Here is a 53,644-nt window from a genome sequence, read left to right as displayed (position 1 = left end):
ATCAGAAAATAGAAACAGTCGACCTCAACCTCTGCAGACGATAAGTGACAAAACTGTTCGCGATGTCCTCGCACACCTGTTCGCGATGTCTCCGGTCCAAACAGGGGGAAGATTGGCAGTGTCGTTGCTGGTTATAGTCCGGCAACGTTGGAGACTAGCGGAAGCATGGGTGGCGGCCGATCTCCCCCCTGGAGGGGGAGATGTCCGGCAGGACAGAGGGGGGCGCCAAGGAACGCAATCCTTTGTAATTGCCGCGATGGAAAGAATGGTGGTCCAGCGTGCAACGCGCGTCTGACCCCCGCATCACCGCTGGCACCCTCGCGCTCGCTGCAATCGCGCTGCTGATCGGCGGCGCGTTTGCCGGCCTGCTTTTCGAGGGCGCCCATGATTTCTCGGGCGCCTGGGCAGCCTTAGATCCCTATCTGCTTCGCGTCATTCGCTTCACGCTCTGGCAAGCGGCGCTCTCGACGCTGCTTTCGGTCATCCCGGCGCTGTTCGTGGCGCGCGCTCTGTCGCGACATCCACGTTTCTTCGGTCGCGCCTTCATCCTGCAGATATTCGCCGTGCCGTTGGCGCTGCCGGCTATTGTCGCAGCACTCGGCATCCTGGCGCTTTATGGCCGTGCCGGCTATTTCGCCGGCGTGTTTGCTGTGATCGGCGGGGGAAGCTGGCCGGGCATCTATGGCCTGTCCGGCATCCTCGTCGCCCATGTCTTCTTCAACCTGCCGCTGGCGACGCGGCTGTTCCTCGAGGCGCTGCAGACCATACCGGCCGACCAATGGCGGTTGGCGAGCCAGCTCGGCATGGCGGCGCGGCCGGCGTTCCGGCTGATCGAATGGCCAACGCTGCGCGCCGCACTGCCCGGCGTCGCCGGGCTGGTGTTCATGCTCTGCATCACATCCTTCACCATCGTGCTGACGCTCGGCGGCGGGCCGGCCGCGACGACGCTTGAGGTCGGCATCTACCAGGCGCTGCGCTTCGATTTCGATCCCGCGCGGGCCGTTACACTGACGCTGTTGCAGATCGCCTTGACCTTTATCGTTGTGCTGGCCCTCACGCGCCTAGGCGCCAATGTGGTCGGCGACACCAATTTGCCGGTCGCGCAACGCCGCTATCTCTCGGTCAATCGGAGCGAGACCTGGTTGAACGCGCTAGTCATCATCCTGGCGCTGCTGTTCGTCGTTGGGCCGATGGCGGCAACCGTGGTGGCCGGGTTGGGTGCGGACCTCGGCCGTTTGGCCAGCGAGGCCACCGTCCGGCAGGCAACGCTGACCAGCGCAGCGCTCGCCTTCCTGTCGGCGCTGCTTTCGGTGATGCTGTCGCTGGCGCTGACCATGGCGCGGCGGGCACTGGCGCTGAACCGCCGTGCCGGCGCAAAGACACTGCTCGAACGCGCCACCGATACAGGCGCCGGTTTTGTCCTTGTCGTGCCGCCGATCGTCGTCGGCGCTGGCTGGTTCCTGTTGCTGCGCCATGTCGGCGATGCCTTCGCCATCGCCCCGGTCATGGTCGTCACCGTCAATGCGGTGATGGCGATGCCGTTCGCCCTACGCGCCGTGCGTCCCGCCTATGATGCGGCGAGCGAGCGTCACGAACGGCTCTGCGCACAGCTCGGCATTGCGGGCTGGAACCGGCTGATGCTGGTCGACTGGCCGTCGCTGCGGCGACCGCTCGCCACGGCCTTCGCTTTCGCCATGGCGCTGTCGCTCGGCGATCTCGGTGTCATTGCCCTGTTCGGCAGTGATTCCGTGCAGACATTGCCCTACCTTCTTCTGGCACGGATGGGCAGCTACCACACCGAGGATGCCGCCGGCCTGGCACTGCTGCTCGGCTTCGTCTGTCTCGCGTTGATCGTGGCGGCGCACTGGCTGGGAAGGGAGAAGGTCCGCGATGCGTGAGAGGGCGGCCAACAGGCTCGAAAAGGGCGCGCCGGTGCGGCTAGACAATGTGTCGTTCAGTTATGGCAGCTATGGCGATGCGCCACTTGTCTTCGACGTCGAGTTCGCCACGGCGAAGATCACCGCCATCATGGGTCCGAGCGGTTCGGGCAAGTCGACGCTGCTCAATCTGGTCGCCGGCTTCGAGACCCCACAATCGGGCCGCGTGCTGATCGGCGGGGCCGATGTCAGCGCCGAGCCGGCCTCGGCGCGGCCGGTGTCGATGGTGTTCCAGGAGAACAATCTCTTCGCGCATCTTTCCGTCGAGCAGAATGTCGGGCTCGGCCGCTCGCCCTCCCTGGGACTGACCGAGGCGGACCGCGTCGCGGTCGCCGAGGCGCTTGCGCGCACCGGTCTCGCGGGCAAGGAGAAACGCCTGCCGCGCGAGCTCTCCGGGGGCGAACGCCAGCGCGTCGCACTGGCCCGCGTGCTGGTGCGCGACCGACCGGTGTTGCTGCTCGACGAGCCCTTTGCTTCGCTCGGACCCGCTTTGCGCGACGAGATGCTGGATCTGGTTGCTGCCGTTCATGCCGAACGCGCCATGACGGTGCTATTTGTCACCCACCAGCCCGAGGATGCACGCCGCATCGGCGAGCACATGGTGTTTGTCGACAATGGGTTGGTGGCCGCAACCGGCAAGGCTGATGATTTCTTTACCGGGGCTGGTCCGGAGGCGTTCCGGCGCTATATCGGCGCGGGTACTGGATATTCCACATCACGCGATGTTGCCCGGAAGCGGACATAATTTACGGTCAAACCGGCTCCAGGCGATGTGGCGTTTGCTTGCCATGACCGGGGGAGTGTGGCTAGGTCCGCCCTACCGGTCCGGCACAGGCCGTGATTTGCCTGCAGTATCCGCCGCCCGCCCTAAGGGACGGGCACGGATGCTGCAGCAGTTTGAGATAGCGCATGACACGTTCCGAAGATCGCCCCCGATTTTCGTGGTCATGCGCCGGGACCCGAAAGGAAGCCGTTCTGGCGATCGGCGCTAACACATTGGGAATGAAACCGCTGGCGCGTTTTCTCGCGCTGGCCGGTTTTGCCGTGGCGTTGGCAAGCTGCCAGATGTTCACGCCGCCGGAAGTTCAGGAATCCGGCTTCCAGCCTTCCGACAAGCCGATCACGGTGGACAATGTCGGCGCCAACAACAAGCTCGCCGAATTGGCCAAGGCGCAGCACCCGCGCATCCTGGCGACTTATGGCGGTGAATATTCCGACCCCAAGCTCGAACGCATGGTCGCCAAGGTGGTCGGTAGTTTGACGGTGGTGTCCGCCAACCCGACACAGACCTATCGCATCACCATTTTAAATTCGCCCAACGTCAACGCATTCGCGCTGCCGGGCGGCTATCTCTACATCACCCGCGGCCTCCTGGCGCTGGCCAATGATTCGGCCGAGCTTGCCGCCGTCATCGCGCATGAGATGGGCCACGTCACCGCCAATCACGGCCTGCAGCGCCAGCAACTGGAGGCCGAGGAAGGCCTGGCCACCAAGGTGGTTTCGGACGTGCTCGGCGACAGCCCGACCGCCAAGGCGGCGTTGATCCGCGGCAAGCTGAGGCTGGCGCAATTTTCGCGCAACCAGGAGCTGGAAGCCGACGCCATCGGCATCAAATCGATCGGCGAGGCCGGCTACGATCCTTTCGCCGCAGGCCGCTTCCTTCAATCGATGTCGGCCTATACCGATTTCCGCTCGATCAGCGGCGCCACCGATGCCAGCCTGGACTTCCTGGCCACGCACCCCAACACGCCGCAGCGCATCGATCTGGCGCAGCGCCATGCCCGCCAGTTCGGCGCGCCGGGCGTCGGCACGCGAGACCGCGATTCCTTCCTCGCCGGCATAGACGGCCTGCTCTATGGCGACACACCCGAGGAAGGCTATGTGCGCGGCGAAACCTTCCTGCACCCGGGCCTTGGCGTGTCGTTCACGGTGCCGGACGGCTTCATCATCGACAATTCGGCGGCAGCGGTGACGGCCACCGGCCCCGGCGACATAGCGATCCGTTTCGATGGCGTCTCCATCGACAAGAACCGGGCGCTGACGGACTATATCCGCAGCGGCTGGGTGGCTGGTCTCGTCGACAGCAGCGTCAAGCAGGAAACCATCAACGGCAATGAGGCGGCGACCGCGCATGCCGGCGCCGAAGGCTGGCAGTTCGACATTGCGGTGATCCGCGCCGGCGGCCAGGTCTACCGGCTGCTGACCGCGGCCCCTTCCGCCAGCACGTCGCTGGACACGATCGCCCGCTCGGTCAGCGGCTCGTTCCGGATTTTGAGCGCTGCCGAAAAGACGGCGCTGAAGCCGCTGCACATCCGCGTCGTCACCGTCCAGCCTGGGCAGACGATGGGTTCGCTTTCGGCGCAGATGGTCGGCGTCGACCGCAAGCTCGACCTGTTCCGCGTGCTCAATGCGCTGTCGCCCGGTGCCGCGGTTTCGGCCGGCGACAAGGTCAAGATCGTCACCGACAAGTAGGCGCCGCTGGACGCCTGCCGCCGTTCAGGCGGCAGTCGCCATGAACTCCGGATTCTGCTTCACCAATGCGACCTTGAGCTTTTCCATGGCGCGGGCCTCGATCTGGCGGACGCGTTCCTTGGAGATGCCGAGCGTTTCGCCGAGCGCTTCGAGTGTTGCGCCCTCGTCGTTCAGCCGCCGTTCCTCGATGATCCTCAGTTCCCGTGCGTTGAGCGCGCGAAGCGCCTCCCTCAGCCAGAGCGAGCGGCGCGCGACATCGATCTTGTCGCCGACGATCTCGTCGGGCAGCGGATCGTCCGAAATCAGGAAATCCATGCGCTCGGTCGAACCCGCATCGTCGGCAATAGGCATGTTGAGCGAGGAGTCGGGCGCCGAGAGCCGCGAATCCATCATCGCCACATCGGCTTCGGAGACGCCAAGCGCCTCCGACACCTCGCGATAGAGCGTGGCGTTGGAGAGCGGCTCCGTGCCATTCGCCAACCGCGCGCGCAGGCGTCGCAAATTGAAGAACAGCGCCTTCTGGGCCGAGCTGGTGCCACCACGCACGATAGACCAGTTGCGCAGGATATAGTCCTGCATCGAGGCGCGAATCCACCATGTCGCATAGGTCGAGAACCGCACCTCGCGCTCCGGTTCGAAGCGAGCGGCGGCCTCGAGCAGTCCGACATGGCCCTCCTGAACCAGGTCGCCGAGCGGCAGGCCGTAATGGCGGAATTTGGAGGCCATGGAAATGACCAGCCGCATATGGGCGACGGTGATGCTGTGCAGCGCGTTCTGGTCGTTATCCTCTTTCCAGAGCAATGCAAGCCGATGCTCTTCGTCACGCTCGAGGTAGGGAGCCTTCATTGCCGCGCGGACCATGATCCGTCCTGCCGTGTCTTCCATCATGAGGCGCTCCCTGGGTGGTGCGGATGACTTTGCAAACTTGGCTGGCGCCCGGCTTGAAATGGCGGCGTCGTGCCCTACAACAGCCAGAACTGCCATGCGCGGGAAAGGTTCCGCGACCGTGGCGGCGGGATTGTGTTGCCTGAAGGATTCCCAGGACGGTTCGTGATGGCTGCGATGACGAGCAGAAGTGCCATTTGGAGAATTAGGTTTCATAAACCGGTTGTTTTTGAAATTCTGTTCCTTATTTTTTCGGCTTGCATCTGTCAGTTTCCAGCGCTCACAAATATGCCGGCCAGCCGGCCAAGGACGGGATCACAGAAAAATGAAATGGCTCAAGTCGCTCATCATCGCCGGAACGCTGCAGGCCCTGGCTGTCACTGCAGGCCATGCCGGCCCCAATCTCGACCAGATCAAGCACGCCGGTGTCATCAAGGTCGGCACGGAAGGCACCTATGCGCCGTTCACCTACCATGACACGTCCGGTGCACTGGTCGGCTTCGACGTCGAAATCGCCAAGGCGATCGCCGACAAGCTTGGCGTCAAGGCCGAGTTCCTCGAAGGCAAGTGGGATGGACTGATCGCCGGCCTCGACGCCAATCGCTACGATGCCGTTATCAATCAGGTCGGCATCACCGACGCCCGCAAGGCAAAGTACGACTTCTCCGATCCCTACATCGCCTCCAAGGCGGTGCTGATCGTGCGCGGCGACAACACCGACATCAAGAGCTTCGCCGATCTCAAGGGCAAGAAGTCGGCGCAGTCGCTGACCTCGAATTTCGGCAAGCTGGCCGAAACGAACGGCGCCGAACTGGTCGGCACCGATGGCTTCGACCAGTCGATCCAGCTGCTTCTGACCGGCCGCGCCGACGCCACGATCAATGACAGTCTGTCGTTCCTCGACTTCAAGAAGCACAAGCCCGACGCCAATGTGAGGATCGCCGCGCAAGAGGAAAACGCCGACTATTCCGGCGTCATCGTGCGCAAGGGCGATCCGGAGCTGGTCGCCGCGATCAACAAGGCGCTGGCCGACATCAAGGCCGACGGCACCTACAAGAAGATCTCCGACACCTATTTCGGCCAAGACGTTTCGAAGTAATCCATGAGGCGGGCCGGTCCGCGGCCCAGACACATCGAGCGGCGAGCCGTCTTTGACGGCCCGCCGCTTTTGTCGTGATATGGCCGACGCATTCTTGCTTTGACCAAGCTGCTTCGACCAATCTGGAGGGTCTTACGTGCCGCACTGGCTGCAACTGATGCTGGAGTCGCTGCCTTCGCTCCTGTGGGCGGCGCTGATCTTCACCGTGCCGCTGACGCTATTGTCCTTTGCTCTCGGCTTGACGGTCGGCCTGGGTGCTGCACTCGCCCGGCTGTTCGGCCCCAAGCCGCTGGTCGCGCTGGTGCGCTTCTATGTCTGGATCTTCCGCGGTACGCCGCTGCTGGTGCAGCTGTTCCTCATCTTCTACGGCCTGCCGTCGGTCGGGATCCTGCTCGACGCCTTCACGGCGGCGCTGATCGGCTTTACCTTGAACATCGGCGCCTACACGTCGGAAATCATTCGCGCGGCAATAGGCTCGGTGCCGAAAGGCCAGTGGGAAGCCGCCTATTCGATCGGCATGACCTGGGGCCAGGCGATGCGGCGCACCATTCTGCCGCAAGCCGGCCGGGTCGCGGTGCCGCCGCTCTCCAACACCTTCATCTCGCTGGTCAAGGACACGTCGCTGGCCGCCGCCATCACCGTGCCGGAGATGTTCCAGGCGGCGCAGCGCATCGTCGCCACCACCTATGAGCCGCTGATCCTCTATGTCGAGGCGGCGATCCTTTATCTGGCGCTGAGTTCGGTGCTGTCGGCCTTGCAGACGCGGCTGGAGATCCGGCTCAACCGCTATGGCGGCTTCCTGGAGGCACGCTCATGATCGGCCTCAGCAACATCGAAAAGCGCTTCGGCGACAATCTCGTGTTGAAGGGCGTGACAGTCACCATTGCCGAAGGCAGCGTCACGGCGCTGGTCGGACCTTCGGGCGGGGGGAAGAGCACCCTGCTGCGCTGCATCAACCTCCTGGAGATTCCGACTTCGGGCACGGTGCGGATCGGCGACGAGACGCTCGAATTCCACCCCGGCGGCAGGGTTCCGGCCAGGGATATCCAGCGCCTGCGGCTGCAGACCGGCATGGTGTTTCAGAATTTTCAACTGTTTCCGCATCGCACCGCGATCGAGAATGTCATGGAAGGGCTGGTGACGGTGCTGAGATGGCCGCCTGAGAGGGCACGCGAGCGGGCGCTGGCTTTGCTGGAGAAGGTGGGGATGGCGCACAAGGCCGATGCTTGGCCAGCGACCTTGTCGGGCGGCCAGCAGCAGCGCGTGGCGATCGCCCGCGCGTTGGCGCCGTCACCGAAAGTGCTGCTCTGCGACGAGCCGACTTCGGCGCTCGACCCGGAACTGGCGCAAGAGGTGGTCGACGTGCTTGGCAAGCTCGCCAGCGAAGGCACGACCATGGTGATGGCGACGCATGATCTGCGCCTCGCCTCCAAGATCGCCCGGGAAGTGGTGTTCCTCGATGCCGGCGTCGTCGTCGAGAAAGGGCCGGCCGCGGTGCTGTTCAACAATCCGGAGCAGCAACGGACGAAGCGGTTCATTGCAACGCTGAAGCAGGAGGCTGAGAAGGAAGGCGGCGGCGAGGTGTAAGCGCGGCCCTCGATTCAGCACCATTTTCCAGAAAGCAAAAAACCCGGCGCGATGAACTGACCCCTTAAAGTTGGACAGTTTAAGGTGGCGGCAGATTTAAGGGCTGGTTCTGTATTGCACAGGGCTCAGCCCTTTCAGTTTCAGTTTGATGCGATCATGATTGTAGTAGTGGATGTAATCCTCGATGCTGGCCTTGAGGCTCTGAACGTTCTCGAAGGTATTGGGGTAGAAGAGCTCGGATTTGAGTGTTGCGAAGAAGCTCTCGATAGGTGCGTTGTCGAGGCAATTGCCTTTGCGTGGCGCTGTCAGCGTTGAACTGGCGTTGAATGAGATCGGGAGCCGTCCTTCCGATGCCGCCTTTGTAGGAGCGATACTTCTTCGGCCTGACCAGCGACTTCAATCCCATCTCCACCATCCGACACTGCACCGCCTTGTGATTGACGACATGACCGAGCCGGCGCAGTGCAGCAGCCACCCGGCGATAACCGTAGCGGCCCTTGTGGCTGTCGAAGACGGCTCTGATCTTCTCCTTGAGACCAGCATGGCGGTCGACGCGGGACGCCTTCTGTCGATAGTAGAACGTGCTGCGGGAAAGCCCTGCCAGTTTGAGCAGACCATCGAGCGGATAGAGCAGCCTTAACGCTTGGACAGCTTGCGCTTTTTGGGCGCGTGTCCCTGCGTTAAGGCCTCCAGTTTTTTTAGGTAGGCGTTCTCCATGCGCAGATGGTTCAGTTCCGCAAGCAGCTCTTCGCGGCTCTTGGTCTCATCACTCTGCGCCACGGGCGGCTCGCCAGGCGACGGCGGGTCTGACATCGATCGCGGCCTTCCTCTGCGGCGCGGCGCGAGCGCCTCTATCCCACCGGCTTCGTAGCGCCTCTCCCAGTCCGGAAGGCAGCCGGCGTTGCGGATATTGAACAGCGCGGCCGTCTGTCGGCAGGACAGTCCATCCTCCCACATCCGGTGCAGAACCGACAGCTTGAACTCGCCGTCATAGTGGCTGAGCTTGCGAGCGAGGCCGGCAACCCCGTGCGCTTGATAGCTCGCAACCCATTTGCGTACCGTCGCAGCATCTACGCCGTCGGCTGCACCGGCGCTCGCATAGCTCTCTTCACCACTCAAATAACGATCAACAACAGTGCGCTTCAAACTCTCGCTGTGTTTGGACATGAAAACCCCCGAAGGTTGATGTCCAACTTTCGGGGGTCAGTTCACGAGGCCGGGCTTTTCATCAATTCAGAGGTGACGAGATCAGGCAGCTTCTTCCTGCTCGGCCTCTTCATTGTCGGCCTTGGCGCCACGCTTAGGGCCCTTGTTGAGGTTGACCTCGATCAAGCGCACGGCTTCGGTTTCCGACATGCGGTTGACGGCCGCGATCTCGCGGGCCATGCGGTCGAGCGCCGCCTCATAGAGCTGGCGCTCGGAATAGGACTGCTCCGGCTGGTTGTCGGCGCGGTAGAGGTCGCGCACGACTTCCGAGATCGAGATCAGGTCGCCCGAATTGATCTTCGCATCATATTCCTGGGCGCGGCGCGACCACATGGTGCGCTTGACGCGGGCGCGGCCCTGCACGACCTTCAGCGCGCGCTCGACATAATCCTCTTCCGACAGCTTGCGCATGCCGATGGAGGTCGCCTTGGCAACCGGAACCTTCAGGCGCATCTTGTCCTTCGAGAAGTCGATGACGAACAGTTCCAGCTTGTGTCCAGCAACTTCCTGCTCGTCGATCGAGACGATCTGGCCGACGCCGTGCGCCGGGTAGACGATGTATTCGCCGGTCTTGAAACCGTGACGCGCAGCGGTGGACTTCTTCTGCGGGGTGATCGTTACCATTACGCCCTGAACTCCTTGTTGTGGCACCGGCGTCCTGCCGGTCCGAACTCGCGCGATCGGGGAAGCCGATCGTTAGCCGCACAACAGATGAACCCATCGGAAAAGCCGGACCGGCAATTGCGACCGCCTGGCCCAGATCGCTCTGGTCCGAATGGGATTTTCACCTTTCAGTGATTTGGGGCGTCTGCGCCATAAATCGACGTTGTGTCACCGGCATGTTTCGCTGATGTAACACAAAAAGTCGGAAGAATCAAGGTTTTGCTGCACAAGCGAAGGCCACAGGCCAGCGCCGCCTGTCAAGCCGGTTAATGCGACGTGCCTCTTACCCAGCGTAATACCGGCCTTTGCGGCCGTGTTGTCAATCGCCTTCGCCGGGCTCTGCCGAGAAGTATTTCTCGAACTTGCCGGCCTCGCCGTCGAAGGATTTGGCGTCGGCCGGCGGTTCCTTCTTGGCGGTGATGTTGGGCCATTTGTCGGCGTATTCGGTGTTGACCTGCAGCCATTTGTCGAGGCCGGGTTCGGTGTCAGGCTTGATCGCGTCGGCCGGGCATTCCGGCTCGCAAACGCCGCAGTCGATGCACTCGTCGGGATGGATGACGAGCATGTTCTCGCCTTCGTAGAAACAGTCGACCGGACAGACTTCGATGCAGTCCATGTATTTGCATTTGATGCAATTGTCGGTCACGACATAGGTCATCGGTCGGCTCCGGGACGTCCCATTTTGTTGGGCTTTTTCCGTCAGGTAACGCCTTTGTCGACCGCTTGCAAGGGTAGCCATTGCGGACGGTGCCGGTGTTTCCGGAATGGAATTCCAGACTGCAGGCCCGGCGGAAGTCAGTCATGTCCCGCAGAGCGTCTGTTTGCCGGGCTCAGTTCTCGTCTCAGGCGTGCCGTTGTCCCAAAACCGCTGCGTGTTTTTGGACGCCAGGCATCAGTCTTCGCCGAGCAATCGGTCGGTCTGGCGACGTTCCTTCTTGGTCGGGCGGCCGCTGCCGGCCTCGCGCAGCCCCGGAATTGCATCGGGAGGGGCTTCGCCCTTCGGTGCGGGCGGTGGCGACATATCCTCGTAGAGCGTACGGGCCTCCTCGGCCGGGCCGCGCCGCGTACCGGCGCCGAGCACCTTCCAGATGAAGATGCGCCGCTCGAGCGTGATGGTCAGGACGTCGCCTGGCTTGACCTGATCGGAGGCCTGCGCTGCTTTGTCGCGATTGATGCGAACGCGGCCGGCGACGACCAGTTTTGCCGCCAGCGAGCGCGATTTCACGGCGCGTGAGAAGAACAGCCATTTGTCGATGCGCTGGCGGCCTTCGGCAACCATCGAAGCGAGCCGGGTTCTACTTCTTCAACTGGTCGCGCAATGCGGCGAGCTTCGCGAAGGGCGAATCCGGATCGAAACGCACCGGGCGCTCCTCGCGCGGCTTCGGCTGGAAGGCCGGCTTGCCGCCTTGCGGACCACCTTTGGCATCCGGCCTGCCACCCTTCCAGTCGGGACGACCCTCGCGGCGGTCGGGACGCTCGCCCTGCGCCCTGCCGTCACGCCGCTGTTCGCCTTCGGCCTGCGGCTTGGGTTTGAATTTCGAGCGGTCGAAGCGCGGCTTGCCGGCACCATCGCGCCGTCCTTCATGGGCCGGACGTTCTCCGGGTGCAGCTACGGCCGGTGCGCCGGCGGTATCCACGGGTGCATCGCTTCGGCCGCGCGCTTGTCCGTTGCGTGGGCGATTGTTCCTGCGGCTGTCGTCGCGGTTGCGCGGCCGCTGTTCGAAGCGGCCCTGCCGCCACAACAGGATGGGTTTTGGCGCTTCGGCCTCCGGAGCGGGTTCGCCGACGGCTGCTTCAGTCACCGCCACAGGTTCGTCCGGCGCGGCGTCCGTTGCCGGCGCGTCATTTGACTCCAGCTCGGCCGGTGCAGCTTCTTCTGCCGCTGCAACTTCGATCTCGGCAGTCTCAGTCTCTGCCTGCGGTTCAACCGGCGCCGGTTCGGCGACGTCGGCCGCAGCCTCGGCTACAGGTGCTTCGTCTTGCACGGTTTCGACCGGAGCGTCCGCCTGTTCTTCCACGGCAAGCGCAGCAGGTTCAGCCGCGGCGCCGGAGGTGATTTCGGCGGGAATTTCGGCCGCGGTTTCCGAAACGGCCACTGCGTCCGATGCCGGCTCCGATCCTTCGACCGCTGCCTCTGCTGCGGCATCCGTTGCCGCGGCTTCCGCCGCTTTGGCCTGCTCGGCTCGTGCAGCTTCTTCCGTCGCAAGCTTCGCCACCGCCGCTTCGCGCGCGGCATTGTCCTGTGCTTCGAGCCGCGCCTTGACCTCGACGGCCGGCTTCGGCTCGGCACGATAGCCGAGACCCTTGAGGATTTCTTCCATGTCGTCGGCGGTGGCGCCGAGGATCGACATCATCGGCGGCGTCACCATGAAGGACTGGCCGTCATAGGCGCCGTCCGGGCGCTGACCGAGGCCGGGCTTCCAGTTGGTCGCCGGACGGATCAGATCCGCCAGCCGTTCCAGTATGTCGATGCGCACGGCGCGACGGCCGAGATTGCGGTAGCCGGCAAGCTTGTAGAACGTCTTGTCGAAAGCAGGGTCGATCACCACCGAGGTGCGACCCGAGGCGAGCGCATGGACCACGTCGCCAAAGCCCGGCTTGTCCTTGCCGTCGTTCTTCAGCGCCCACAGCAATGTCACCAGCCCGGCAGGCGCCGGCTTGATCAGCGCCGGCACGAAGACATGGTAGGCGCCGAAGCGCACGCCAAGCCGGCGAAGGGCGGCGCGGCCTTCCTGGTCGAGCGACTTCATCTCCTCGGCGATGTCGCGGCGGTTGATGAGGCCGAAATTCTCGACCAGCTGGAAGGCGATGCCGCGGCCGATGCCAGAAATCTGGTCGGCGTTCCTGAGGTCGACCAGCGGCTTCAGCAGCGACTCGATCTGGAAATTGACGAATCGCTCTGCACGCGCGGCGACCTTGTCGCGCGCCGGGCCGGTCAGCTGTTCGTCGGCCAGCAGCACCAGGCGCGGCTTCAGCGCGTCTTCGCCTGATACCAGCGTGCCGATCGGCGCGCCGATCCAGCGCAGCGTACCATCCGAGCCAAGCGCGATGTCGCCATTGGCCGAGGCGCCGAAGCGTTCGGCGCGCGCTTCGAACTCGGCGGCCAGCGCCTTCTGGGCGGCGGTGCGCACCGCCTTGGCGTCTTCGCCGCCGGCGGTCTGGTCGGCGGTGAAGCGGAACCCTTGCAACTCGCCGACATGGTGGCCTTCGACAAGGACGGTTCCGGTAGGACTAATTTCGGCTTCGGGCATGGTATTTTCTCTAAGGCGCCGCATGAGGACGGAAGTCCTGCGGTCTACGAAGCGTTTCGTCAACCGCTCATGCAGCGCATCCGACAATCTGTCTTCGATTTCGCGCGTCTTTTCCTGCCAGTGTGCCTGATCGGCCAGCCAGCCGGGCCGGTTCGACACGAATGTCCAGGTGCGGATCTGGGCAATGCGATGCGACAGCGTGTCGATATCGCCCTCGGTGGTATCGGCGCGGCGCACCTGCTCGGCCATGTAATTCTCGTCGACATGGCCGTAGCGTGCGAGGTCCGTGTAAATGGAAGCGATGAGGTCGGCATGCTGCGCCGGCGCGATCCTGCGGTAGTCGGGCAGCGCGCAGGCTTCCCACAGCAGCGCCACGCGCTTGGCATTGGTGGTGAGTGCGCGAATGTCCTCGTCGCGCGATAGATGCTCGAGCGCCTGTGCATCGACGGCAGGCAATGCCCGCGTCAGTCCCTCGACGGGGGCGTTGGTCTCGATCGAGCGCTTCAGCGCGTCGAGGCTGGCAAAGTCGAAATGCGCGGTGCGCCACTGCAGCACCTTCACCGGATCGAAATCGTGGCCTTCGATCTTCTTGATCAGCTCTTCGTCCAGCGGGTCGACCTGGCCGGTGACGCCGAACGTACCGTCACGCAGATGCCGGCCGGCGCGGCCGGCGATCTGGCCGAGCTCGGCCGCGGTCAGGTTGCGATACTGGAAGCCGTCGAACTTGCGGTTCTGGGCGAAGGCGACGTGGTCGAGATCGAGGTTGAGACCCATGCCGATGGCATCGGTGGCGATGAGATAATCGACATCGCCGGACTGGAACAGCGCCACCTGGGCGTTGCGGGTGCGCGGCGAGAGCGCGCCGAGCACGACAGCGGCACCGCCCTGCTGGCGGCGGATCAGCTCGGCGATGGCGTAGACCTCGTCGGCCGAGAAGGCGACGATCGCCGTGCGCCGCGGCAGGCGGGTCAGCTTCTTGGAGCCGGCATAGGCAAGATGCGACAGCCTCGGCCGCGTCACCACCGAGACACCCCTCAGCAGGCGCTGCAGAATGCCGTGCATGGTGGCTGCACCGAGCAGCAGCGTTTCCTGGCGGCCGCGCAGATGCAGGATGCGGTCGGTGAAGATGTGGCCACGCTCGAGGTCGCCGGCGAGCTGCACTTCGTCGATGGCGACGAAGGCGGCGTCGGTCTCGCGCGGCATGGCCTCGACCGTGCAGACCGAATATCTGGCGCCCGGCGGCTGGATCTTTTCCTCGCCGGTGATCAGCGCCACTTTGTGGGCGCCGACCTTTTCGCAGACACGGGCGTAGACCTCGCGCGCCAGCAGCCTGAGCGGCAGGCCGATGATACCACTCTCATGCGCCACCATGCGCTCGATTGCGAGATGGGTCTTGCCGGTGTTGGTCGGCCCGAGCACGGCGGTCACGTCGCGGCCCGACAGGATCAGCGGCTCGGTGTGTTTGGGCTGGATGTTCATCAACCTAGAATAAGGCTTCTGGGACCTGGAAATAAGGCTTCTTGGCCTCTGGTTGTCGGGAGCGTGCCTCAAATGGCGCGTATGACAGGCGACACATAGGGATTTCGGGCGCGAAGCGAAAGCGGAATGTTCCGCCGGCGGCGAGAAGGTGGTTTTGTCAAGCTTTCAACCGGCTGCGGATTAACGGATAGAACGAGTCTGGAACGAATCGGCGACGAATCAGTGACTCCTGCAGATTCAGCTTTTGTTCACGGCTACATGTGGATTTCGCGACCGCGAGTCGCACCACATGCTGAATCGCTGAACTGGCCCGTTTCGTGCTAAGAGGGCGTTGCCGTTAACCTTTGCCTGGAAACAATCACGGTGGTTGGCGCGCCTCGACCAACATTATGAAATTGTTGATCTTTCTTAACCTGCGTTAAGCAGTTGGGCAGGCGATTCCGGCTGTCGTCGTTAACGCTCAGCTCATAACCGGAACGAATCGGCGACGAATCAGCGATGGCGTAATTTTCCCGATTTGTTCACCCCAATATCTTGTGTTGTGAACAGTTTATCCACCGAGAATCCACAGGTTGCCAGGGAGCTTTTGCACAGGGCGGCTGCCGGCTGTTAACCTTCGCGTGCCGAATTGGGTCAGCTACGGTCGCGAGCACGTCAAAGGGACCGTGCCGGAAACGGGCCGGTGTGCCGGCCCGTCGATCTCCTACATCGCCACGTCATCAGGCGAAGTATTGGCCACCGTTGGCCGTGATGGTCGAGCCGGTGATGAAGCCGGCATCTTCGGATGCGAGGAAGACGACGCAGCGCGCGATCTCTTCCGGTTCGCCGAGGCGGCCGACGGGGATTTGCGGGATGATGCGGTCGTTGAGCACCCTCTCGTCGATCGCCTTCACCATCTCGGTGGCGATGTAGCCAGGGCAGATGACGTTGACGGTGATGCCCGCGCGAGCTCCCTCTTGAGCGAGGGCTTTGCTGAAACCGATGTCGCCAGCCTTCGCGGCGGAATAGTTGACCTGGCCGGCCTGGCCTTTCTGGCCGTTGATCGACGAGATGGTGATGACGCGGCCGAACTTCCGGTCGCGCATGCCGCTCCACAGCGGATGCGTCATGTTGAAGACGCCGGACAGGTTGGTGTCGATGACCTCTTTCCACTGCTCGCGCGTGATCTTGTGGAACATGGCGTCGCGGGTGATGCCGGCATTGTTGACCAGCACCGAGACCGGGCCGAGATCGGCCTCGACCTGCTTGATGCCGGCGGCGCAGGAATCATAGTCGGCGACCGACCATTTGTAGACCGGAATGCCGGTCTCGGCCTTGAATTTCGCCGCTGCGGCGTCATTGCCGGCGTAGTTCGCGGCAACCGAATAGCCGACGGTCTTCAATGCGATAGAGATCGCCGCGCCGATGCCGCGCGATCCGCCTGTGACGATTGCTACCTTGGTCATGCATTTCCCCTTTTTTTGATACCGCCCTGTTGTCGGGCTTGGCAGGCACTGAATACAGAACGGGCGGCTCGCGCCGCCCGGTTAGCGAGTTCTTCAGAGTGCTTCGATGCACATGGCGACGCCCATGCCGCCGCCGATGCACAGGGTAGCGAGACCCTTCTTGGCGCCGCGCCGGCGCATCTCGAAGACCAGCGTGTTGAAGACACGGGCGCCGGAAGCACCGATCGGGTGGCCGATGGCGATGGCGCCGCCATTGACGTTGACGATCGAGGGGTCCCAGCCCATGTCCTTATTGACGGCGCAGGCCTGCGCGGCAAAGGCCTCGTTGGCCTCGACCAGGTCGAGATCGCCGACCGACCAGCCGGCCTTTTCCAAGGCCTTGCGCGATGCTGGAATCGGGCCGGTGCCCATGATCTGCGGATCGACGCCGGCGGTTGCCCAGGACACGATGCGTGCCAGCGGGGTGATGCCGCGCCTCACCGCTTCCGCCTCGCTCATCAGCAGCGCGCCGGCGGCGCCGTCATTGATGCCGGAGGCGTTGGCGGCGGTCACCGTGCCGTCCTTGTCAAAGGCCGGCTTCAGCTTGGTCATGGCGTCGAGCGTGGCGCCATGGCGGATGTATTCGTCCTGGTCGACAATGGTGTCGCCCTTCTTGCCCTTGAGTGTGACGGCGACGATCTCGTCCTTGAACTTGCCGGCCTTTTGCGCGGCCTCGGCCTTGTTCTGCGAAGCCAGCGCAAACTGATCCTGGTCTTCGCGGGTGATCTGGAACTGACGTGCCACGTTTTCGGCGGTGTTGCCCATGTGATAACCGTTGAAGGCATCCCACAGCCCGTCCTTGATCATGGTGTCGATCAACTTGAAGTCGCCCATTTTGACGCCGGCGCGCAGGTGCTGGGCATGGGTCGAAAGCGACATCGATTCCTGGCCGCCGGCGACGATGACCTTGGCATCGCCGGTGGCGATCTGCTGCATGCCGAGCGCAATGGCACGCAGGCCCGAGCCGCAAACCTGATTGAGGCCCCAGGCTGTGGTTTCCTTGGGCAAGCCAGCATTGATCGATGCCTGGCGGGCCGGGTTCTGGCCTTGCGCGGCGGTCAGCACCTGGCCGAGGATGACCTCGTCGACCTCGCCTGGTTCGACACCGGCACGCGACAGCAATTCCCTGATGACGACGACACCGAGCTCATGCGCCGGTGTGGCGGCGAAGGCGCCGTTGAAGGAGCCGACCGGCGTGCGCGCCGCACTGGCAATGACGATGGAAGCGGACATTTTCTTCTCCAGACTTCAAGGGTGTTGCTCTGTCGTTGAGGACTTTTCTTGCCCTTTCCCAACCCCAAGTCAAACCGGAAATGGGCATGGCGCCCATGCGCCGCAAGCAGGTCGCGCCTTGCCATGGCGCCCATTCGTCCATTGCTGCGCAGCATATTTTGCCTGCTATGCGGCATTTAGTGATCCCGCACTGCACAAACTGCTTGGAATTGTGAAGCTTTTGCGCATATCCTCAAAAAAAAGGCACAATCGTTATCGGCGGCTTGCTCAGGGGCGCGCCGGTGTCCCCGGGAGGATGTAGATGGCCGCTAAAGACGATCCGATCATCATCAAGAAATACGCCAATCGCCGCCTCTACAACACCGGCACCAGCACCTATGTGACGCTCGAGGACCTCGCCGAGATGGTCAAGAAGGGCGAGGAGTTCACCGTCCAGGACGCCAAGACCGGCGACGACATCACGCATCCGGTGCTGACCCAGATCATCTTCGAACTGGAGAACAAGGACGGGCAAAACATGCTGCCGATCCCGTTCCTGCGCCAGCTCATCGCTTATTACGGCGACCAGATGCAGATGATCGTGCCGAGCTTCCTCGAACAGTCGATGCTCGCCTTTTCCAAGGAGCAGGAGCGCTTTCGCGAGCAGATGAAGGGGGCGATCGGCAAGTCGCCGCTCGACATGATGAAGATCACTACGCCGATCAAGGCGCTGGAGGAACAGACACGCCGCAACATGGAAATGTTCCAGAATGCGATGCGGCTGTTCACGCCGTTCCCGCCCGCCGGCACCGCGCCGGCCGCTGCGCCGTCGCCCGAGCCGGCCAGGAAGGAAACACCTGACAAGCCCGACGATCTTCAGGAACTGAAGGACCAGATCGCGGCCATGCAGCGCAAGCTCGACACGATGTCCTGAGCTTAGCGCTCTTGCGATCTTACGGCAGCACGCCCTCATAGCGGCCGCGCGGCCTGATGACACTTCGGCTTGTTATCTGTTCGACCGTGTGCGCTGCCCAGCCGACGCTGCGTGCGAGCGCAAACAGGCGGAACGGCGTATCGCGCGGCAAGCCAAGACTGCGCGTCAGCGCGGCCAGCCCAAAGTCGATGTTGGGAAGCGCGCCGGTCGCCGCAAAGGCAGCGTCGCGCAGCGACGATAGTGTGCCGTCAACCTCGATCACCGACAGAAGCGCTGCCCCTCGGGGGTCGCCGTCGGGATAGAGCTGATGACCGAACCCCGGCAGCGGCCGGTCATGGCTGAGCCAGCGCCGAATCGCCGCATCGGCGCCATGCCGCGCCGCATCCTCGGCCAGTTGCATCACCGCCTCGCCGGCGCCGCCATGGCGAGGACCGGACAGCGTCGCGAGCCCTGCCAGCAGGCAGGCGGCCAGCGGCGCGCCGGTCGAGGCTGCGACGCGCGCAGCGAAGGTGGACGCGTTCAGTTCATGATCGGCAAGCAGGACAAGCGCGCGGCGGATCGCATCGGCGCCGCCGGCATCTACCGACCAGGCCTGTGCCAGCCGCTGATGGACGGGATCCGGTCCTGCCGGTGCGCCCAGCGCGCCGGCCAGCACGCCGACCGCGTGCGCGGCGTCGGCATGCAGCGAGGCGGCGCTGCGCCCAAGTGACGGACGCCCTTGGCCGGCAAGCACGGCAAGTTGCGCAAAAGCCGAGGCCCGGCCGGCTTGATGGGGCGCATCCGGCGACGGTGCTTGGAAAGCCACCGGTTCCGGCAGAGCCCAGAGCACTGCGGCGGCTTCTTCCAGTGTGGCGTGCCCGGAGAGCACCGCGGCGTCCTGCCCGCGATAGATGAGCCGACCGTGCGAGACGGTCGAGATCGCCGTTGCGATCGAGGGCTCGCCCCAGGCAATGGCGCTTTCAGCGATGGCTGATGGGCTCCGTCCGCGCGCCCTCCGCGTTGCCAGCGCTTCTATGTCGTCGGCACGATACTGGCTGCGGCGCGGATCGGCGCGGTCGGGCCGCATGCCGATGCGCCCACGGCTGACATAGGCGTACAGCGTCTGCGCCCGCACCTTGAGCCTCTCCAGCGCTTCTTCCCTGGACAACCACTCGGACATATCGAACCCTGATATTGATTCTATTGATCAAGATTGATGGAAACGTTGCCCATCTCTATCTCCGATCCGGAAATGCTTCAAGGAGACAAGGCTATGGCGAATGGGCTCGATGACGTGGTGGCGGCGGAAACAATACTGTCGGACGTGGATGGTCTTGGCGGCCGTCTGACGATCCGGGGTCATTCGCTGCCGGAGTTGGCCGGCCGGTGGAACTATGCCCAGGTGGTTGGGCTGCTGCTCGATGGCTTCTTCGACGACCTTCCCGATGATGCGCAACTGACGCGGGCGCTGGGCCAGGCGCGTGCGGACGTGTTCGAACGGCTCTTGCTCACGCTGCCCTTGTTGGCGTCGCTCGATGTCTACAGCGCCATGCGCGCCGGCATGGCGCTGCTGCCGGACGGCGACACATCGACGAACGCCTTGCTGCTCATCGCAGCGCCCGCCGTGCTGACGCCGGCCCTGTTGCGCCTGCAGCGCGGCGAGGAGCCGATCGCGCCGGACAGCCGGGCCGATCATGCCGCCGACATGTTGAGGATGCTGAACGGCAGCGTCGCCTCGCCGGCGCTGGCGAAGGCGCTCGACACCTATCTGGTGACCGTCTGCGACCACGGCCTCAACGCATCGACCTTCGCCACCCGCGTGGTCGCTTCGACACTGGCCGGCCTGACATCGTCCGTGCTGGCCGGGCTTGGCGCGCTCAAGGGGCCGCTGCATGGCGGTGCGCCAGGCCCGGTGATCGAGATGCTGGATGCGATCCAGGCGCATGGCGATGCCGCCGGCTGGCTGCGCGACGAGATCGCGCATGGCGAGCGCATCATGGGTTTCGGTCATCGCATCTACCGCGTGCGCGATCCGCGCGCTGATGTGCTGAAGGCGGTCGTGCGGCAACTCGGCGGCGAGGGCGAAACCGGCCGCCGGCTGGCCTTCGCGGAGACAGTGGAGCAAGCCGCACTCGACGTGCTGCGGATTGCCAAGCCGTCGCGCTCGCTGCAGACCAATGTCGAGTTCTACACCGCGCTGCTGCTGGAGGCGGCGGGCTTTCCGCCACAAGCTTTCAGCAATGTCTTTGCCACCGGGCGCGTCGCCGGCTGGATCGCGCATGCGCGCGAGCAGCAGACGATCGGGCGGCTGATCCGCCCGCAGTCGCGCTATGTCGGGCCTGTGCCGGAGCTGGCTGCCTGAGGCTTATCGGCGCCTGGCGAGCGACCGGCGATCCAAACGATATCCTCCTGGTGAGCGGCCGTGTGGCCGCTTATGACGAAAATTTCATCTCGCCCACAAATCTGGCCGCTGTTATTGCGTCGTATTGAGCATATATGCTGCACTGCAACATAGATGCATTCTTGCCGTAACCAGAGGATTCCGCCCTTGGCCGCCAGAAAAACCGCAGTCATCACCGGCTCCACATCGGGCATTGGCCTGGCCATCGCCCAGGCGCTGGCGGCCGAAGGCCGCAACGTCGTCGTCAACTCTTTCTCCGACACGACCGCCGACCACGCCATGGCCGACGCAATTGCCAAACAGTATGGAGTGAAGACCGCCTACATCAAGGCCGATATGTCGAAACCGGCGGAATGCCGGGCGCTTGTCGCCAAGGCGGCCGAAACATTCGGTTCGGTCGATATCCTGGTCAACAATGCCGGCATCCAGCATGTCGCGCCGGTGGAAGAGTTCCCGATCGAGAAATGGGACGCCATCATCGCCATCAACCTGTCGTCGGCATTCCACACCATTGCAGCCGCCATTCCGCTGATGAAAAATGCCGGCGGCGGGCGGATCGTCAACATCGCCTCGGCACACGGCCTGGTCGCGTCGCCGTTCAAGTCGGCCTATGTCTCGGCCAAGCACGGCATCATGGGATTGACGAAGACCGTCGCGCTCGAACTGGCGCGCGAAAAAATCACCTGCAATGCCATCTGCCCGGGCTATGTGCTGACGCCGCTGGTCGAGGCGCAGATCCCCGATCAGATGAAAGCCCATCAGATGGACCGCGAGACCGTCATCCGTGAGGTCATGCTGGACAAGCAGCCGACCAAGGAATTCGTCACGGTAGAGCAGATCGCGGCAGCGGCGGTGTTCCTGTGCTCGGACGCGGCAGCGCAGATCAACGGCACGCATCTCTCGGTAGATGGCGGCTGGACCGCCGCGTGAGGCGCGAAATCTTCTCATCTACCCAAAACGCACCAAGGACGACGCCATGACCAAAAACGGCAAGGCGGAGGAGACGAAGAAGACGATCAACATCGCGCTTCAGGGCGGCGGCTCGCACGGGGCCTTTTCCTGGGGTGTGCTCGACCGCCTGCTGGAGGACGGACGGCTGGAGATATCAGCAGTGTCCGGCACCAGCGCCGGCGCCATGAACGCGGTGGCGCTGGCCGACGGATATGTGCGCGGCGGTGTCGAGGGAGCGCGGCAAAAACTTGAGGATTTCTGGCGCGCGGTGGCGGCCAAGGGCCGGTTCAGCCCAGTGCAGCGCATGCCGTGGGATGTCGCCTGGGGCAACTGGTCGATCGAGAATACGCCTGGCTATGTCTTCTTCGACACCATGTCGCGGGTGTTCTCGCCCTACGTCGCCAATCCGCTCGGCCTTAACCCGCTGCGCGACGTGGTGGAGCAGGAGATCGATTTCGACAATGTCCGCGCCTGCAAGTCGATGGAACTGTTCATCTCGGCGACCAATGTCGAGACCGGACAGTTGCGCGTTTTTTCCGACGGCGAGATCGACCTCGACGTGGTGATGGCTTCGGCCTGTCTGCCGCAATTGTTCCGCGCCGTCGAGATCAAGGGCGTGCCCTACTGGGACGGCGGCTATGGCGGCAACCCGGCGCTCTATCCGTTCTTCAAGACCGCGGCGACCGAGGATGTGCTCCTGGTGCAGATCAATCCGGTGGTGCGGGAGGGAACGCCAAGGAGCGCCAACGAGATCCAGAACCGCATCGACGAGATCACCTTCAACGCCGGGCTGCTGCGAGAATTCCGCTCGATCGCCTTCGTCAAGGAACTGATCGCCGCCGGCCGTCTGCCGCATGGCGAATATCGCGACATCCGCATGCACCGCATCGATGCCGACGAGGCGTTCAAGGACCTGTCGGCGTCATCAAAGGTCAATGCCGAATGGGCGTTCCTGACGTATCTCAGAGACCTCGGCCGCACAGCCGCCAGCGACTGGCTGGAAGAGAATTACGACGCCGTCGGCAAGCGACCGACGCTCGATCTCTCCGGCGAACTCGATGACGGCTTCAAGCCGGTGCGCGGTCCGGCACCCGGCCGGCGGGTCAAGGAATTCCTCGCTGTGCGCAAAAATCCGGAGGTGGTTCGCCGTCGGGCCTGAACTGAAACCCGATACAGCTGGTTTCATCGAGCTTTCAAGGCGAGGTCGATCACCCTGATCAGGGCAGCGGCCGCCTGCCGCTGTCCCTCCGGATCTCTGATCCGCGCCTTCATGCCTTCCAGCCCGTCGAGCAGCATGTCGGTGAGCAGTTGCGCCGACAGGCCCCTGGCCGCCAGGTCGACGCCGTTCCTGGCTGCCTCCCCCTGGATCGCGGCGGCAATATGTTCGCCAAGCCCGCCGCGCCAGCAGCCGACCAGATCGCCAAGGCTCGATTTCATATCCAGCAATTCGGCGCCGTGCGGCGAGGCAACGACCGCGCCCATCATCGAGATGAATGCCTCATCGATGGCCCGCATCATGCGCTCGGTGAAAGGGCCATCGCCGGATAGGGCAATCTTTGCCGCCTCGACCGAGCGCGACAGGATCATCATGGCGATGGCGCGGAAAATGTCGGTCTTGTTCTTGAACAAGAGATAGAGCGCCGGGCGCGACATGTCTGCGGCGCGGGCGATGTCGTCCATGGTGGTGCGGGTGAAGCCATAGGCCAAAAACACCTTCATCGCGCCATCCAGGATACGGACGCGTTTGGGATCTGTGGCGGCGATGTCTTCGATCTGGTTCATGGAGCAATTCTATCCTGCAAAATCCTATTTGACAAAATGACGAAATTTGTCAATCTGTATTGGGCCAAACGGCCGAGGGGACGCTTCGCCCTTGGCAGTGGACGACAACAAAGGGTATCCCCATGCGCCTTACCGTCGACGGTCAGTCTTTCGATATCGATGCCGATCCTGACATGCCGCTGCTGTGGGCGCTGCGCGATCTCATTGGCAAGACCGGGCCGAAATTCGGCTGCGGCATCGCCGCCTGCGGCGCCTGCACGGTGCATGTGGACGGTCAGCCGGTGCGTTCCTGCTCACTCCCGGTTGGGCAGGTCAGTGGAGCTGTCACGACCATCGAAGGCATCGGCACAGCAGGCGGACTGCATCCGGTGCAGCAGGCATGGCTGGAGGAACAGGTCGCGCAATGCGGCTACTGCCAGGCCGGCCAGATCATGAGCGCGGTGGCGCTGCTCGACGAGGTCGCCGACCCGAGCGATGCCGACATCGACAACGCCATGGGTGGCAATCTCTGCCGCTGCGGCACCTATCCGAAGATACGCTCGGCCATCAAGAAGGCCGCGGCGCTCAAGACGGCGGGGCTCTGACCATGGCCAGTGTCGGAAAGATCGCCCGCCGCACGTTTCTGATCGGCGCTGCCGCCGTCGCGGGCGGCGTTGCCGTCGGCTACTACTATTATCGCAAGCCTTTTCCGAACCCGCTCGAGGCCGAGCTCGGCAAGGGCGAGGCGACCTTCAACCCCTATGTGAAGATCGGCGCCGACAACACCATCACCATCGTCGCGCCGCGGGCCGAGATGGGGCAAGGCATTTCGACGACGCTCGCCGTCATGGTCGCCGAAGAACTCAATGTGAGCCTCGACCGGGTCAAGGTCGAGCACGGCCCCGCCTCCCATGCCTATTACAACGCCGCGATCCTCGAAGAGGGCGGTCCGTTCGCCTTCTTCGACGAGAGCATGATCGCGCAGGCGGTGCGCTCGGGTCTCGGTGTGGTCGGCAAGTTCCTTGCCCTGCAGGGCACCGGTGGTTCGGCTTCGACACGCGACGGTTTTGACAAGATGCGGCAAGCGGGTGCAGTCGCCCGGCAGATGCTGATCGCGGCTGCGGCGCAAAAACTCGGTGTCGCCGCCGCCGATCTGGAAACGGCCGACGGTTCGATCCTGCACAAAGCGTCCGGCAAGTCGCTGACCTATGGCGCGGTCGCCGCGGCCGCCGCCGCGATGGCGCCGCCGGCCGAAGTCAGGCTCAAGGACCGGGCCGACTGGAAACTGCTGGGAAAGCCGCAAAAGCGCATCGACATGCTGGCCAAGGTGACCGGGGCGCCGATCTTCGGCATCGATGTCAGGCTGCCGGACATGGTCTACGGCACGGTCAAGATGAGCCCGCGCTTCTGGTCGGCGCCGATCAAGGCGGACCTCTCGAAAGCCGAGAAAATGCCCGGTGTGATCAAGATCGTGCCGCTGGAGACGAATTACGGCCATGGCTTCGGCATCATCGCCGACAACACATGGGCGGCATTCAAGGCGGCCGAGGCGATCGATGCCCAGTGGTCCGATCCCGAATACCCGCTCAGCAGCGCCGCTATTTCAGATGTCCTGAAGCAGGCGCTCGGCACCAAGGGGTCGGTGATGCGCGACAATGGCGACGTCGACACCGCCTTTGCCGACGCGCCGCGTGAAAGGATCGTCGAGGCCGACTATGCGGTGCCCTATCTGGCGCATGCGACGATGGAGCCGATGAACGCCACGGCGCAGCTCAGGGACGGCGCGCTCGACATCTGGTGCGGCAACCAGGCGCCGACCCTGGTGCGGCAGCTTTGCGCCAACGCGGTCGGCATCGAGCAGGACAAGATCACTGTGCACACCACCTTCATGGGCGGCGGTTTCGGCCGGCGCGTCGAGGTTGACTACGCGCTGTGCGCCGCGCTGATGGCGAAGGAGACGGGCGGGCGCCCGATCAAGGTGACCTGGACGCGTGAAGAAGACATGCGCCACGACGCCTACCGGCCGGCCGCCATCGGCAAGTTCCAGGCGCGGCTCGGCGACGATGGCATGCCGGTCGCCGTCGACATGAGGATGGCCTCGCCATCAGTGATTGCCGGCATGCTGCGCCGGCTGTTTCCTTCGATATCGCCGCTCGGTCCCGACAAGAGCATCGTCGACGGTGCCTATGACCAGCCCTACACCATTCCGAACTACCGGGTCAGCGGTATCGCGGCGCCGGTCTCCATCCCTGTCGGCTCCTGGCGCTCGGTCGGCAGTTCGGTCAACGGCTTCTTCCATGAGGGTTTCATGGACGAGATCGCCATTGCCGGAAAAATCGATCCGGTCGAGATGCGCAAGAGACTGATGGCCGCTTATCCCTCGGCGGTGAAGGTGGTGGAGAAAGTCGCCGCGATGGCGAAATGGGGCGAGGCGCTGCCCGCCGGCAAGGCCAGGGGTATCGCCTTCACGCTGTCCTTCGGCAGTTGGGTCGGCGAGATCGTCCAGGTGGCGGACACGCCGGCCGGCATCCGCATCGAGAAGGTGTGGATCGCCGCCGATGTCGGCACCGCGCTCGATCCCGGCATCATCGAGGCGCAGCTGATTTCGGCCGCCATCTACGGACTCTCCGCAGCTATGGGTCAGGAAATCACCTTCGCCGACGGCATGGTCGAACAGTCGAACTTCCACGATTTCGACGCCATGCGGATCTTCCAGTGCCCGGTCTTCGAAGTCGCCATCCTGGAAAACTTCCACAAGATGGGCGGCGTCGGCGAGGTCGGCACACCGCCGGCGGCTCCGGCGCTCGCCAACGCCATCTTCGCGCTCACCGGAAAGCGCGTCCGCACGCTGCCGCTGTCGAAAACGGTGGCCTTCGCATGAAGAAGCTCCTCATCATGCTGACGCCTGCTGCCATGCTCGTGCTCGCAGCGCCGTTTGCGATCGCGCAAGAGAGCCAGATGCCGGCGCCGGCGACCGTCGACGCGGCGAAAGGCCTGTCCGAATGGGACAAGGTCTATGCGGTGTTCTCGCATCCGCGCTGCGCCGACTGTCATGTCGCGGACGAGCGGCCGCGCTGGTCGGGTGCGCATTACGGCGGTACGCGCGTTCACGCCTTCAATGTCCAGCGGGGTGCTGACGGGTCGGGCTTCGGCAATCCGGGCCTGCGCTGCACGACTTGCCATTTCGCCAGCAATTCCAAGGCATTGCACGGTCCGCCCGGGGCCGAGAACTGGCATCTGGCGCCAGCCGAGATGGCCTGGTTCGGCAAATCCTCGGCCGAAATCTGCGCCCAGATCAAGGATCCCCTGCGCAACGGCAACCGTAGCTTGAAGGATATCGCGCTGCATGTTCGCGACGACAGATTGGTCGCCTGGGGCTGGGCGCCAGGATCGGGTCGTGAACCAGCCCCGGGCTCCGCCGAAGCAACCTATCAAGCGATCGAAAACTGGGCAGCGGCCGGCGCATCTTGTCCGCCGGCGCAATGATCTTGCAACTTTCAGACTATATTGCGGTGCAACTTTGATGTAGAAGCGCGCTTCGCCGATCACGGCAAATTGAACACGGCTCGGCGCGCACCCATATCGGCGACGCGCCCGCGTTATGAGGACGCTGGCCGAACCCGCAGTGGAAAAAACGACGATGAGAATCAGGTTTCACAAGCTTGCAGCCGTTGTTGTGCTCATTGGTTTCGCGGCGTGGATGGCGACAGGCGAGTTTTCGTCGGTCGGCAGCGTAGCCGCCAACAAAGCCAAGGCAGCCGAAGCCGAACAGGCCAAGGCGCCGGACGCAAGCAAGCCGAAGACGGCGGAAGCCGAGCCTAAGGCACCGCTGCGCACCGTCGCGGTGGTGACGCCGCCACGCAAGACCTATGCACGCGCCATCCGCATTTCCGGGCTGACCGAAGCCGACAAGCGGGCGGTGCTGGCGACGCGCGTCGCCGGTGTCATCGACAAGCTACCTGTCAAGCAAGGCGATCACGTCAAGACGGGGGATCTGGTGCTGATGCTTGCGGCGGAAGAAAAGATCTCGATGGTCGACAACGCCAAGCAGTTGGTGGTGCAGCGCCAGGCCGAGCTGGACGCAGCCTTGCGGCTGATGAAGACCGGCAATCTGCCGAAGCTGCAGCTCGACACCGCGCGCTCGAACCTGACCTCGGCGCAGTCGCTGCTGGAAACGGCACAGGCCGAACTCGACCGCAACGAGGTGAAGGCGCCTTTCGACGGCGTTATCGACCGGGTGCCGGTGGAACTTGGCAGTTCCGTCATGCAAGGCGGCGAGGTGGCAACCATCCTCAAGCTCGATCCGGTGATTGCCCGTGGCGAAGTCAGCGAGCGCGATCTCGGCTATCTCAAGCTCGGCGACAAGGCCACCATACGGCTGGTCAGCGGCCAGACGGTCGAAGGCACCGTGCGCTACATCAGCCGCGACGCCTCGTCGGCGACCCGCACCTTCCGCGTCGAGGTTGCCGTCCCCAATGCCGACGGCTCCGTGCCGGCCGGCATGACGGCGGAAATCGCGCTCAACGCACAGCCGACCGACGCGGTGCTGCTGCCGCGCTCGGTTGTGACGCTCGGCGACAAGGGCGAACTCGGCATCCGTGCCGTCGGCAAGGACAACAAGGTGGCGTTCTTCCCGATCGACCTCGTTGACGACACGCCGACCGGCCTCGTCCTCGGCGGCATACCGGCCGACGCCCGCATCATCGTCGCCGGCCAGGAACTGGTGAAGGAAGGCGATCTGGTCAATCCGGTCGAGGCCGACCAGGCGATCATCAAGAAGCTGCTCGGCGAGGCGACGACCGGCACCCAGTAGCGTAGCACAAGTCGCGACGGACTAGCCCTGGGCGGGGACAATCGGCTGCGACGCAGCTCGTGGAAATTCAAGAACAGGCGTTAGCCATGGATATCGTCAGACTCGCAATCAACAATGCCCGCCTGACCATTTCGGTCCTCGTCTTCCTTCTGCTGGCGGGCTGGGTCGCCTATCAGGCGACGCCAAAGGAAGCGGAGCCCGACGTTCCGATTCCGATGATGTATGTCAGCCTGATCTATCAGGGCATTTCGCCCGAGGATTCGGAGCGGCTTCTGCTGCGGCCGATGGAAAGCAAGCTGAAAAGCCTGAAGGGCCTCAAGGAGATGCGTTCGGCCGCCTTCCAGGGCGGCGGCTACGTGCTGGTCGAATTCCAGCCGCAGACCAATCTGGCCACCGCGCTGCAGGACACGCGCAGCAAGGTGCAGGACGCCAAGGCCGACCTGCCGCAGGCGGCGGAAGAACCCGTCGTTACCGAAGTCAACATTTCCGAATTTCCCGTGCTCGTCGTCACGCTCTCGGGAAATCTGCCCGAACGCGTGCTGACCGCCGCCGCGCGCGAACTACGCGACCGTATCGAGGAGGTTCCCGGTGTTCTCGAAGGCTCGCTGCAGGGTGCGCGCGACGATCTCGTCGAGGTCGTCATCGATCCGATGAAGCTGTCTTCCTATGGATTGCAGCTCGATCAGTTGATCGGTGCGGTCGGCAACTCCAACAGCCTGGTCGCCGCCGGCAATATCGAAGGCTCGGAGGGCAAATACGCCGTCAAGGTGCCGTCGCTGATCGAAACGCCGGAGGATGTCGCCGCACTGCCTGTGGTCGCCGGCCCCAATGCCGTGGTGCAGGCCAAGGACATCGCGACGATCCGTTCGACCTTCAAGGATGCCGAGACGGTGACCCGTCTCAACGGCAAGCCGGCCATCGCCATCGAAGTCAAGAAGCGCATCGGCTCCAACCTGATCGACACCATCGCCAAGGTGCGAACGGTGTCCGACGAGTTCGTCAAGTCGATGCCCGAGGGCATGAACGTCACCTACACGCAGGACAAGTCGGTCTTCGTCAACCAGCTGCTCGGCGACCTGCAGAACCATGTGATGATCGCCGTCATCCTGGTGTTCATCGTCATCCTCTACGCGCTGTCCGGCCGCGCCTCGCTGCTCATCGGGCTTGCGATTCCGTCGTCGTTCCTGATCGGCATCCTGCTGCTGGCGATGATGGGCTACACGATCAACATGATCGTGCTGTTCAGCCTGATCCTGGCCGTCGGCATGCTGGTCGACGACGCCATCATCGTCACTGAGTTCGCCGAACGGCGGATGAGCGAAGGCATGCCGAAGGAGGAAGCCTTCGCGCTCGCAGCCAAGCGCATGGCCGGTCCGGTCATCGCCGCGACGATGACGCGCATCGCCGCCTTCTCACCGCTGCTGTTCTGGCCGGGCATCATCGGCGACTTCATGAAGTACATGCCGATCACGCTGATCGTCACGCTATCGGCCTCGATGCTCTATGCGCTTGTCTTCGCGCCGACGCTGGGGGCGATCTTCGCCAAGGCGCCGCCGCATCATGAGGATGACAATCGCGACGGCTGGTACATGGCGATCGTCAAGCAGGCGGTGCGCTTCCCCATCACCGTGCTGGTGCTGACCGTCGCGCTCTTGTTCGGCGTCGGCTTTGCCTATTCGAAATACGGCGCCGGCGTCGAGTTCTTCCCGAATGTCGAGCCGGATTACGGCCTGCTCTACGTGCATGCGCGCGGCAATCTTTCGCTGGCCGAAATGGATACCGCGACCAAGATCGCGGAAGACAGGCTGCTCGGCTGGCCGGGCGTGAGATCGGTCTACACCCGCGTCGGCAAGACGCAAGGCGGCGGCCAGGATATCCCCGAAGACGTCGTCGGCGTCATCCAGTACGAATTCATCGACTGGCGCGAGCGCAAGTCGGCGAACCACATCCTGGACGATCTGCGCGGCGTCATGGCCGGCATTCCCGGCGTCGATGTCGAGGTGCGCGTGCCGGAAGCCGGTCCGCCGACCGGCAAGCCGATCCAGATCAGGCTTTCGGCCGTCGACCCCAAGGGGCTCGACGACAAGGCCCGTGAGGTTGCGGCGCGCATCGGCAAGGTGCCCGGCGTCATTGATATTTCCGACGGCCTGCCGCCGCCCGGTGTCGACTGGGCGCTCGAGGTCGACCGTGCCAAGGCGGCGCAGTACGGCATCAGCCCAACCTCGGTCGGGACGGTGGTGCAACTGGTGACCAACGGGCTGAAGCTCTCGGAATACCGGCCTGCCGGAGCCGACGACGCGGTCGACATAAGGCTGCGGCTGCCCGAAGACCGGCGCACGCTGTCGACGCTCGACGAACTCAGGGTGCAGACCTCACAAGGCTCGGTGCCGATCTCGAACTTCGTCGTGCGCAAGCCCGAGCCGACGGTCGGCATCCTCAACCGCATCGACGGCGCGCGTACGGTGGTCGTCCAGGCCAACGTCGCCGCCGGCGCTCAGGTCGCGGCTGTGCAGGAGCAGGTCACCAAAGCCGTCTCCGACATGGATCTCGGCAGCGGCATCCGCTGGAAGCTGGCCGGCTCGAACGAGGACAGCGCCGAAGCCAGCGCCTTTCTTAGCAAGGCCTTCGGGGCGGCGATCTTCCTGATCTTCCTGGTGCTCTTGGCGCAGTTCAACAAGTTCACCAGCGTCTGGCTGGTGCTGTCCTGCGTGGTCATGGCGACGATCGGCGTGTTCCTCGGCCTGCTGATAACAGGCGAGACGTTCGGCATCGTCATGTCGGGCATCGGCGTCATCGCTCTGGCCGGCGTGGTGGTGAACAACAACATCGTGCTGATCGACACCTATGACCGGCTGCGTGAAGAAGGCTGGGACAAGGTCGAGGCGGTGCTGCAGACTTGCCGCGAGCGCGCCCGTCCGGTGGTGCTGACGGCTGTTTCGGCCATTCTCGGCGTGCTGCCGATCGCCTTCGGCCTCGGGTTGGAAATCTTCCATCACGAGACGACGATCAACGCGCCGTCGACGCAATGGTGGATTTCGCTGTCCTCGGCGATCGTCTTCGGCCTGTCCTTCGCCACCGTGCTGACGCTGGTGGTGACGCCGTCGATGCTGATCGTGTTCACCCGCGCCAAGGTCAAGCCGGGCGCACGGCGCGGTTGGTTCAGCCGGCTGTTCCGGCGTGGCAAGGGCGAGATTTCCTCGACCGATGCGCAGGGGCAGGATACCGGAACCGAGCCGGATATCGCCTTTCCGAAAGCCGCCGAATAGACCAATGCCGATTTGACCGCAAAAGGCCGCCCGGAACAACCGGGCGGCCTTTTGCATTGTTCTTGGGCGAAACGTCGAATTGCGGGGTTCTCATGCCGATCACCACCATCGTCATCATCGTCCTGGTCCTTATCCTCATCGGCGCGGTGCCGGCCTGGCCACATTCGCGCTCCTGGGGCTATGGGCCCTCGGGTATTGTCGGCGTGGTGCTGGTGGTGCTTATGGTGCTGCTGTTGATGGGACGGCTCTGAGGCGCCCTCTCAGTCCGCGGAGATTGTCAATGTGCGGAGGAGCATCGCCCGCCATCGCGGACGTCAGGCAGCTTTCGCAACGCCGGTCACGGTGGCAATGCCGATATCCCCGAGAGCTTCAGTGACGGCCTGATCCAGCGGCGTGTGCGGGATCGCGCCGATGATGCCTTCCAGCCTTGCCGACGCCAGTTGGTGCGGTTCGAAGCGCAGATAGGACATCGACACGATCTCACGCCACATCGCCACGAACGGGCTACCGGCGCGCAACACCCACCAGGCCATCGAGGTCATCTTGAGCGGACGCCCAAGCGCCTTCTCTGCGGCTGCCTTGATCTCCAGGTCGGTGACGGGATGGCCGGGGAAGTTGAAGGCTTCATAAGCGCCGAGCTTGTCCAGGTTCTGCGCCAGTCCGACGAAAGCCCTGGCCAGATCCGGTAGGTAGGCCCATTCATGTACGAGGTCGACCGGGCCGGGCGCCGTATAGATACCCTTGTTGATCTTGGCAGCGACGACCAAGTCGAACCACGAGCCGCTGCCGGTGCCGCCGAAGAAGTCGCCGGCCCGCAAAATGATGGTGCGGACGCGGCGTGCTTCGGCCTCGCGGTGAAACAGGTCCTCCATGGCGACGCGGATGCGCCCCTTGTCGGTCGTCGGGCGGAACGGCGTGTCTTCCGTGATCACCTCCGGCATCGGCGATCCGTAATTGTATACGGTCCCGGGAAAGAGATGCAGTGCGTTGTTGGCATGGCAAGCGGTCATGACATTCTCGGCGATCGGCAGGCACTTGACCCATTCGGTGTAGATCGGGTTGAGGCCGTTGAAGATGATGTCGACACCTTCCGTGGCGCGGATCAGCGCTTCCCGGTCGAGCGCGTCACCGGCAACGGCCGTAGCGCCTTCAAGTTCAGTTGGCAGTTTGCCGTTGCGGGTGACGGCGCGGACCTCGTAGCCCGCGTCGATGAAGGCCTTGGCGACCACGCGGCCGAGCCGGCCATTGGCACCGAGAATTGCGATACTGGTCATTGGAAGCACTCCTGGGTTGGGATTTGCGTGGTCGGTCTGGACGCGCGATCGGGATCAGCGACAAGCGCGATCGAGATCAGCGGTTGCCGAAGAGGTCGCGGTTGCTGCCTTGCGTGACCGGCTGCCGGACGGCCGCATCCGGGTTGTGGATCGAAGCGGTGGTCGTGTTGTCGGTGCTGGTGACAGCCGGCTGGCTGGCGTCGTTCGAGCCAAACTTGTCGCTGCCGGCAAAGGCGGCGCTGACGGAAATGAGGATGGCGGCGGTGGTGAGAGCGATCTTGGTCATCTGAGTTCTCCTGGTTGGTGTTTGCAGTCCGTGTTGGTGTCTGCAGCCGGAACATGGTCGCTCGGAACGCGAATGGAAATTGACTACATATGGCGTTCTGATATTCATAAATGAATGACAGAAATCGACTGGAACCTGATCAAGAGCTTTGTCGCCGTGGCGGAATCCGGCAGCCTGTCGGCCGCCGCGCGAAAGCTTTCGGCCAGCCAGCCGACGCTTGGCCGTCACATCGGCGAGTTGGAACGGGCACTCGGCGTCACACTGTTCCGTCGAGGACGGCACGGTTACGAACTGACGGAGGCCGGCAGCACGCTGTTCGAACGCGGCAAGGCGGTCTGCGAGCAGGCAAGCGCCTTCTCACTCCTGGCGCTGGGTTCGGTCGAGGCCATCGAAGGCACGGTGCGCATCGCCGCCAGCGAGGTGGTGGCGGCCTATGTCCTGCCTGAGATGACGATGCGGCTGGGGATCGAGGAGCCCGGCATCGAGGTCGAGATCGTTGCTTCCAACCAGGTCGAGAACCTGCTGCGTCGAGATGCCGACATCGCCATCCGCATGGTCAAGCCGGCGCAGAACGAGCTGATGGCACGCAGGGTCTGCGATATCGAGCTCTGCGCCTGCGCGGCCAAATCCTATCTCGACAGGCGCGGCCGTCCGCTGAAGCCTGCCGATCTTGTCGGCCACGACCTGGTCGGCTTCGACCGCGGCGACGAGATCATCAGGGGCTTTACCCAGTATGGCATCCCCGTCACCCGGAGCAGCTTCCGCTTCAGGGCCGACAACCAGATCGTTTTGTGGGAAGCGGTGCGGGCGGGAAACGGCATCGGCCTCGGTCAGGAGCCGCTGGCCGACAGGGATTCTTTGATAGAGAAGGTGCTGCCTGACCTGCCGCTGCCAGTTCTGCCGGTGTGGCTGGCGATGCATCGCGATGTGCGTACCAGCGTGCGCATCCGCCGGGTGGTGGATTTTCTGCATGAGGAGCTGAAACGCTATTCGGCGGGTGCTGGCGCGAATTCGGCGCGGTGAGCGAGCCCGGCCATCAGCAACACGATGATCAGCAGTCCCGACATGGTGATGAAGATCGGGCCGAAGCTGGAATGCTCGGCAACGAAGCCGATCGCCGACGGCGCCACCAGTATGCCGCAGTATCCGATAGTGGTGACCACGCTCATGCCGGTGCCGGAAGACATGCCTTCCTGGTTGCCGCCGGCCGAAAAGATGATTGGCACCATATTGGCGATGCCGAAGCCGCAAAAGGCAAAGGCTGCAATAGCGAGCCAGGGCGAGGGCGCCAGGCCAGCCACCAGCATGCCGACCGCGGCTACGAGGGCCGACACGCGCAGCGTCGTCACCGCGCCGAAGCGATTGCGTATGCCGTCGCCGAAGAACCGCGTAACCGCCATGACGCCCGAAAATCCGGCGTAGGCGAGGCCGGCAACGGCGAGATCGGCGCCGAGTTCCTGGCGCAGATACAGGGCTGCCCAGTCGAGCACCGCGCCTTCGGAGATCATCGCCAGCAGCGCCATCAGTCCGATCAGATAAACCAGCGGGTTTGCCGGCAGTGCGAATTTGTGGTGCTCGGCTGCCTGCGGTCTGTCTTCGGTGAGGAGATGGCGAACGGCCACCGCGATCACCGCGAAGGCAAACACCGTTACCGCCGCCGCGTGGGCGAGGTGGCCGTAGTGCTGGATGGCAAAGCCGCCGAGGCCGCCGCCGGCGAAGCCGCCGAGACTCCAGAAGCCGTGCGAGGACGACATGACGGCGCGGGAGAGCCGCCGTTCGACCACCACGGCATTGGCATTCATGGCAACGTCCATGCCACCGATCGAGCCGCCGAAGATGATCATGGCCGCGGCCGCCAGCGGTACGTTGGGCGCCAGCGCCACGACCATCAGACCGAGGCTGCCGCACAGGGCGAACCAGCGCAGTACGGTGCGCGAGCCATGTCTGGAAATCAAATGGCCGCACCAGGTCATCGCGACGACGGCACCGACGCCGAATAAGAGTATCAGCAGACCGAGCGTGAACTTCGAGATCTCCAGCCGGGTCAGGAACACCGGAATCTGCGGCGCCCAGCTGCCCGTCAGGAAGCCGTTGGCCAGGAAAATGGCCGCGAGCGCCCATCGTCCGCGAATGGCAGTCAGCTTGGCAGTTGACGCGTTCATGAGGCGAATCCCGCTGAAAATGGCTTCGCGCGGCAAATTAGATCGATTCAATTTTCAGTCAAGGCTCTTTCTGGGAGCATTTTGAGCCAAACATAGCCGTAAGCGATCACTGGGGCGACGGCGTCAATGGTCTTGGGGGTGCCTTGCCTCGAATTCGGCCTTCTTGGCGTCGGAGGCCTCGGTTTGGTTGAGCGCCTGCCACTCCCCATAAGGCATGCCGTAGACGATCTCGCGCGACTGATCCTTGGTGAGATCGACGCCCTCGGCATTGGCTGCCTCCCGATACCAGTTCGACAGACAGTTGCGGCAGAAGCCGGCGAGGTTCATCAGGTCGATGTTCTGCACATCGTTGCGCTCGCGCAGATGCTCGACCAGCCGGCGGAAGGCGGCCGCTTCGAAATCGCGTTGCTGCTCGTCGCTGAGTTCGGTCATCGAAACCTCCGTCATAGCGGCCCGGTGCGCGAGCCGAACATCTTCACCACATGTATATCGGGACGGCGGTCGATCGCGTCAACGATCGGCGCCAACCGTTCGGCCCAGGCGAGCGCGCCCTTCTGGTCCGATATCAGATCCTGTCGGATCTCGATCAGCGCATGGGCGAAGCCGTTGACGATGGCGTGCTTGTACATGGTGTCGCCGCGCAGCGCGCCGTCATAGGGTTCGTTGTCGCCGACGACGAGGTTCTTGTCCTCCGCCAGCATGTCTATCAACGGCCGCGCCACGCGGTCGTCGAGGTCCCACAGGATGCCGACGTGCCAAGGACGCTGGATTCCTTGCATGGCAGGGGTGAAGGAATGCACCGAAAAGATGAAGGGCGCCTGGGCGGAAGCCTGTGCGACCGAGGCGATCATGGCGCCGACGGCGTCGTGATAGGGTCGGTAGAACCCGTCGAGCCGCCTCTCGCGCTCCTCGGCAGCGATGGGGTAGTTCCCAGGTACGACAGTGCCGTCATAAAGCTGGCGAATGAGCGTTGGGTCGTCTTCGCCGCGGTTGGGATCGATCAGCAGCCGCGAAAAATTGGCAAGCACCGCCGGCACGCCGAGCAGGGCAGCCAGTTCGCGCGTCACCGCCTCGACGCCGATGTCATAGGCGATGTGGCGGTCGAACTCGGCTGAGGGCAGGCCGAGGCTGCCGTAGTCGTCGGGCAGGTCGCGACGGGCATGATCGCCCAACAGCACGATGCCTCGCCTGCGATCGCCCTCGATGATGTCGAAAGGCGCGAAAACTGTGGATCGGGTCATTGGCGGGAAATGGTCTGTTCGCTGGCTTCCGGGGAGGGTGCTATCGTCATTCCACGAAGACGACGCTTGCGCAATGCCGTTGTTTGGCCAAGGTTTCCCCGGAAATCTGGCACAAGTCGGCGAATTGTGCGCCGGAGCCTTTCTAAATCGATTGGAATTGGACAAAACGGTGCGTTGACATGCGCCCGGACTTTTCCGAAAAGGGGCGCAGAGAGATGCTGATGTGGTTTTTGAGGGGTTTTCGGATGAGTTCCGCCGGCGGGCAGCGCATGCGCTCTGCCTTTGCCATGCCGCTCCTCACTCTTGCCATAGGCCTGTCGGCGATGGTCGTGGCTTCGCCGGCGCGTGCCGATTTCCGCGTCTGCAACGCCACGCAGAACCTGGTCGGTGTCGGCATCGGCTATCGCGCCAAGGCCGGCTGGATCACCGAAGGCTGGTGGCACATCGAGGGATCGAGTTGCAAGACGCTGATCGAAGGGCCGCTGTCATCAAGGTTTTACTATCTTTATGCAGAAGACGCCGAACGCGGTGGACGCTGGGACGGCCCGATCAACATGTGCGTGGCTGAAAAAGAGTTCAAGATCGCCGGCGTGACCGACTGCGTCGCCCGGGGCTTCCAGCGCGCCGGATTCCAGGAATATGACACGGGCGAACAGGCAAGCTGGATGGTCCAGCTGACCGATGAGTCCACAACGGGAGGCGCTCCAGCCGCCCCGGGAACAAACAGTCAATGAGACGTAGCCGCAAGGTCAAGATCCTAGCCACCATCGGTCCGGCCTCCTCGTCGGAGGAGATGCTGAAGAAACTGTTCGAAGCGGGCGCCGATGTGTTCCGCATCAATATGAGCCATACCGACCATGAACTGATGCGCACGCTGGTCGGACGCATCCGCGCTGTCGAGGAAGCGGTTGGCCGGCCGATCGGCATCCTGGCCGATCTGCAAGGGCCAAAGTTGCGCGTCGGCAAATTCGCCAACGGCAAGGAAGTGCTGACGCAAGGCCAGACCTTCACCCTCGACGACAATCCAGAGCCTGGCACCTCGACCAGGGTCTATCTGCCGCATCCGGAAATTCTGAGCTCGGTCGAAGCCGGCCATCGCCTGCTGATCGACGATGGCAAGCTCGAGCTGAAGGCGGTGAAGAGCGACGGCAAGTCGATCGTCTGCACCGTCGTCGCCGGCACCACCATTTCCGACAAGAAGGGCGTCAGCCTGCCCGACACCGACCTCCCGGTCGGCGCGCTGACCGAGAAGGATCGCAAGGACCTCGATGCCGTGCTGGCCACGGGCGTCGACTGGGTGGCGCTGTCCTTCGTGCAGCGGCCGGAGGATCTGGCCGAAGCGCGCAAGATCGCACGCGGCCGGGCGCTGATCATGGCCAAGATCGAAAAGCCGCAGGCCGTCGCCCGGCTGGCCGAGATCATCGAATTGTCTGACGCGCTGATGGTCGCCCGCGGCGATCTCGGCGTCGAGATGCCGCTTGAGGCGGTGCCCGGCATCCAGAAGCAGATCACGCGCGCCGCACGCCGAGCCGGCAAGCCGGTGGTGGTTGCAACGCAGATGCTGGAATCGATGATCACGGCACCGGTGCCGACCCGCGCCGAGGTGTCCGATGTTTCGATCGCCGTCTTCGAAGGTGCCGATGCCATCATGCTGTCGGCGGAATCGGCGGCGGGTGCCTACCCCGTCGAGGCCGTGGCAATGATGAACCGTATCGCCACCAAGGTCGAAACCGATCCGACCTATGCCGGCATCATCAACGCCCAGCGCTCCGAGCCGGAGGCGACTGGCGCCGATGCCATTTCGCTGGCCGCGCGCGAGATCGCCGAAACGCTGAAGCTGGCGGCGATCATCACCTACACCGCATCAGGCACCACAGGCCTGCGCGCCGCCCGCGAGCGGCCGCAAGTGCCTGTTATCGCGCTGTCGCCGATCCTCAATACGGCGCGGCGGCTGTCGCTTTTGTGGGGCACGCATTGCGTCGTCTCACCCGACGCCGTCGACCTCGACGACATGGTCAATCGCGCCTGCCGCATCGCCTTCGACGAAGGCTTCGGCAAGCCGGGCGACCGCGTCATCATCACCGCGGGCGTACCGTTGCGGACACCGGGTTCGACCAACATGCTGCGCATCGCCTATATCGGATCGGACACACAAGTCAGCCGCTAGATTCCTAAAGCGTGTCGCCTCTGAACGGATTCAGGCGATCCGCTTTAGGTCGGCGCGAGTTCGGCCTGCGGTACCTTGATATCGGCGCATCTGCCGGCGCCGTAGGCGTCGCCAGCGATGCGCGCCTCCACTGCCGTTGCCATCGCCTGCAGGTCTATACTCTTCCCGGCGACCTTCTCGATGGCGCCGACGGTCAGGTCGGGCGCGATCCAGTCTGGCTTGTGACCGAGATTGTGCACCCAGACGAGTTCGGCACCGGCAATGTCGCGCGCCAGGCCGACCGAATGGATATGTGCATAGACCACCTTGTCGCGATCGCCTGAAATGACCACGGTTGGCGCCTTGATCTCGTTGTAGCGCGGTGCGGCGCCGAGGGCATAGCGATAGAGCCCGGCGACATCGGTGGCGTTGGCACGAAAGGCTGTTGGTCGCAGCACCAGCGGGATAGAGGCCATTCTGAGATAATTGTCGGGCACCTTGTTGGGCGAGAAAACGCAGGTGGTGGCGTCCGCCATCTGCAGTGTACCGGCCGGATAGGTCAGCATCTCGGAAAACGACCAACCGAGCACCGGCATGGTGGTCAGATTGTAGTACCAGGCGGTTGCGCCGCCCGGCCATGGGTGGGTCGCCGGTGCGAGGAAGACCAGCCCGAGCGTCTTGTCGGGATGCTCCCGGCCAAAGGCCGATGTCACCACGCCGCCGAAGGAATGGCCGACGATGACAGCCTTCTTGATGCCGAGATGGTCCATCAGTGCGGCAATGGTGTCGGCCTGCGCCGACGGGTTCTCGTTGTTGGTGCCGCGACCCGACCAGCCGTGGCCTGGCCGGTCGAAGAACAGCATTTCGGCGCGGCCTTCGAGCAAGGGACGCAGCGGCAGCATCTGGTCCCTGAGATTGGCGCTGGCGCCGTGGATGAAGACGATCGGCGGCAGCTCGGCATTGGCGGGTGCCGGAACATGGACATAGTGGATGCGGGCGCCGTCGATGTCGGCGAACTCGCCGATCGGCGGATTGCGGCGCTCGATCAGCCATGAGCCGACCCGGGTGACGCCGACAAAGCCGAAGACAAGCGCCATCAGGAAGGCAAGGGCGGCGTAGATCAGGTTCATGGGGGAGATACGGAGGTGGAGGGGGATAAGTTGTAGGGGAGTAGGGGAGTAGGGGAGTAGGGGAGTAGGGGAGTAGGGGAGTAGGGGAGTAGGGTGTGTGTTCCGCAGGTACAATCTGCCCCTACTGCCTTATTCCCCTACTCCCCTAGATCAAATGCCTTCACCGGCAAGTTCCTCCGAAATCGTGCCGACCTGGTCCTGGGCGCTGCGCATCATCGGATAGATGGCCAGCACCTTTTGCCAGGCCTCGAGCGCCGATTGCTTGTGGCCGGTCAACGCCATGATCTGCGCCAGGCCGGACAGCGCACCGAAATGGCGCGGCTCGAGCTGCAGCGTATGGTCGATGTCGGACATCGACTTGCCGTAGTTCTTCATCATGAAATGCACGGTGGCACGCCGGTTCCAGCCTTCGGCATAGGTCGGCTGCAAAGTCACCACCTGGTCGAGGAAATCGAGCGCGACGTCGAATTTCTGGCTTTCGACGGCTTTTTGCGACCATTGCATCATCAGGTCGATCGAGGCGCTGCCGGATTGCGACCACTCGCTCCAGATGTTGCCGGCGATGCGCTCGGCCGCCTTTTCGTTGCGCTCGCGTTTCAGATCGCTGAACAACTGGTCGAGGCGGGCTTGTTTCGTCGTTGCGGCGGGCGGGGCGTCCTGAGTGGCCGGCGGCGCGACAGCATCATCCGCCCATGCCGGGCCATAAATGGCGCCGGAAACAAGCAGAGATGTCAAAAATGCAAAAAGAATCCGCATCACCGGACTCTAGTCCCGGGCGGCGGAACGTCAAACTGAATTTGGCGTGAAAAGGCCGGCAGGCGGCAACAAGCATCAAATGGGCGGAGGCAACAGCCTCCTGCCCGAAAGCTCAGCCCTGGCGTGCCTTGTAGCGCGGGGCGGTCTTGTTGATGATGTAGACGCGGCCCTTGCGGCGAACCAGCTGGTTGTCGCGGTGACGCGCCTTCAGCGCCTTGAGCGAATTCTTGATCTTCATGGTCTTGCCTGTCGGTGTGGACCCGGTCCGGGTCGAAATTTTAAGGCGCGCCAGAAGACGCGCCTTTGAACTGTGGGTGGCTCATAAACGAGGAGCCTTGTCCCTGTCAACCGCAAGCGTGCTCCATTGCGGCTGTGAATCATCCCTGTCATCAATTATCCGCCATGTCGGCCTGGCGCATTGCGCGGCCCTGGGCCGGCTGGGATGATGCGGTCGCCGTGAAGTGATTTGGAGAGAACCATGCGCCGAATGTTCCTGTCCGCCTGCCTTGTCCTGCTGGCGGGAGCCTCGGTTGCGCGCGCGCAGGAATGCGACCGCAGCGACGACAGCCAGCAGATGATGAACATCTGTGCCGGCGAAGACTATCAGGCGGCCGACGCCAAGCTTAACAAGGCCTATCAGGATCTCACCAGCTCGGATGATGCCGGCGGCAAGAGATTGCTGCAGGTGGCGCAACGCGCCTGGATCGCTTTTCGCGATGCCGAGTGCGCGCATTCCACCGCCGCCAGCGAAGGCGGATCGATCCATTCGATGGAAGTTTCGCAATGCCTGACCAGATTGACCAATGATCGCGTCAAGCAGCTCGCTGCCGCGGCCAATTGCGAGAAAGGCGATGTGAGTTGCGCCACTCCAGGCGAGGACGAGAGCGACGACGTGCAGTAGGCAACCTTATGAGGCGCGACGGCTGATCCGAGTGAAATGGCCCATCTTGCGGCCGGGCCGCGCTTCGGCCTTGCCGTAGAGATGCAGCATCAGATCGGGCTCGGCGAGAAGCTCAGGGACGCGCAGCACATCGTCGCCGATCAGGTTCTCCATCACGCAGTCGGAGTGGCGGTCCGGGCTGCCGAGCGGCAGGCCGGCGATGGCGCGGATATGCTGCTCGAACTGCGAAACGATACAGGCGGCTTCCGTCCAATGGCCGGAATTGTGCACGCGCGGCGCGATCTCGTTGGCCAGCAGCGAGCCGTCCGCCAGCACGAAGAACTCGACGCCGATGACACCGACATAGTTCAGCGCCGACAATATCGTCGATGCCGCCATTCGGGCTGCTGTCGCGGTTTCGGGCCTTACGCCGGCCGGCAAGGTCGACGTATGGAGAATGCCATTGCGGTGGACATTCTCGGCCGGATCGTAGGCGACGACCGCACCGTCCAGCCCACGCGCCGCGATCACCGAGATCTCGCGCTCGAACGGCACGAAGGCCTCCAGGATCAGCGGCACATTGCCCATCGTCTCGCAGGTGCCGGCAAAACCGCCTGCTTCCATGTTGCTGAAGACGCGCTGGCCCTTGCCGTCATAGCCCATGCGCCGCGTCTTCAGGATGCCGCTGCCGTCGAACGCTTTCAGCGCCGCCGTAAGCTCGTCATCATTGTCGACGGCGTGGAAATCGGCGGTGGCAATGCCGATGCCGTTGAGGAATGTTTTTTCGTCCACCCGGTCCTGCGCCACTTCCAGCGCACGCGCCGGCGGATAGACCGGAACCTTGGCCGCCAGCGCGCTGGCCGCCGCGACCGGGACGTTCTCGAACTCGTAGGTGATGACGGAACTCGACGCTGTCAGTTCGGCAAGGGCGGCCGGGTCGTCATAGGCAGCTGTTATTTGCCGGTTGGCGACCTGTGCCGCGGGGCAATCCGCTTGCGGCTCCAGCACCACGGTGCGGTAGCCGAGGCGGGCGGCGGCAACAGCCAGCATGCGGCCGAGTTGGCCGCCGCCAATGATGCCGATCGTCGATCCGGCGGGCAGGCTCACGGCGTATCCGTCGGTTCTGCCGCGACCTTGGCGGTCTGCGCGGCGCGCCAGGCATCCAGACGGACGGCAAGGCTATCATCGTTCAGGGCCAGCACGGCAGCGGCCAGAAGGGCTGCGTTGGCGGCGCCGGCCTTGCCGATGGCCAGCGTGCCCACGGGAATGCCGGCCGGCATCTGGACAATGGACAGCAGCGAATCCTGCCCGGAAAGCGCTTTCGATTCCACCGGCACACCGAACACCGGCAGCGGCGTCATCGCCGCCGTCATGCCGGGCAGGTGCGCCGCACCGCCGGCGCCGGCGATGATCACCTTGTAACCGGCCGCCTTGGCGCCTTTGGCGAAATCATAGAGCCGGTCCGGTGTGCGATGCGCGGAAATGATCAGCCGCTTGTGCGGGATGCCTAGTGCTTCCAGCGTTTCGGCGGCATGACGCATCGTCGCCCAGTCGGACTGGCTGCCCATGATGATGGCGACGTCGGCGCGTTGATCGTCCAAGTCCGTGTTCCCCGGCGACAAAGGCGCGCCTTAGCGGAATTCGCGCGAGGCCGCAAGGATAGGCGGCCGCCGCTTCGGTCCGGCAAGACGGAAACCAGCCGGTCAGATGCCGTCGCGCTCGGCCTCTGGCGTCGAGACCAGCAACGCCGAAGCCGCGTTGGCAGCGGTGACCGCCGCGTGCATGGTCTCTCCTCGGGCAAGTCCCGCGGCCAGCGCGCCAACGAATTCATCGCCGGCGCCATGCGTGCTGGCGACCTTGACCGGGACGGCCAGCAGCGCAAAGGCCTCGCCGGTCTGGTCGCAGCAGGCGACGCCCTCGCCGCCCGCCGTGACAATCGCCACCGGATAAAGATCGGCCAGCAATCGTGCGGCTTGCGCGGCCCCGTCCTGCGTCTCCACCACTGCTGTGCCAGCCAGGAATTCCGCCTCGATTGCGTTGACCACCAATATGTCGACCAGGGCGATCAACTCGTCGGAGAGTTTGCGCGCGGGGGCCGCGTTGAGCACGACGCGGCCGCCCTGTGCTTTGACGGCGCGTGCGGCGGCAATGTTGCCGGCTTCCGGCACTTCGTTCTGTAACAAAAGCACTGCCGTTTGGGCCATCACATCGGAAGCAGAGGCAATGTCGGCATGGCCCAGTGTCAGATTGCTGCCTGAGACGATCACCGCGCCATAGTCGCCGCCCGCGTCGAAGATCGCCACGCTCATGCCGGAGCTGGCGCCAGCGGCCACCCGCACGAAGCGGTGGTCGACCAGCGCGCGATCGAGATTGGCCAGCAACGCCCGCCCGAAATCATCGTCGCCGACGGCGCCGATCATCGCCGCGCGCACGCCGGCCCGCGCCGCCGAGACAGCCTGGTTGCCGCCCTTGCCGCCGCATTTCGGGTGCCAAGCATGGCCGGTCACCGTCTCGCCCTTGCGTGGGCGGTCGGGCGCGTCGACCATGATGTCGTAGTGCAAGCTGCCGAACACGGTGACCAGCGGCGATGTCGTCATGAGCCCCGGTCTTTTCGTTTCGATGTCACCGCCGACATGGTGCGGCCGAGGTTGCGCTCCGCCGCCTGATAATCGCGCTGCGCCACCGCCACGAACAGCGCGTCGAGGATGTTGAGCTGGGCAATGCGCGCCGCTGCGTTCTCGCCCATCAGCGGCGAGCCTTGCGCGGTCGAGCAAAGCACGATGTCGGCGACCGCAGCCAGCGGCGAGTTGTCGTAGTTGGTGATGGCCAGCGTGCGGGCACCGTTCTTGCGGGCCAGCTGGATGGCGTCGATGACGGCCGACGTGTTGCCCGAATGCGAGAAGCCGACGGCGATGTCGTCGCCGCCGAGCAGCGAGGCCGACATCAGCATCATATGCGAATCGTCATAGACCGATGCGCGGATGCCGATGCGCAGAAACTTGTGCGAGACATCGCGGGCAATCTGCGCCGAGCCGCCGACGCCATAAAAATCCCGGCTCTTCGCACGGTAGAGAAGATCGGCGGCGCGGTCGAAATCCTCGATATCGAGGATCGCCAGCGTTTCCTCCAGCGCCTGGATGGAGGTGCGGAACACCTTCTGCACGATCTCGGCCGAACTGTCGTCGGACGACAGTTCCTGATGCATCTCGGCGGTCGGCAGGCGACTGTATTCATAGACGGCGGTGCGGAAGTCGCGATAGCCGGAAAAGCCTAGCTTCTTGGCGATCTTGACCACCATCGCCTCGGACACGCCAGACTCTTCGGCGATCTGCTTCAGCGGAATGCTCTCGTCGAAGCCGCGCCGGCCGAAGACGGTTTCCACCACCTTCGCCTCCAACGGGGTGAGATGCGGCATCATCATGCGGATGCGCGGTCCTACCGCTTTCAGGTCCAGCCCGCTCAAGGTCATCCACGCCCCCTCGTCACGCGATCGATAAGCATCGCGGCGAGGATTATAAGACCAGTTGCCAGAAGCTGATAGAAGGACTGGACGTTCATCAGCGTCAAACCGTTGCGCATGGCGCCGAGGATGATAGCGCCCAGGATGGTGCCGACGATGCTGCCCTTGCCGCCCATCAGCGAGGCGCCGCCGATGGCGGCAGCCGCGATGGCGTCGAGTTCCCAGAGATTGCCGAGGATGGGCTCGGCGGCGCCGAGCCGGCCGATCAGGATCTGCGCGGCAAGCGCCGCCAGCAGGCCCGAGATCATGTAGGCGGCGATCTTGGTGCGGGCAATCGGCACGCCGGCGATGTAGGCCGCCTCCTCGTTGCCGCCGACGGCAAGCAGATATTCGCCGAAGGGCGTCTTCTTCAAAACGACCCAGGCGACGACAGCCACGCAGGCGACGATGACGACCGCCAGAGGCAGTCCAAACAGCGATCCGTTGAAGATGGCGCGGAACCCCGCGGGCAGGCCCAGAACCGGATTGCCGCCGGTGTAGATCAGTGCCAGCGCCCGGTAGGTGCTGAGCGTCCCCAATGTGACGATGAAGGGCTGCAGCCCGACATAGGCGACGAGCACGCCGTTGACGAGGCCGCAGGCAAGGCCAATGGCGAAGCCGGCGGCGATGGCCAGCGGAAACGGCACGCCGGCGACCATCATAGAGGCCGAGATGACGGCCGAGAGTGCCGCCGTCGGCCCGACCGACAGGTCGATGCCACCGGAGATGATGACCAGCGTCATGCCCAGCGCCAGACAGGCATTGATGCTCGACTGCTGCAGGATGTTGATCAGGTTGCGCTCGGCGAAGAAGCCAGGCACCAGCGCGCCGAATACTGCCAGGATCACGACAAGGCCGATCAGCGTGCCGGCGTCGCGCATGGAAACGCCGCGCAGGAATTCGGCGCGTGGCCGCACCAGAGTGGTATCCGACATATCCGTCACCTCTGCCTTGCCTGTTACGCGGCCGGCGTTTGCGTTTGCGGGATGGCGTGCGCCGCGATCGCCTGTTCGCTGATATCGTCTCTGTGGAGTTCGGCCGCGATCGTGCCGTCGCGCATGACCAGCACGCGGTCGGCAAGCCGGATCACTTCGGGGAGCTCGGAGGAGACGACGATCACGGCATGGCCCTCGGCGGCGAGTTCCTCGATCAGATGATAGATCTCCGCCTTGGCGCCGACATCGATGCCGCGCGTCGGTTCGTCGAACAAGAGGATGCGGGTTCCCGCCGCCAGCCAGCGGCTGATGATCGCCTTCTGCTGGTTGCCGCCGCTGAACAGGCGAATCGGCCGGTCGAGCAGAAACGGCCGCAGGTTGACACGGCTCATCTTCTCGACGGCCACGTGTTTCAACCTGGCGTGATCGATGAGACCGCGCGGCGCGAACACGGCCATCGAGGCGAGCGCCATATTGCAGGTGATCGAGCGCAGCGGCACGATGCCTTCGCGTTTGCGCTCCTCCGGCACCAGTCCGACGCCGGCGGCAATCGCATCGCGCGGGCTGGCGAAGCGCGCCGCCTTGCCGTCGATTGCAATCGTCCCGGCCGTGGCGCGATCGGCGCCGGCCAAGAGCCGCAAAAGTTCAGTGCGGCCGGAACCGACCAGGCCGGCAATGCCCAGCACCTCGCCGCAATGCAGATTGAACGACACGTTGCGCACCTTCGTCGCCGAAGAGAGGCCACGCGCGCTCAGCATGACCTTGTTCGTGGCATGGGAATTATGGTGTTCCTGCGCCAGTTCGCGGCCGACCATCATCGCCACGACCGCTTTCTCCGACAGGTCTTTCAGATCGACGGAATCGACGACGACGCCATCGCGCATGATGGTGGCGCGCCGGCAGATGCCGAACACCTCATCCAGCTTGTGCGAGACATAGACGACGGCGACGCCGTCGCGGGCGAGGCCGGTGATGACTTGCGCCAGCCGTTCGAATTCGCTCGGCGTCAGGCTCGATGTCGGCTCGTCCATGGCGACGATGCGGGCGCGATCGAGCAGCGCGCGAGCGATCTCGACGATCTGCCGCTGCGCCACCTTCAGGGTACCAAGGGGTGCCGCTGGATCGATGGAGGGATCAATGGCCGCAAGAGCATCCGCAGCACGGCGCTCTTGCTCGCGCCGGGCGACGAAGATACCGCCGCGCGTCAGCGGATGGCCGAGGAACATGTTCTGGGCGACGCTGAGGCGCGGTACCTGCTGCAATTCCTGATGGATCATGGCGACGCCCGCAGCGCGTGCGGCGACCGGGTTGGCGAGTGTAACCGGCTTGCCGTCGATGAGGATGCTTCCCGCTGTCGGCCTGTAGACGCCAGACAGGACGCGCAGCAGCGTCGACTTGCCGGCGCCGTTTTCGCCGAGCAGGCCGTGGATTTCACCGGCCCCGACCGAGAGTGACACCTCGTGGAGCGCCCGTACGGCCGGAAACAGCTTGGAAATGCCCTTGAATTGCAGCCGGGGTGACATCGGGTTCTATCTCCGAGCAAGAGTGCCGGCCGGCAGCGAATTGCTCTGGCCGGCACCCGCCGATTAGCCTTATTGGCCCGCTGCCGCGTCCTCGAGCAGGGCCTTGCGCGCGCCGGTGCCGGAATAGCGGTCGGCATTGTCCTTGGTGATCAGCGCCTGCGGCGTGGCGACGACGCGCGGCAGCTTCTGTCCCGCGACGAGACGCAGAGCTGTTTCCAACGCCACTTCGCCGGTCAGCACCGGGAAGCTGTCGACCGTGCCGGTCAGTTCGCCGGCGCGGATCGAAGCATAGGCGTCGGAAATGCCGTCGGTGCCGAAGACCGCAACCTTGTCCTGCAGGCCGGCGGCCTTGACAGCCTCGACGATGCCCAGCGCCATGCCGTCATTGTTGGCATAGAAGCCGATCAGGCCGGGGTGCTGCTGCAGGATGTTGGTGGCCGCGTCATAGGAGGTTTGGCGGTCCCAGTTGCCGGGAACGCTGGCGACAACCTCGAATTTGCCCCCCTCGGTGATGGTCGACTTGAAGCCGTCGGTGCGCTGCACGGCGGCATAGACGCCGGCCTGACCTTCGACGATGGCGACCTTGCCGCCATTCGGACGGTTCTTGATGAACCATTTGGCGACGCGCACGCCATTGTCGCGTTGGACATTGCCGACATAATGCTCGGCCTGCGGGATAACGGCGTCATTGACGTTGACCACCGGCACGTTGGCGGCCTTGGCCTGCTCCATGATCGGCTGCAGATTGGCATCCGTCTGCGGCGAGACGAGCAGCACGTTGTAGCCCTGCGTCACCAGGCCTTCGGCGATGGTGAGCTGGCCGAGCTGGTCGCCCTCGCTCTGCGCTGCCTGATAGACGACGGGAACGCCGACCTTGGCGCCGAATGCCGTGTAGCCCTCGCCCAGCGAGCGCCAGTATTCATTGGTCAGCGTCTTGGAGACCGCGCCTGCCTTGGTGCCTTCGGGCAGCTTGGGGAACGCGCCGAACTTGGCCTCGACCTGCGACCAGTCGATGCGGTCCTTTTCCGTGTCGGAATTGAGCGGCGCGAGGTCGGCGGCAAAGGCAGAGCCGATCGAGAGAACCATTAGTGCGGCAGTAGCGGTGGCAAGCAGAAGTTTCATTGTATTCCTCCCTGGTTGAAAACGGCGATGGCGCGGATGCCTCAGCTATCCGGCCCGAGCATGATTTCCTGGATGATGGCCTGCGACGTCACCGCGTCCTGGCTGTCCATGGCGGCGGACAGGCGATTGTCCTGCTCCAGCCGGTCGACGACGCGCAGCATGCGCTTGACGGTGGCGATGTTGACTTCGCACTCGCGCACCGGATCGAGCCCGGTCATATCGGGGAACGTGTCGAAATAGATGGCGCCGGCGTAACCGTCGCGGCGAATCTGCCTGAGCAGCTCGATGGTCTGCAGCGTGTGCACCGCGCCGACCATCAGGCCGTCGTCGCGCTTGGCGTAGCCGTCGTTCAGGTGCACGCCGAGCAGCTTGCTGTGACGCGCCACCAGGGCCGCGGCAAAGGCCGGCTGTTCGTCGGCGTAGAGCACATGAGCGAAATCGAGCGTGACGCCGAGATTGGGCAGGCCCACATCGCGGATCGCCAGCAAGGTCGTCGCCGCATCCGGCATCAGGCTGTAGGAGCGTGGTTCGTTCGGTTTGTATTCAAGGCTGATCTGACAGTCGGGATCATGTGCCGCAACTTCACGAATCCCATCAATTTCGTGTTGCCAAAGCGTTGAATAGTCGGCCTGGAAGGCGTAGTCGAAGCCATCCTGGCCGAGCCACAGCGTCATCAGGCTGGCGCCGGCCTCACGCACGGCATCGATGCCGGTCTTGGTCAGGTCGATGGCCTCGCGGCGCACCGCCGGATCCGGATTGGTGAAGGCGCCGAGCTTGAAGGCGGGGTTGGAGTAGTAGCGCATGGCAAAGCCATTGATGGAAAGCCCGAGATCGCCCAGTTTCAGGGTGATTTCCGTGGGCTTTTCACCGACGTGGTCAGGAAAGTTGAGGTCGAGATCGGTAAGCCCCTCGACCTTGGCGGCGCGCGCCGCTATCTGCAGCAGCGACGGCTTGCCGGTAAGATCGGGCCACTCGGCCTGCGGTCGCGAGGCAAAGGAATTCAGGCGCGTGGCGAAACGGTTGGCTGTCATGAGCGATCCTTCATCGTCATGACTTCACATAAATGTAGATATTTGTAAAGTTATTGTTGAAAAGTTGTGAAGCAGCCGCCAAGCTGGAACCGCCAAGGCGCGCAGAGGGAGCCGGCAGTTTCCTGGCCGGTGCCCTGGAGAGCCCGTCAGGGCAGGAGGCGCATGATGGCGCGTGCCGGTTACGGCCGACGCATTTCAGGTAGCGATTCGCCGGGTGTTCAATCTGGCCAGCTTAAGACGCCGGACGAATCCTTGCGGGAGACTTTCATCGCATCGGCCGGGCGGTCCTTGGCGGTCAATATGGCGCGCAGCCGTTCGGCGACGATCTCGGCCTCGCCGGGATGAAGATTGCAGGGGTCGAGGAAGAAATGGCCGCGCTCCACCTCATGGTTGCGCACGATGATCGGTGGCGAGCCAGTCGCCAATGCCGAGGTGAGGCCGGCCGCCGTGAACTGGCTTTCGGGCAGTACAAAAATCTGAAGCCGATCGAGAGGGTTGGCGGTCGGATCGGGAATGATCTGCGCGACAATGCCCGGCAGTCCCTGCAACGCGTCCTTCCACAAATTGAGCGCCGCCTCTTCGCGGCGGCGGATGCCGGCATGGTCGCGCTTTTCCCAGGCTTCCAGTGCGGCCATGGTGCCGGCGATGCTCTCCTTGCCGACTTTCATGGCGCGGGCGACGCCGCGGTTCTGCAGATAGGCGGCGCGCACCAGGTCCTTGCGCCCGGTGACGATGCCGCTGGTCGGCCCACTCAGGAATTTGTGGCCGCTGTAGATGACAATGTCGGCGCCGCGCGCGAGGAAGTCGCGCAGATCATACTCTGAAGCCGCATCCACGATCACCGGGACACCCCTGGCGTGGCAGATCTCGCAGAATTCCTCCAGCGACAGCATGCCATACTGCACGGTGTGGTGCGCAACGACATAGAGGCCCGCCGCCGTGCGGTCGTTGATCGCGTCGCGCACATGATAGTCCTGCGTCACGCTGACCGTGCCGGCCGGCACGACCCTGGCGCCCGCCAGCCGGACCGACTGGTCGATCGGCGCACCATAGTTGACGATGTGGCCGAGCTGGACGATGACCTCCGACTTGAGGCCTTCCGTGTTATCAGGCAGCCGCTCGATAGCGAGCAGATTGGTCCCCGTCATCGCACCGGCGATCGCCATAGTAATGCCGCTGGCGCAGCAGGCAGTGATAAAACCGGCCTCGCCGCCGGTCAGGCGCGCGACGATCGTGCTTGCGGCACGTTGCAGGTCATCCATTTCCACCCATTGCGAGGCCATTTCCGCCATGGCGCTGATCGCTTCGGGGACAATGATCGACGCGCCGAGCGCGGTCATCGTGCCGGAGACATTGATGATCGGGCGAAGGCCGAGCCGTTCGCGGATGGTGGTGTTGGAGCCGTCGGTGGAAGTGGTTTTCATCTCTCGGATTCCGTTCTTCTAAGGTCAGGCGGCGATCTCGACAACCGCCTCGATTTCAACGGTGATGTTTCCAGGCAAGGAGCCGACGCCGATCGCCGAGCGGGCATGGCCGCCGATTCTGTCGAACACATCGGCAAACAGGTCGGAACAGCCATTGACCACTTTCGGATGGTCGCTGAAAGTCGGTATGGCGTTGACGAAGCCGAGCAGCTTGACGATGCGCACGATCCGGCCAAGGTCGCCGGTGGCTGCGTGCATGACGGCGAGCAGGTTGAGGCCGGTGAGGCGGGCATGGCCATAGGCCTGCTCGACGGTGACATCGTCTCCTACCTTGCCGGTGAACAGTGTGCCATCGGTGCGCAGCGGTCCCTGGCCGGACAGGAAGATCAGCCGGCCGCTTTCGGCATGGGTGACGAAGTTGGCGATCGGGGTCGGCGGCTCGGGCAGCGTCAGGCCCAACGCGGCGAGCCGGATATAAGGCGTCATGAAAGAAGGCTCCTTGCGACAGCGTTCGCTGTCCCGTTCTAGAAATGCGAGGCGCGGAAGCGTGCCAGGAAGGTGCGCAGGCGCTCATTGTCGGTGTCGGCTGCCAGGATTTCGGCGGGTGGACCCGCCGCGCTGACGCCGCCATCGGCCATGAAGATGATGCGGCTCGAAGCATCTCGGGCAAAGGCCATTTCGTGCGTGACCATGACCATCGTCATGCCGTCCTCGGCCAGGCTGCGCACGACCTCGAGCACCTCGCCGACCAATTCCGGGTCGAGCGCGGAGGTTATCTCGTCGAGAAGCAGGATCTTCGGCCCCATGGCCACTGCGCGGGCAATGCCGACGCGCTGCTGCTGGCCGCCGGACAGTTCGGCGGGCAGGCTGTCGGCCTTGTGGGCTAGACCGACCCGGCCGAGCCAGTGTTCGGCGATGGTGCGCGCTTCGGCGTTGCTCTTGCCGCGCACCTTGGTGAGGCCAAGCATGATGTTGCCGGCGGCTGTCAGGTGCGGAAAGAGGTTGAAGCTCTGGAACACCATGCCGGTCTCGGCGCGCATCGCGGCGAGATCGCGTTCGCTGCGACGCTGGCGGGTTCCGGCTTCGCGAAAGCCGACCTCCTTGCCGTCGATGCGAATCGAACCACTGTCATAGCTTTCGAGAAAGTTGACGCAACGCAGCAGCGTGGTTTTGCCGCTGCCGGAGGGGCCGATGACCGTCACCACCTCCCCCTTCGCCACCTGCAGGCTGACCGAACGCAGGACCTGGACGGTCCCAAAGGCTTTGGAAACGTCCAGGACGTCGAGAAGGGCCGGGGTGTTTTTCGGACTTGTGGACATTGCTATTCCCGGATGAAGGAGAAACGCCGCTCGAGCCGCCGGCTGACGAGCGAAAGGGCATAGTTGACCGCGAAGTAGATGAGCGCGCCGAGAATATAGAGCGGCATGGCCTCGTAGGTGCGGCCGATGACCTGGTTGATGGCCTGCATCAGGTCGGTGATGCCGAGCAGCGATACCAGCGCGCTGCCCTTGACCGCATCGGTGACGCCGTTGATCCAGGGCGGCAGGAAGCGCCTGAACGCCTGTGGGAAAATGACGTAGGCGAGCCGCTGGCGAAAGGTGAGTCCGATCGCCATCGCCGCCTCGGACTGCCCTTTCGGAATGGAGCCGACAGCACCTCTGAAATATTCGACGACCTGGGCTGTCTTGAACAGGGTCAGCGCCAGCACGGCGGCCCAGAACGACGGCAGATGAAGCCCGACGGCCGGCAGTCCGTAATAGACAAAGAAGATGAGCACCAGGATCGGGATGCCGCGGATGGTGTCGCTGAAGATGCGCACGGCCCATTGCAACGGCACCGGGCCATAGACCAGACCGACGCCCATGATCACGCCGGCAATCAGCGAAAACACCACGACCAGCAGGGATACCCACAGTGTCAGCGCAAAGCCCTGGGCGAGGAAAGGCAAGGCATAGGCGATCTGGGTCAGCATGTCAGCGCGCCGCCCTGAACCGGCGCTCGACAAGCCGAAGCGCAAAAAGCAAGATGTAGCCGGTCACCAGATACATCGCCGTGACCACGAGATAGACCTCGACGATGCGGAAGGTGTTGAAGTTGATCCACTGGGCGCCATAGGTCAGCTCCGGCACCGAAATGACCGAGGCGACGGAGGTGTCCTTGAACAGCGATATGAAGGTGTTGGACAATGCCGGCAAGGTGATGCGCAGCATGGTCGGCAGGCGCACGTTGAGCAGCCTTTGCCAGGGCGTCAGGCCGATTGCCTTGCCGGCGTCCAGCTGTCCGCGCGGAACGGCTTCGAGCCCGGAGCGAAACACCTCGACCAGATAGGCGCCGCTATAGAGCGACAGCGTGACGACGAACGAGGTCGGCGCGCTGTAGGCGATGTCGACCACTGTCGGCAGGCCGTAGAAGACGAGGTAGACGAGCAGGATCAGCGGCACGTTGCGGATGAATTCGACGTAGGCGGCGATGATGGTGCGCACGATGCGTCCGGCAGACACGTACCAGACCGCCAGAACCAGGCCGATGACGGTGCCGATGGCGATCGATATGACGGCGAGCTCGAGACTGAGCAGCAGTCCTCCCCACAGCTTGTCGAAGTGCCGCCAGATCAGGTTGAAATTAAGGGCATAGCCCATGCGTCCGCCTCAGTGCCGCAGGCTTAGAGCAGTTCACCGTTTCACGGAAACGGCGACCCGCTCTAACTCTTTGTTTTGACGCAATTCCGGGCGGAAAACCGTTTCACACTTTTCCTGGAATTGCTCTAGGGAGGCGGGGGGGGGGGGGGTTGACCCCAACCCCCCGCCCGGCCGAAGGGGGGGGAGCCCGGGTGGCCCGGCCGGCGGGCCCGGGCG

Annotated in this window: 50 protein-coding genes and 1 pseudogene; 20 read left to right on the top strand and 31 right to left on the bottom strand. The window is 63.8% G+C overall.

Annotation, left to right across the window (positions count from 1 at the left end; all coding sequences use genetic code 11):
* Positions 1-278: 278 nt before the first annotated feature.
* The 3 genes from thiP to NKK51_RS28515 all read left to right on the top strand — a co-directional run bounded on the left by thiP (position 279) and on the right by NKK51_RS28515 (position 4,409).
* Positions 279-1,898: a thiamine/thiamine pyrophosphate ABC transporter permease gene (thiP, locus tag NKK51_RS28525; protein WP_352555455.1), complete on the top strand. Its 1,620-nt coding sequence runs from the start codon at positions 279-281 to the stop codon at positions 1,896-1,898.
* A complete protein-coding gene (gene thiQ, locus NKK51_RS28520) occupies positions 1,891-2,682 on the top strand; it encodes a thiamine ABC transporter ATP-binding protein (RefSeq protein ID WP_352555454.1) in 792 nt (263 codons plus the stop codon). The genes thiP and thiQ overlap by 8 nt, the downstream gene beginning before the upstream one ends.
* Before the next feature lie 257 nt (positions 2,683-2,939).
* Positions 2,940-4,409, top strand: coding sequence for a M48 family metalloprotease (locus NKK51_RS28515; protein WP_127297425.1), 1,470 nt, complete (start codon positions 2,940-2,942; stop codon positions 4,407-4,409).
* A 24-nt stretch (positions 4,410-4,433) separates the two neighbouring features.
* Here the strand turns inward: NKK51_RS28515 and NKK51_RS28510 are convergent, their stop codons facing one another.
* Entirely contained in the window at positions 4,434-5,297 is an 864-nt protein-coding gene (locus NKK51_RS28510; RefSeq protein WP_023814301.1) for an RNA polymerase factor sigma-32, read from the bottom strand.
* Positions 5,298-5,619: 322 nt separating this feature from the next.
* Here NKK51_RS28510 and NKK51_RS28505 point away from each other — a divergent pair, with 322 nt between their 5' ends.
* The 3 genes from NKK51_RS28505 to NKK51_RS28495 all read left to right on the top strand — a co-directional run bounded on the left by NKK51_RS28505 (position 5,620) and on the right by NKK51_RS28495 (position 7,980).
* On the top strand, positions 5,620-6,393 hold the full coding sequence (locus NKK51_RS28505; protein WP_023814302.1) for an amino acid ABC transporter substrate-binding protein: 774 nt from the start codon (positions 5,620-5,622) through the stop codon (positions 6,391-6,393).
* Between the two features lie 136 nt (positions 6,394-6,529).
* Positions 6,530-7,210, top strand: coding sequence for an amino acid ABC transporter permease (locus NKK51_RS28500; RefSeq protein WP_031213968.1), 681 nt, complete (start codon positions 6,530-6,532; stop codon positions 7,208-7,210).
* Positions 7,207-7,980, top strand: a complete 774-nt coding sequence (locus NKK51_RS28495) for an amino acid ABC transporter ATP-binding protein (RefSeq protein ID WP_352555452.1) — start codon at positions 7,207-7,209, stop codon at positions 7,978-7,980. The genes NKK51_RS28500 and NKK51_RS28495 overlap by 4 nt, the downstream gene beginning before the upstream one ends.
* 96 nt (positions 7,981-8,076) lie before the next feature.
* On the opposite strand, the pseudogene NKK51_RS28490 reads toward NKK51_RS28495, so the two are convergent.
* The 7 genes and pseudogenes from NKK51_RS28490 to NKK51_RS28460 form a co-directional block, all read right to left on the bottom strand.
* Positions 8,077-9,147, bottom strand: a pseudogene (locus tag NKK51_RS28490) (IS3 family transposase).
* An 81-nt stretch (positions 9,148-9,228) separates the two neighbouring features.
* Positions 9,229-9,810 (bottom strand): CarD family transcriptional regulator, encoded by a 582-nt coding sequence (locus tag NKK51_RS28485; protein ID WP_352555450.1) that lies wholly within the window; start codon positions 9,808-9,810, stop codon positions 9,229-9,231.
* 358 nt (positions 9,811-10,168) lie between these two features.
* Positions 10,169-10,507: a ferredoxin FdxA gene (gene fdxA, locus NKK51_RS28480; protein WP_023699302.1), complete on the bottom strand. Its 339-nt coding sequence runs from the start codon at positions 10,505-10,507 to the stop codon at positions 10,169-10,171.
* Positions 10,508-10,741: 234 nt separating this feature from the next.
* Positions 10,742-11,128 carry an RNA-binding S4 domain-containing protein gene (locus NKK51_RS28475; protein WP_127297242.1) on the bottom strand — a complete coding sequence of 129 codons (387 nt, stop codon included), beginning with the start codon at positions 11,126-11,128 and terminating at the stop codon, positions 10,742-10,744.
* Between the two features lie 16 nt (positions 11,129-11,144).
* A complete protein-coding gene (locus NKK51_RS28470; protein WP_352555447.1) occupies positions 11,145-14,579 on the bottom strand; it encodes a helicase-related protein in 3,435 nt (1,144 codons plus the stop codon).
* 719 nt (positions 14,580-15,298) lie between these two features.
* Positions 15,299-16,024 (bottom strand): acetoacetyl-CoA reductase, encoded by a 726-nt coding sequence (gene phbB, locus NKK51_RS28465; protein WP_023814310.1) that lies wholly within the window; start codon positions 16,022-16,024, stop codon positions 15,299-15,301.
* Between the two features lie 93 nt (positions 16,025-16,117).
* Complete coding sequence (locus tag NKK51_RS28460) at positions 16,118-17,296, bottom strand: acetyl-CoA C-acetyltransferase (protein ID WP_023814311.1); 1,179 nt, start codon at positions 17,294-17,296, stop codon at positions 16,118-16,120.
* 301 nt (positions 17,297-17,597) lie between these two features.
* On the opposite strand from NKK51_RS28460, the gene phaR reads away from it, so the two are divergent.
* Positions 17,598-18,209 (top strand): polyhydroxyalkanoate synthesis repressor PhaR, encoded by a 612-nt coding sequence (phaR, locus tag NKK51_RS28455; RefSeq protein WP_023814312.1) that lies wholly within the window; start codon positions 17,598-17,600, stop codon positions 18,207-18,209.
* 19 nt (positions 18,210-18,228) lie between these two features.
* On the opposite strand, the gene NKK51_RS28450 is transcribed toward phaR, so the two are convergent.
* Complete coding sequence (locus tag NKK51_RS28450) at positions 18,229-19,368, bottom strand: citrate/2-methylcitrate synthase (protein ID WP_352555445.1); 1,140 nt, start codon at positions 19,366-19,368, stop codon at positions 18,229-18,231.
* A gap of 93 nt (positions 19,369-19,461) precedes the next feature.
* Here NKK51_RS28450 and NKK51_RS28445 point away from each other — a divergent pair, with 93 nt between their 5' ends.
* The 3 genes from NKK51_RS28445 (at position 19,462) to NKK51_RS28435 (ending at position 22,699) form a co-directional block, all read left to right on the top strand.
* Positions 19,462-20,550: a citrate synthase/methylcitrate synthase gene (locus NKK51_RS28445; RefSeq protein ID WP_023810905.1), complete on the top strand. Its 1,089-nt coding sequence runs from the start codon at positions 19,462-19,464 to the stop codon at positions 20,548-20,550.
* A gap of 153 nt (positions 20,551-20,703) precedes the next feature.
* A complete protein-coding gene (locus NKK51_RS28440) occupies positions 20,704-21,519 on the top strand; it encodes a 3-hydroxybutyrate dehydrogenase (RefSeq protein WP_031213135.1) in 816 nt (271 codons plus the stop codon).
* 46 nt (positions 21,520-21,565) lie between these two features.
* Positions 21,566-22,699, top strand: coding sequence for a patatin-like phospholipase family protein (locus NKK51_RS28435; protein WP_031213140.1), 1,134 nt, complete (start codon positions 21,566-21,568; stop codon positions 22,697-22,699).
* A gap of 23 nt (positions 22,700-22,722) precedes the next feature.
* Here the strand turns inward: NKK51_RS28435 and NKK51_RS28430 are convergent, their stop codons facing one another.
* Positions 22,723-23,322, bottom strand: a complete 600-nt coding sequence (locus NKK51_RS28430; protein WP_023810908.1) for a TetR/AcrR family transcriptional regulator — start codon at positions 23,320-23,322, stop codon at positions 22,723-22,725.
* A 122-nt stretch (positions 23,323-23,444) separates the two neighbouring features.
* Here NKK51_RS28430 and NKK51_RS28425 point away from each other — a divergent pair, with 122 nt between their 5' ends.
* The 6 genes from NKK51_RS28425 to NKK51_RS28400 all read left to right on the top strand — a co-directional run bounded on the left by NKK51_RS28425 (position 23,445) and on the right by NKK51_RS28400 (position 31,631).
* Entirely contained in the window at positions 23,445-23,906 is a 462-nt protein-coding gene (locus NKK51_RS28425; protein ID WP_013529191.1) for a (2Fe-2S)-binding protein, read from the top strand.
* Positions 23,907-23,908: 2 nt separating this feature from the next.
* Entirely contained in the window at positions 23,909-26,182 is a 2,274-nt protein-coding gene (locus NKK51_RS28420; RefSeq protein ID WP_352555442.1) for a xanthine dehydrogenase family protein molybdopterin-binding subunit, read from the top strand.
* Positions 26,179-26,787, top strand: coding sequence for a hypothetical protein (locus NKK51_RS28415; protein ID WP_128305530.1), 609 nt, complete (start codon positions 26,179-26,181; stop codon positions 26,785-26,787). Before NKK51_RS28420 ends, NKK51_RS28415 begins: the two co-directional genes overlap by 4 nt.
* Positions 26,788-26,941: 154 nt before the next feature.
* The gene (locus NKK51_RS28410; protein WP_352555440.1) at positions 26,942-28,114 is read left to right on the top strand and encodes an efflux RND transporter periplasmic adaptor subunit; all 1,173 of its coding nucleotides are present in this window, start codon (positions 26,942-26,944) and stop codon (positions 28,112-28,114) included.
* Between the two features lie 86 nt (positions 28,115-28,200).
* The gene (locus tag NKK51_RS28405) at positions 28,201-31,380 is read left to right on the top strand and encodes an efflux RND transporter permease subunit (RefSeq protein ID WP_352555438.1); all 3,180 of its coding nucleotides are present in this window, start codon (positions 28,201-28,203) and stop codon (positions 31,378-31,380) included.
* 92 nt (positions 31,381-31,472) lie between these two features.
* Entirely contained in the window at positions 31,473-31,631 is a 159-nt protein-coding gene (locus NKK51_RS28400) for a DUF3309 family protein (RefSeq protein ID WP_023810914.1), read from the top strand.
* Positions 31,632-31,694: 63 nt separating this feature from the next.
* Here NKK51_RS28400 and NKK51_RS28395 read toward each other — a convergent pair whose 3' ends face one another.
* A complete protein-coding gene (locus tag NKK51_RS28395) occupies positions 31,695-32,654 on the bottom strand; it encodes an SDR family oxidoreductase (RefSeq protein ID WP_128305532.1) in 960 nt (319 codons plus the stop codon).
* A 76-nt stretch (positions 32,655-32,730) separates the two neighbouring features.
* Positions 32,731-32,940 carry a DUF680 domain-containing protein gene (locus NKK51_RS28390; protein ID WP_128305533.1) on the bottom strand — a complete coding sequence of 70 codons (210 nt, stop codon included), beginning with the start codon at positions 32,938-32,940 and terminating at the stop codon, positions 32,731-32,733.
* Between the two features lie 114 nt (positions 32,941-33,054).
* Here NKK51_RS28390 and NKK51_RS28385 point away from each other — a divergent pair, with 114 nt between their 5' ends.
* Positions 33,055-33,963 (top strand): LysR family transcriptional regulator, encoded by a 909-nt coding sequence (locus NKK51_RS28385; RefSeq protein ID WP_352555436.1) that lies wholly within the window; start codon positions 33,055-33,057, stop codon positions 33,961-33,963.
* Here NKK51_RS28385 and NKK51_RS28380 read toward each other — a convergent pair.
* From NKK51_RS28380 to NKK51_RS28370, 3 genes are all read right to left on the bottom strand, one after another.
* On the bottom strand, positions 33,927-35,102 hold the full coding sequence (locus NKK51_RS28380; protein ID WP_128305535.1) for an MFS transporter: 1,176 nt from the start codon (positions 35,100-35,102) through the stop codon (positions 33,927-33,929). The two genes, NKK51_RS28385 and NKK51_RS28380, sit on opposite strands and share 37 nt — an antisense overlap.
* 123 nt (positions 35,103-35,225) lie before the next feature.
* Positions 35,226-35,534 carry a DUF1244 domain-containing protein gene (locus NKK51_RS28375; protein ID WP_352555434.1) on the bottom strand — a complete coding sequence of 103 codons (309 nt, stop codon included), beginning with the start codon at positions 35,532-35,534 and terminating at the stop codon, positions 35,226-35,228.
* Between the two features lie 11 nt (positions 35,535-35,545).
* Positions 35,546-36,343, bottom strand: coding sequence for an N-formylglutamate amidohydrolase (locus NKK51_RS28370; RefSeq protein WP_352555432.1), 798 nt, complete (start codon positions 36,341-36,343; stop codon positions 35,546-35,548).
* Positions 36,344-36,588: 245 nt separating this feature from the next.
* On the opposite strand from NKK51_RS28370, the gene NKK51_RS28365 reads away from it, so the two are divergent.
* Positions 36,589-37,077: a DUF1036 domain-containing protein gene (locus NKK51_RS28365; RefSeq protein WP_127260459.1), complete on the top strand. Its 489-nt coding sequence runs from the start codon at positions 36,589-36,591 to the stop codon at positions 37,075-37,077.
* Positions 37,074-38,510: a pyruvate kinase gene (pyk, locus tag NKK51_RS28360; RefSeq protein ID WP_023810921.1), complete on the top strand. Its 1,437-nt coding sequence runs from the start codon at positions 37,074-37,076 to the stop codon at positions 38,508-38,510. Before NKK51_RS28365 ends, pyk begins: the two co-directional genes overlap by 4 nt.
* A 44-nt stretch (positions 38,511-38,554) precedes the next feature.
* Here pyk and NKK51_RS28355 read toward each other — a convergent pair whose 3' ends face one another.
* From NKK51_RS28355 to ykgO, 3 genes are all read right to left on the bottom strand, one after another.
* Complete coding sequence (locus NKK51_RS28355; protein ID WP_352555430.1) at positions 38,555-39,619, bottom strand: alpha/beta fold hydrolase; 1,065 nt, start codon at positions 39,617-39,619, stop codon at positions 38,555-38,557.
* A gap of 150 nt (positions 39,620-39,769) precedes the next feature.
* Positions 39,770-40,375: a tetratricopeptide repeat protein gene (locus NKK51_RS28350; protein WP_352555428.1), complete on the bottom strand. Its 606-nt coding sequence runs from the start codon at positions 40,373-40,375 to the stop codon at positions 39,770-39,772.
* 112 nt (positions 40,376-40,487) lie between these two features.
* Positions 40,488-40,613 carry a type B 50S ribosomal protein L36 gene (gene ykgO, locus NKK51_RS28345; protein WP_006327841.1) on the bottom strand — a complete coding sequence of 42 codons (126 nt, stop codon included), beginning with the start codon at positions 40,611-40,613 and terminating at the stop codon, positions 40,488-40,490.
* Between the two features lie 240 nt (positions 40,614-40,853).
* Here ykgO and NKK51_RS28340 point away from each other — a divergent pair, with 240 nt between their 5' ends.
* A complete protein-coding gene (locus NKK51_RS28340; RefSeq protein ID WP_352555426.1) occupies positions 40,854-41,276 on the top strand; it encodes a lysozyme inhibitor LprI family protein in 423 nt (140 codons plus the stop codon).
* Between the two features lie 6 nt (positions 41,277-41,282).
* Here the strand turns inward: NKK51_RS28340 and NKK51_RS28335 are convergent, their stop codons facing one another.
* The 13 genes from NKK51_RS28335 to NKK51_RS28275 all read right to left on the bottom strand — a co-directional run bounded on the left by NKK51_RS28335 (position 41,283) and on the right by NKK51_RS28275 (position 53,428).
* Positions 41,283-42,362, bottom strand: a complete 1,080-nt coding sequence (locus NKK51_RS28335) for a 5-(carboxyamino)imidazole ribonucleotide synthase (protein WP_352555424.1) — start codon at positions 42,360-42,362, stop codon at positions 41,283-41,285.
* On the bottom strand, positions 42,359-42,856 hold the full coding sequence (gene purE / locus NKK51_RS28330; RefSeq protein WP_023810926.1) for a 5-(carboxyamino)imidazole ribonucleotide mutase: 498 nt from the start codon (positions 42,854-42,856) through the stop codon (positions 42,359-42,361). The genes NKK51_RS28335 and purE overlap by 4 nt, the downstream gene beginning before the upstream one ends.
* A 102-nt stretch (positions 42,857-42,958) precedes the next feature.
* On the bottom strand, positions 42,959-43,852 hold the full coding sequence (locus NKK51_RS28325; RefSeq protein ID WP_352555422.1) for a ribokinase: 894 nt from the start codon (positions 43,850-43,852) through the stop codon (positions 42,959-42,961).
* A complete protein-coding gene (locus NKK51_RS28320; RefSeq protein WP_127296870.1) occupies positions 43,849-44,724 on the bottom strand; it encodes a MurR/RpiR family transcriptional regulator in 876 nt (291 codons plus the stop codon). The genes NKK51_RS28325 and NKK51_RS28320 overlap by 4 nt, the downstream gene beginning before the upstream one ends.
* Positions 44,721-45,689 (bottom strand): ABC transporter permease, encoded by a 969-nt coding sequence (locus tag NKK51_RS28315; protein WP_128305974.1) that lies wholly within the window; start codon positions 45,687-45,689, stop codon positions 44,721-44,723. Before NKK51_RS28315 ends, NKK51_RS28320 begins: the two co-directional genes overlap by 4 nt.
* A gap of 23 nt (positions 45,690-45,712) precedes the next feature.
* Positions 45,713-47,212 carry a sugar ABC transporter ATP-binding protein gene (locus NKK51_RS28310; protein WP_352555420.1) on the bottom strand — a complete coding sequence of 500 codons (1,500 nt, stop codon included), beginning with the start codon at positions 47,210-47,212 and terminating at the stop codon, positions 45,713-45,715.
* A gap of 69 nt (positions 47,213-47,281) precedes the next feature.
* Positions 47,282-48,334, bottom strand: coding sequence for a sugar ABC transporter substrate-binding protein (locus NKK51_RS28305; RefSeq protein WP_352555418.1), 1,053 nt, complete (start codon positions 48,332-48,334; stop codon positions 47,282-47,284).
* Between the two features lie 41 nt (positions 48,335-48,375).
* Positions 48,376-49,365: a TIM barrel protein gene (locus NKK51_RS28300; RefSeq protein ID WP_352555416.1), complete on the bottom strand. Its 990-nt coding sequence runs from the start codon at positions 49,363-49,365 to the stop codon at positions 48,376-48,378.
* Positions 49,366-49,583: 218 nt separating this feature from the next.
* On the bottom strand, positions 49,584-50,789 hold the full coding sequence (locus NKK51_RS28295; RefSeq protein WP_031213161.1) for an aminotransferase class V-fold PLP-dependent enzyme: 1,206 nt from the start codon (positions 50,787-50,789) through the stop codon (positions 49,584-49,586).
* A gap of 24 nt (positions 50,790-50,813) precedes the next feature.
* Positions 50,814-51,275 carry a RidA family protein gene (locus tag NKK51_RS28290; RefSeq protein ID WP_023810934.1) on the bottom strand — a complete coding sequence of 154 codons (462 nt, stop codon included), beginning with the start codon at positions 51,273-51,275 and terminating at the stop codon, positions 50,814-50,816.
* A gap of 38 nt (positions 51,276-51,313) precedes the next feature.
* Entirely contained in the window at positions 51,314-52,108 is a 795-nt protein-coding gene (locus tag NKK51_RS28285; protein WP_023810935.1) for an amino acid ABC transporter ATP-binding protein, read from the bottom strand.
* Positions 52,109-52,110: 2 nt separating this feature from the next.
* On the bottom strand, positions 52,111-52,761 hold the full coding sequence (locus NKK51_RS28280) for an amino acid ABC transporter permease (RefSeq protein ID WP_352555413.1): 651 nt from the start codon (positions 52,759-52,761) through the stop codon (positions 52,111-52,113).
* Between the two features lies 1 nt (position 52,762).
* Positions 52,763-53,428: an amino acid ABC transporter permease gene (locus NKK51_RS28275; RefSeq protein ID WP_023810937.1), complete on the bottom strand. Its 666-nt coding sequence runs from the start codon at positions 53,426-53,428 to the stop codon at positions 52,763-52,765.
* Between the last annotated feature and the right edge of the window lie 216 nt (positions 53,429-53,644).

Source organism: Mesorhizobium sp. M0011, assembly GCF_040324155.1.
Lineage (GTDB): Bacteria > Pseudomonadota > Alphaproteobacteria > Rhizobiales > Rhizobiaceae > Mesorhizobium.
The sequence above is the reverse complement of the archived record's forward strand: the minus strand, read 5'-3'. Positions and strand labels throughout refer to the sequence as shown.

What these genes read in the sequence shown, in the direction of transcription:
- thiQ (WP_352555454.1), top strand. Translation starts at nt 1,891, where the DNA reads ATGCGTGAGAGGGCGGCCAACAGGCTCGAAAAGGGCGCGCCGGTGCGG.
- NKK51_RS28515 (WP_127297425.1), top strand. Translation starts at nt 2,940, where the DNA reads ATGAAACCGCTGGCGCGTTTTCTCGCGCTGGCCGGTTTTGCCGTGGCG.
- NKK51_RS28510 (WP_023814301.1), bottom strand. Translation starts at nt 5,297, where the DNA reads ATGATGGAAGACACGGCAGGACGGATCATGGTCCGCGCGGCAATGAAG.
- NKK51_RS28505 (WP_023814302.1), top strand. Translation starts at nt 5,620, where the DNA reads ATGAAATGGCTCAAGTCGCTCATCATCGCCGGAACGCTGCAGGCCCTG.
- NKK51_RS28495 (WP_352555452.1), top strand. Translation starts at nt 7,207, where the DNA reads ATGATCGGCCTCAGCAACATCGAAAAGCGCTTCGGCGACAATCTCGTG.
- NKK51_RS28485 (WP_352555450.1), bottom strand. Translation starts at nt 9,810, where the DNA reads ATGGTAACGATCACCCCGCAGAAGAAGTCCACCGCTGCGCGTCACGGT.
- fdxA (WP_023699302.1), bottom strand. Translation starts at nt 10,507, where the DNA reads ATGACCTATGTCGTGACCGACAATTGCATCAAATGCAAATACATGGAC.
- NKK51_RS28475 (WP_127297242.1), bottom strand. Translation starts at nt 11,128, where the DNA reads ATGGTTGCCGAAGGCCGCCAGCGCATCGACAAATGGCTGTTCTTCTCA.
- NKK51_RS28470 (WP_352555447.1), bottom strand. Translation starts at nt 14,579, where the DNA reads ATGAACATCCAGCCCAAACACACCGAGCCGCTGATCCTGTCGGGCCGC.
- phbB (WP_023814310.1), bottom strand. Translation starts at nt 16,024, where the DNA reads ATGACCAAGGTAGCAATCGTCACAGGCGGATCGCGCGGCATCGGCGCG.
- NKK51_RS28460 (WP_023814311.1), bottom strand. Translation starts at nt 17,296, where the DNA reads ATGTCCGCTTCCATCGTCATTGCCAGTGCGGCGCGCACGCCGGTCGGC.
- phaR (WP_023814312.1), top strand. Translation starts at nt 17,598, where the DNA reads ATGGCCGCTAAAGACGATCCGATCATCATCAAGAAATACGCCAATCGC.
- NKK51_RS28450 (WP_352555445.1), bottom strand. Translation starts at nt 19,368, where the DNA reads ATGTCCGAGTGGTTGTCCAGGGAAGAAGCGCTGGAGAGGCTCAAGGTG.
- NKK51_RS28445 (WP_023810905.1), top strand. Translation starts at nt 19,462, where the DNA reads ATGGCGAATGGGCTCGATGACGTGGTGGCGGCGGAAACAATACTGTCG.
- NKK51_RS28440 (WP_031213135.1), top strand. Translation starts at nt 20,704, where the DNA reads ATGCATTCTTGCCGTAACCAGAGGATTCCGCCCTTGGCCGCCAGAAAA.
- NKK51_RS28435 (WP_031213140.1), top strand. Translation starts at nt 21,566, where the DNA reads ATGACCAAAAACGGCAAGGCGGAGGAGACGAAGAAGACGATCAACATC.
- NKK51_RS28430 (WP_023810908.1), bottom strand. Translation starts at nt 23,322, where the DNA reads ATGAACCAGATCGAAGACATCGCCGCCACAGATCCCAAACGCGTCCGT.
- NKK51_RS28425 (WP_013529191.1), top strand. Translation starts at nt 23,445, where the DNA reads ATGCGCCTTACCGTCGACGGTCAGTCTTTCGATATCGATGCCGATCCT.
- NKK51_RS28420 (WP_352555442.1), top strand. Translation starts at nt 23,909, where the DNA reads ATGGCCAGTGTCGGAAAGATCGCCCGCCGCACGTTTCTGATCGGCGCT.
- NKK51_RS28415 (WP_128305530.1), top strand. Translation starts at nt 26,179, where the DNA reads ATGAAGAAGCTCCTCATCATGCTGACGCCTGCTGCCATGCTCGTGCTC.
- NKK51_RS28410 (WP_352555440.1), top strand. Translation starts at nt 26,942, where the DNA reads ATGAGAATCAGGTTTCACAAGCTTGCAGCCGTTGTTGTGCTCATTGGT.
- NKK51_RS28405 (WP_352555438.1), top strand. Translation starts at nt 28,201, where the DNA reads ATGGATATCGTCAGACTCGCAATCAACAATGCCCGCCTGACCATTTCG.
- NKK51_RS28400 (WP_023810914.1), top strand. Translation starts at nt 31,473, where the DNA reads ATGCCGATCACCACCATCGTCATCATCGTCCTGGTCCTTATCCTCATC.
- NKK51_RS28395 (WP_128305532.1), bottom strand. Translation starts at nt 32,654, where the DNA reads ATGACCAGTATCGCAATTCTCGGTGCCAATGGCCGGCTCGGCCGCGTG.
- NKK51_RS28390 (WP_128305533.1), bottom strand. Translation starts at nt 32,940, where the DNA reads ATGACCAAGATCGCTCTCACCACCGCCGCCATCCTCATTTCCGTCAGC.
- NKK51_RS28385 (WP_352555436.1), top strand. Translation starts at nt 33,055, where the DNA reads ATGACAGAAATCGACTGGAACCTGATCAAGAGCTTTGTCGCCGTGGCG.
- NKK51_RS28380 (WP_128305535.1), bottom strand. Translation starts at nt 35,102, where the DNA reads ATGAACGCGTCAACTGCCAAGCTGACTGCCATTCGCGGACGATGGGCG.
- NKK51_RS28375 (WP_352555434.1), bottom strand. Translation starts at nt 35,534, where the DNA reads ATGACCGAACTCAGCGACGAGCAGCAACGCGATTTCGAAGCGGCCGCC.
- NKK51_RS28370 (WP_352555432.1), bottom strand. Translation starts at nt 36,343, where the DNA reads ATGACCCGATCCACAGTTTTCGCGCCTTTCGACATCATCGAGGGCGAT.
- NKK51_RS28365 (WP_127260459.1), top strand. Translation starts at nt 36,589, where the DNA reads ATGAGTTCCGCCGGCGGGCAGCGCATGCGCTCTGCCTTTGCCATGCCG.
- pyk (WP_023810921.1), top strand. Translation starts at nt 37,074, where the DNA reads ATGAGACGTAGCCGCAAGGTCAAGATCCTAGCCACCATCGGTCCGGCC.
- NKK51_RS28355 (WP_352555430.1), bottom strand. Translation starts at nt 39,619, where the DNA reads ATGAACCTGATCTACGCCGCCCTTGCCTTCCTGATGGCGCTTGTCTTC.
- NKK51_RS28350 (WP_352555428.1), bottom strand. Translation starts at nt 40,375, where the DNA reads ATGCGGATTCTTTTTGCATTTTTGACATCTCTGCTTGTTTCCGGCGCC.
- ykgO (WP_006327841.1), bottom strand. Translation starts at nt 40,613, where the DNA reads ATGAAGATCAAGAATTCGCTCAAGGCGCTGAAGGCGCGTCACCGCGAC.
- NKK51_RS28340 (WP_352555426.1), top strand. Translation starts at nt 40,854, where the DNA reads ATGCGCCGAATGTTCCTGTCCGCCTGCCTTGTCCTGCTGGCGGGAGCC.
- NKK51_RS28325 (WP_352555422.1), bottom strand. Translation starts at nt 43,852, where the DNA reads ATGACGACATCGCCGCTGGTCACCGTGTTCGGCAGCTTGCACTACGAC.
- NKK51_RS28320 (WP_127296870.1), bottom strand. Translation starts at nt 44,724, where the DNA reads ATGACCTTGAGCGGGCTGGACCTGAAAGCGGTAGGACCGCGCATCCGC.
- NKK51_RS28315 (WP_128305974.1), bottom strand. Translation starts at nt 45,689, where the DNA reads ATGTCGGATACCACTCTGGTGCGGCCACGCGCCGAATTCCTGCGCGGC.
- NKK51_RS28310 (WP_352555420.1), bottom strand. Translation starts at nt 47,212, where the DNA reads ATGTCACCCCGGCTGCAATTCAAGGGCATTTCCAAGCTGTTTCCGGCC.
- NKK51_RS28305 (WP_352555418.1), bottom strand. Translation starts at nt 48,334, where the DNA reads ATGAAACTTCTGCTTGCCACCGCTACTGCCGCACTAATGGTTCTCTCG.
- NKK51_RS28300 (WP_352555416.1), bottom strand. Translation starts at nt 49,365, where the DNA reads ATGACAGCCAACCGTTTCGCCACGCGCCTGAATTCCTTTGCCTCGCGA.
- NKK51_RS28295 (WP_031213161.1), bottom strand. Translation starts at nt 50,789, where the DNA reads ATGAAAACCACTTCCACCGACGGCTCCAACACCACCATCCGCGAACGG.
- NKK51_RS28290 (WP_023810934.1), bottom strand. Translation starts at nt 51,275, where the DNA reads ATGACGCCTTATATCCGGCTCGCCGCGTTGGGCCTGACGCTGCCCGAG.
- NKK51_RS28285 (WP_023810935.1), bottom strand. Translation starts at nt 52,108, where the DNA reads ATGTCCACAAGTCCGAAAAACACCCCGGCCCTTCTCGACGTCCTGGAC.
- NKK51_RS28280 (WP_352555413.1), bottom strand. Translation starts at nt 52,761, where the DNA reads ATGCTGACCCAGATCGCCTATGCCTTGCCTTTCCTCGCCCAGGGCTTT.
- NKK51_RS28275 (WP_023810937.1), bottom strand. Translation starts at nt 53,428, where the DNA reads ATGGGCTATGCCCTTAATTTCAACCTGATCTGGCGGCACTTCGACAAG.